At 34.5% G+C, this 50,054-nt stretch carries 46 protein-coding genes, 2 tRNA genes, 2 rRNA genes and 1 riboswitch; of the genes, 3 read left to right on the top strand and 47 right to left on the bottom strand.

Translation table 11 applies throughout. The annotated features are described in order from the left end of the window. Positions 1-204 precede the first annotated feature (204 nt). Positions 205-277 (top strand) — tRNA-Thr (locus RWO76_RS04680). Positions 278-437: 160 nt separating this feature from the next. Here RWO76_RS04680 and pepT read toward each other — a convergent pair. From pepT to RWO76_RS04570, 22 genes are all read right to left on the bottom strand, one after another. After that, a complete protein-coding gene (gene pepT / locus RWO76_RS04675) occupies positions 438-1,670 on the bottom strand; it encodes a peptidase T (RefSeq protein WP_314354519.1) in 1,233 nt (410 codons plus the stop codon). Then, on the bottom strand, positions 1,670-2,224 hold the full coding sequence (gene nusG / locus RWO76_RS04670) for a transcription termination/antitermination protein NusG (RefSeq protein ID WP_314354518.1): 555 nt from the start codon (positions 2,222-2,224) through the stop codon (positions 1,670-1,672). The genes pepT and nusG overlap by 1 nt, the downstream gene beginning before the upstream one ends. Positions 2,225-2,320: 96 nt before the next feature. After that, positions 2,321-2,491, bottom strand: coding sequence for a preprotein translocase subunit SecE (secE, locus tag RWO76_RS04665; RefSeq protein WP_006703973.1), 171 nt, complete (start codon positions 2,489-2,491; stop codon positions 2,321-2,323). Between the two features lie 19 nt (positions 2,492-2,510). Next, positions 2,511-2,663: a 50S ribosomal protein L33 gene (gene rpmG, locus RWO76_RS04660; protein WP_006703972.1), complete on the bottom strand. Its 153-nt coding sequence runs from the start codon at positions 2,661-2,663 to the stop codon at positions 2,511-2,513. 75 nt (positions 2,664-2,738) lie between these two features. After that, positions 2,739-3,677, bottom strand: coding sequence for a 1,4-dihydroxy-2-naphthoate polyprenyltransferase (locus RWO76_RS04655; protein ID WP_314354517.1), 939 nt, complete (start codon positions 3,675-3,677; stop codon positions 2,739-2,741). Position 3,678: 1 nt separating this feature from the next. Beyond that, complete coding sequence (locus RWO76_RS04650; RefSeq protein ID WP_399543099.1) at positions 3,679-4,779, bottom strand: FAD:protein FMN transferase; 1,101 nt, start codon at positions 4,777-4,779, stop codon at positions 3,679-3,681. Between the two features lie 125 nt (positions 4,780-4,904). Further along, the gene (locus tag RWO76_RS04645; protein WP_314354516.1) at positions 4,905-5,432 is read right to left on the bottom strand and encodes an FMN-binding protein; all 528 of its coding nucleotides are present in this window, start codon (positions 5,430-5,432) and stop codon (positions 4,905-4,907) included. A 220-nt stretch (positions 5,433-5,652) separates the two neighbouring features. Beyond that, complete coding sequence (locus RWO76_RS04640; protein ID WP_314354515.1) at positions 5,653-6,630, bottom strand: polyprenyl synthetase family protein; 978 nt, start codon at positions 6,628-6,630, stop codon at positions 5,653-5,655. A gap of 56 nt (positions 6,631-6,686) precedes the next feature. After that, positions 6,687-8,603, bottom strand: coding sequence for an NAD(P)/FAD-dependent oxidoreductase (locus tag RWO76_RS04635; protein WP_314354514.1), 1,917 nt, complete (start codon positions 8,601-8,603; stop codon positions 6,687-6,689). A 103-nt stretch (positions 8,604-8,706) separates the two neighbouring features. Further along, the gene (locus tag RWO76_RS04630; RefSeq protein ID WP_314354513.1) at positions 8,707-9,243 is read right to left on the bottom strand and encodes a Gx transporter family protein; all 537 of its coding nucleotides are present in this window, start codon (positions 9,241-9,243) and stop codon (positions 8,707-8,709) included. Positions 9,244-9,378: 135 nt separating this feature from the next. Then, positions 9,379-10,680: a peptidoglycan bridge formation glycyltransferase FemA/FemB family protein gene (locus RWO76_RS04625; RefSeq protein ID WP_314354512.1), complete on the bottom strand. Its 1,302-nt coding sequence runs from the start codon at positions 10,678-10,680 to the stop codon at positions 9,379-9,381. A gap of 141 nt (positions 10,681-10,821) precedes the next feature. Further along, positions 10,822-12,156 carry a type I glutamate--ammonia ligase gene (gene glnA / locus RWO76_RS04620; RefSeq protein WP_314354511.1) on the bottom strand — a complete coding sequence of 445 codons (1,335 nt, stop codon included), beginning with the start codon at positions 12,154-12,156 and terminating at the stop codon, positions 10,822-10,824. Positions 12,157-12,168: 12 nt separating this feature from the next. Continuing rightward, complete coding sequence (locus RWO76_RS04615) at positions 12,169-12,534, bottom strand: MerR family transcriptional regulator (protein WP_314354510.1); 366 nt, start codon at positions 12,532-12,534, stop codon at positions 12,169-12,171. Between the two features lie 152 nt (positions 12,535-12,686). Further along, a complete protein-coding gene (locus tag RWO76_RS04610) occupies positions 12,687-13,826 on the bottom strand; it encodes a 5-methyltetrahydropteroyltriglutamate--homocysteine S-methyltransferase (protein ID WP_314354509.1) in 1,140 nt (379 codons plus the stop codon). Positions 13,827-13,994: 168 nt separating this feature from the next. After that, positions 13,995-14,546, bottom strand: coding sequence for an energy-coupled thiamine transporter ThiT (gene thiT / locus RWO76_RS04605; RefSeq protein ID WP_314354508.1), 552 nt, complete (start codon positions 14,544-14,546; stop codon positions 13,995-13,997). Between the two features lie 41 nt (positions 14,547-14,587). Further along, positions 14,588-14,682, bottom strand: a riboswitch (TPP riboswitch). Positions 14,683-14,750: 68 nt separating this feature from the next. Further along, positions 14,751-15,677, bottom strand: a complete 927-nt coding sequence (gene pfkB, locus RWO76_RS04600; protein WP_314354507.1) for a 1-phosphofructokinase — start codon at positions 15,675-15,677, stop codon at positions 14,751-14,753. A 74-nt stretch (positions 15,678-15,751) separates the two neighbouring features. After that, positions 15,752-17,050, bottom strand: a complete 1,299-nt coding sequence (gene eno / locus RWO76_RS04595) for a phosphopyruvate hydratase (RefSeq protein WP_314354506.1) — start codon at positions 17,048-17,050, stop codon at positions 15,752-15,754. Between the two features lie 99 nt (positions 17,051-17,149). Further along, positions 17,150-18,679, bottom strand: coding sequence for a 2,3-bisphosphoglycerate-independent phosphoglycerate mutase (gene gpmI, locus RWO76_RS04590; protein ID WP_314354505.1), 1,530 nt, complete (start codon positions 18,677-18,679; stop codon positions 17,150-17,152). After that, positions 18,679-19,437, bottom strand: a complete 759-nt coding sequence (gene tpiA / locus RWO76_RS04585; RefSeq protein ID WP_040507405.1) for a triose-phosphate isomerase — start codon at positions 19,435-19,437, stop codon at positions 18,679-18,681. The genes gpmI and tpiA overlap by 1 nt, the downstream gene beginning before the upstream one ends. Before the next feature lie 81 nt (positions 19,438-19,518). After that, on the bottom strand, positions 19,519-20,709 hold the full coding sequence (locus RWO76_RS04580) for a phosphoglycerate kinase (protein ID WP_314354504.1): 1,191 nt from the start codon (positions 20,707-20,709) through the stop codon (positions 19,519-19,521). A gap of 128 nt (positions 20,710-20,837) precedes the next feature. Further along, positions 20,838-21,839 carry a type I glyceraldehyde-3-phosphate dehydrogenase gene (gap, locus tag RWO76_RS04575; protein ID WP_314354503.1) on the bottom strand — a complete coding sequence of 334 codons (1,002 nt, stop codon included), beginning with the start codon at positions 21,837-21,839 and terminating at the stop codon, positions 20,838-20,840. A 36-nt stretch (positions 21,840-21,875) separates the two neighbouring features. Beyond that, positions 21,876-22,904 carry a sugar-binding domain-containing protein gene (locus tag RWO76_RS04570; RefSeq protein ID WP_314354502.1) on the bottom strand — a complete coding sequence of 343 codons (1,029 nt, stop codon included), beginning with the start codon at positions 22,902-22,904 and terminating at the stop codon, positions 21,876-21,878. Positions 22,905-23,210: 306 nt separating this feature from the next. Here RWO76_RS04570 and RWO76_RS04565 point away from each other — a divergent pair. Then, positions 23,211-23,282: transfer RNA gene (locus RWO76_RS04565), tRNA-Arg, on the top strand. Between the two features lie 104 nt (positions 23,283-23,386). Here the strand turns inward: RWO76_RS04565 and RWO76_RS04560 are convergent. From RWO76_RS04560 to glf, 14 genes are all read right to left on the bottom strand, one after another. Beyond that, positions 23,387-24,337: a metal ABC transporter substrate-binding protein gene (locus RWO76_RS04560; RefSeq protein WP_314354501.1), complete on the bottom strand. Its 951-nt coding sequence runs from the start codon at positions 24,335-24,337 to the stop codon at positions 23,387-23,389. Beyond that, positions 24,334-25,164 (bottom strand): metal ABC transporter permease, encoded by an 831-nt coding sequence (locus RWO76_RS04555; protein ID WP_314354500.1) that lies wholly within the window; start codon positions 25,162-25,164, stop codon positions 24,334-24,336. The genes RWO76_RS04560 and RWO76_RS04555 overlap by 4 nt, the downstream gene beginning before the upstream one ends. Further along, complete coding sequence (locus RWO76_RS04550; RefSeq protein WP_314354499.1) at positions 25,157-25,891, bottom strand: metal ABC transporter ATP-binding protein; 735 nt, start codon at positions 25,889-25,891, stop codon at positions 25,157-25,159. Before RWO76_RS04550 ends, RWO76_RS04555 begins: the two co-directional genes overlap by 8 nt. A 173-nt stretch (positions 25,892-26,064) precedes the next feature. After that, the gene (locus tag RWO76_RS04545; protein ID WP_314354498.1) at positions 26,065-26,895 is read right to left on the bottom strand and encodes a MurR/RpiR family transcriptional regulator; all 831 of its coding nucleotides are present in this window, start codon (positions 26,893-26,895) and stop codon (positions 26,065-26,067) included. A gap of 120 nt (positions 26,896-27,015) precedes the next feature. After that, positions 27,016-28,521: a PTS transporter subunit EIIC gene (locus tag RWO76_RS04540; protein ID WP_314354497.1), complete on the bottom strand. Its 1,506-nt coding sequence runs from the start codon at positions 28,519-28,521 to the stop codon at positions 27,016-27,018. 26 nt (positions 28,522-28,547) lie between these two features. Continuing rightward, entirely contained in the window at positions 28,548-29,228 is a 681-nt protein-coding gene (locus RWO76_RS04535; protein WP_006703947.1) for an N-acetylmannosamine-6-phosphate 2-epimerase, read from the bottom strand. A 240-nt stretch (positions 29,229-29,468) separates the two neighbouring features. Then, positions 29,469-30,161 carry a phosphoglycerate mutase gene (locus RWO76_RS04530; RefSeq protein WP_314354496.1) on the bottom strand — a complete coding sequence of 231 codons (693 nt, stop codon included), beginning with the start codon at positions 30,159-30,161 and terminating at the stop codon, positions 29,469-29,471. Between the two features lie 58 nt (positions 30,162-30,219). Then, positions 30,220-30,927: a glucosamine-6-phosphate deaminase gene (locus tag RWO76_RS04525; protein ID WP_314354495.1), complete on the bottom strand. Its 708-nt coding sequence runs from the start codon at positions 30,925-30,927 to the stop codon at positions 30,220-30,222. A 153-nt stretch (positions 30,928-31,080) separates the two neighbouring features. Beyond that, positions 31,081-31,908: an ammonia-dependent NAD(+) synthetase gene (gene nadE, locus RWO76_RS04520; RefSeq protein WP_314354494.1), complete on the bottom strand. Its 828-nt coding sequence runs from the start codon at positions 31,906-31,908 to the stop codon at positions 31,081-31,083. Positions 31,909-31,930: 22 nt separating this feature from the next. Next, positions 31,931-33,406 (bottom strand): nicotinate phosphoribosyltransferase, encoded by a 1,476-nt coding sequence (locus RWO76_RS04515; protein ID WP_314354493.1) that lies wholly within the window; start codon positions 33,404-33,406, stop codon positions 31,931-31,933. 383 nt (positions 33,407-33,789) lie between these two features. Next, positions 33,790-35,502, bottom strand: coding sequence for a phospho-sugar mutase (locus RWO76_RS04510; protein WP_314354492.1), 1,713 nt, complete (start codon positions 35,500-35,502; stop codon positions 33,790-33,792). A gap of 24 nt (positions 35,503-35,526) precedes the next feature. After that, positions 35,527-36,459 carry a LysR family transcriptional regulator gene (locus RWO76_RS04505; RefSeq protein WP_314354491.1) on the bottom strand — a complete coding sequence of 311 codons (933 nt, stop codon included), beginning with the start codon at positions 36,457-36,459 and terminating at the stop codon, positions 35,527-35,529. Between the two features lie 117 nt (positions 36,460-36,576). After that, on the bottom strand, positions 36,577-37,620 hold the full coding sequence (locus RWO76_RS04500) for a PTS sugar transporter subunit IIC (protein WP_314354490.1): 1,044 nt from the start codon (positions 37,618-37,620) through the stop codon (positions 36,577-36,579). A 397-nt stretch (positions 37,621-38,017) separates the two neighbouring features. Then, positions 38,018-39,130 (bottom strand): UDP-galactopyranose mutase, encoded by a 1,113-nt coding sequence (gene glf, locus RWO76_RS04495; protein WP_314354489.1) that lies wholly within the window; start codon positions 39,128-39,130, stop codon positions 38,018-38,020. A gap of 122 nt (positions 39,131-39,252) precedes the next feature. On the opposite strand from glf, the gene RWO76_RS04490 reads away from it, so the two are divergent. Beyond that, positions 39,253-40,206, top strand: coding sequence for an SIALI-17 repeat-containing surface protein (locus tag RWO76_RS04490; protein WP_314354488.1), 954 nt, complete (start codon positions 39,253-39,255; stop codon positions 40,204-40,206). A gap of 64 nt (positions 40,207-40,270) precedes the next feature. Here RWO76_RS04490 and RWO76_RS04485 read toward each other — a convergent pair whose 3' ends face one another. The 11 genes from RWO76_RS04485 to RWO76_RS04435 form a co-directional block, all read right to left on the bottom strand. Continuing rightward, on the bottom strand, positions 40,271-41,287 hold the full coding sequence (locus RWO76_RS04485) for a glycosyltransferase family A protein (RefSeq protein ID WP_314354487.1): 1,017 nt from the start codon (positions 41,285-41,287) through the stop codon (positions 40,271-40,273). A gap of 161 nt (positions 41,288-41,448) precedes the next feature. Further along, positions 41,449-42,153: an O-methyltransferase gene (locus RWO76_RS04480; RefSeq protein ID WP_314354486.1), complete on the bottom strand. Its 705-nt coding sequence runs from the start codon at positions 42,151-42,153 to the stop codon at positions 41,449-41,451. Between the two features lie 33 nt (positions 42,154-42,186). After that, on the bottom strand, positions 42,187-44,010 hold the full coding sequence (locus tag RWO76_RS04475) for a DUF2207 domain-containing protein (RefSeq protein WP_314354485.1): 1,824 nt from the start codon (positions 44,008-44,010) through the stop codon (positions 42,187-42,189). Positions 44,011-44,115: 105 nt separating this feature from the next. After that, on the bottom strand, positions 44,116-44,793 hold the full coding sequence (locus tag RWO76_RS04470; RefSeq protein ID WP_314354484.1) for a DUF1129 family protein: 678 nt from the start codon (positions 44,791-44,793) through the stop codon (positions 44,116-44,118). A 27-nt stretch (positions 44,794-44,820) separates the two neighbouring features. Further along, positions 44,821-45,921 carry a redox-regulated ATPase YchF gene (gene ychF, locus RWO76_RS04465; RefSeq protein WP_006703933.1) on the bottom strand — a complete coding sequence of 367 codons (1,101 nt, stop codon included), beginning with the start codon at positions 45,919-45,921 and terminating at the stop codon, positions 44,821-44,823. Between the two features lie 18 nt (positions 45,922-45,939). After that, the gene (locus RWO76_RS04460) at positions 45,940-46,143 is read right to left on the bottom strand and encodes a DUF951 domain-containing protein (RefSeq protein ID WP_314354483.1); all 204 of its coding nucleotides are present in this window, start codon (positions 46,141-46,143) and stop codon (positions 45,940-45,942) included. Between the two features lie 11 nt (positions 46,144-46,154). Then, complete coding sequence (locus RWO76_RS04455) at positions 46,155-47,057, bottom strand: ParB/RepB/Spo0J family partition protein (protein ID WP_314354482.1); 903 nt, start codon at positions 47,055-47,057, stop codon at positions 46,155-46,157. Then, positions 47,050-47,811 (bottom strand): AAA family ATPase, encoded by a 762-nt coding sequence (locus RWO76_RS04450; RefSeq protein WP_314349616.1) that lies wholly within the window; start codon positions 47,809-47,811, stop codon positions 47,050-47,052. The genes RWO76_RS04455 and RWO76_RS04450 overlap by 8 nt, the downstream gene beginning before the upstream one ends. 208 nt (positions 47,812-48,019) lie before the next feature. Next, entirely contained in the window at positions 48,020-48,688 is a 669-nt protein-coding gene (locus tag RWO76_RS04445) for a hypothetical protein (RefSeq protein WP_314354481.1), read from the bottom strand. A gap of 81 nt (positions 48,689-48,769) precedes the next feature. Beyond that, a 5S ribosomal RNA gene (gene rrf / locus RWO76_RS04440) occupies positions 48,770-48,885 on the bottom strand. A gap of 74 nt (positions 48,886-48,959) precedes the next feature. Next, positions 48,960-50,054: ribosomal RNA gene (locus tag RWO76_RS04435) — 23S ribosomal RNA — on the bottom strand; the annotation flags it as partial.

Raw genomic sequence — 50,054 nt, 5'->3', positions numbered from 1 at the left:
CGTAATCGCTTCAAATGCGAACGTTCGTTAACAGTGTTTATAATTTACCATAGCTTTTTATTCTTTGCAAGTCTTTTTAGTAACTTTTTTTATATTTTTGGCAATAATTTTTTTCGTTATTTCTCTTCGTTTACTAAAATACTGATTTTAAAGCTTTTCTCTTATTTACTTCTTTTTTTAAGAGGAGTATACTATATTTGTAAAGCCGAAATAGCTCAGTTGGTAGAGCAACGCACTCGTAACGCGTAGGTCACAGGTTCGAACCCTGCTTTCGGCATTTTTTAGTTTTTTTATTAATTTTAACGTTTTAAAACATTGCTAAATCAACGTTTTATTTTTCTAATATTCTTCAGATTCCTACTTTACGGAACATTTTCGGAACAACTGAATCATATATACGAATGGACCTCAGACTTTTTCCTTCTGAGGTCCATTTTTTATTTGATTACGTTTTGAATAATCGTTAATACAACTTCTTTTGCTTTTTCCATGCTTTCTAATGTAACAAATTCATATTGTCCATGTAAATTTTCTGCACCTGTAAATAAGTTTGGCGTTGGGATTCCTTTAAAGGTAATAATACAACCATCTGTTCCTCCTCTAAAAGGTTGAATATCTGGTTCAATTCCACATTGGCGATATGCTTCTTTTGCTACTTCTACTGAAGTCATATCTTCTTTTAACACTTCAAACATATTATAGTATTCATCATAAATATGGCATTCAATTCTTGGAATATCATAAGTTTCATTTTGCTCTTCTACAATTTTTGCAAAATTTTTCTTACGTTCTTGAAACTTTTCCATTGAGTGATCCCGAATAATATACTCTGCTTCTACCATTCCAATATTTCCAGATTGTTTAGCAAGCATATAAAACCCTTCATAGCCACTCGTTTTTTCTGGAACTTCCTGTTCTGGTAATTTTGAAAATAGTTTAGCTGCTTCTGCAAGCGCATTGACCATGACATCTTTTGCTTGACCTGGGTGTACACTTGTTCCATTAATTTTTACAACAGCTCTTGCTGCATTAAAAGTCTCGTACTCTAATTTTCCGACTACACCACTATCTAATGTATAAGCAAATTGAGCTGGCATTCTTTCCGCTTTAAAGCGATGGGCACCTTTTCCAATTTCTTCATCTGGTCCAAAAGCGACCCAAATGTCTCCATGTTCGATTTCTGGGTTAACTAATAAATCGATGGCTGCTTCTAATATTGAAACTAATCCAGCTTTATCATCTGCTCCTAACAATGTTGTCCCATCTGTTGTAATAAGAGTTTGACCGATATAATTTTTCAAATTAGGAAACTCTTCTACTCGCATCATCAGTCCTAATTCAGAATTCAATAATACATCTTTGCCATCATAATTCAAATGTACTTGAGGTTGAATATTTTCAGCATTAAAATCTGCAGTATCGACATGTGCTACAAATCCAATTGATGGTGCTGTCTTACCTTCTGGCAAATTACTTGGAATACAAGCTACTAAATAAGCATCTTCTAAATCTAAAGAAATATTTGAAAAGCCTAATTTCTTCAATTCTTGTTCCAACATTTGTAAAAAATCTAACTGACTCTTCGTTGTTGGAACAGCAATTGAGTTTAAATCACTTCTTGTATTAATTTTTGCATATCGTACAAAACGATCTAACATGCTTTCTCGCATTAGTAAGAGTCATCTTCTTTCACTTGATAGAATTCTAATTCTGCAACAGTTTCACGACCAAACATTTCAATCGTTACTTTAACTTTTTGTTTTTCATCATCGATTTCTGTTACTTTACCACTCATACCATTAAAAGCACCTTCAGTAATAATGACATAATCTCCTACTTTAGCTTGTAAATCTACCGGCGCATGAGTTGGTACTCCTAAGCGACCTAATAATGTATCCACTTCTTCCGGTAATAATGGAGATGGTTTAGAACCTGCTCCGTGAGATCCTACAAATCCTGTTACACCTGGAGTGTTACGTACAACATACCACGCTTGGTCAGACATTATCATTTCAACTAATACATAACCTGGAAATGTTTTATTAATTGTAACTTTCTCTTTCCCATCTTTTACTTCTACTTCTTCTTCCTCTGGAACAATTACTCTAAAAATATTTTCTTCCATCCCCATTGAACTAATACGTAATTCAATATTTGATTTTACTTTGTTTTCATATCCTGAATAAGTATGTAATACATACCATTCTTTTGCTGCATTACTCATTGCAATTCCTCCTATTATTTGTTCATACAAAAAAACCTTCTTACTTGAAGGTTTTTGCTTGTTTTTATTATAACACTATTTTATAACTCTTGCGAATTATTTAATAATTAATTTAAATGCACTTGCAATAGCAAAATCTACTACTGTAAAAAATCCTAACGCAAGTAATACTGCCATTACAACTGTTAATGTGTATTTATTAACCTCTTTTCCAGTTGGCCATGTTACTCTTTTCATTTCTTTAACAACATTTACTAAAAAACGCATTCGAAACCGCTCCTCTCGATTATTTAGTTTCTCGATGTAGTGTTTGTTTATTGCAAAACTTACAGAATTTTTTTAACTCTAAACGTTCGACACGTTTATTTTGCCCTAAAGTAAGTGTATAGTTTCTTGAACCACATACACTACATGCCAACGCCGCTTTCTTTTGTGCCATATTTTCACTACTCTCTTTCTTCTGCATGTATCCTATCTTTTCAATCATAAAATTCTCAGTGCCAATTGTCAAGCATTAGCGAAAAAATATCACACTAATGACTAATAATAACACTTGCATGACATGAATCATTAACATATTTTTAATGGCTAATGCAAAAGTTGTTCGTTTCTCTTGTTTTTGAATAAAAAGTTGAATATTTTTATACACTGGGATGCCTACTACTAGAGTTCCTAACATTAAAATAGGTGCGATTTTAAATACAACTGCTAACACCATAGCGATAAAACTAATCAGATAAAGTCCTTGATATAATTTTAATGCTGTTGCTTTTCCAATATAATACACCAATGTATAGCGGTGGTTCGTAATATCTGTTTCTAAATCACATAAATTATTACTTAACATAATATTTGCAATCGTACATACTAACGGCAATGAAAGTAGTGCTACCTTGAAGTGTTCTAACAACGATAATCGAACGATTAACATCCCTTCTTCTAATCCCATCCAAGCAAAACTGGCTTCTGGAGAGTTTAAGAAAATTACAATCCAAAAAATTCCAAATCCCATTGTAACTCCGGACAACACTTCCCCTAATGGCATTCTTGAAATTGGAATTGGACCAAAAGTATAAAAAATTCCAATCACAAAACACAACATACCAACAAATAATAAAATAACATTTGTTCTCATCACTAAAATGATTCCAACAATTGTTGCAATACCTACTAAACTTCCGAAAATCATCGAAGCTTGTTTTACCGTTAAAGATGAAGTTCCAATAATATTTTCTTCTTGACGATATGTTTCATTTTTGGCTTTGATATAATCCATTAAATTATTCATAACAGTCGTTGCCATATCAAAGCACAGCATTCCAATAAAGAACAACATCATATTCACTGCATTGAAATTCCCAAATGTCCAAATTGAATAGAGTAATCCAACTACAAAAGGAATGACACTAGCAATTTTCGTTCTCAACTCTACTAATTCAACGATATCTTTCATATTAATGCGTCCCTTCCCATGTATATTGATCATTCGTTAGTTTAAACGCATTTTTAATCGAATTAGAAACATAGACTTTCTTATCTTTTGTCATGAAAACTGCATCTACATCATCTTTTTGATTAACATATTTTAATCCTTCTTCTACACCAATTGAAAACATAGATGTCGACAACGCATCTCCTCTTGTAGAACTTGAGACAATAATAGAAACGCCAGCAATATCATTTTCATATGGATACCCTGTTTTTGGATTTAAAATATGATGATATGTTTTACCATCTACTTCTAAATATCGTTCATAAATCCCAGAAGTTACGATTGTCTTTTCTTTTTCTAAAATTGTTCCTAAAGTTTTACCACGACTTTCTAATGGATCTTGCAATCCAACATTCCAAGCTACCCCATCTCGTGCAGGAGAACCACCCATTACGACAATATTTCCCCCTAAATCGAGAACCGCTGTTGTCACTCCTTCTTTTTTAAAGAAATCCCATAATTGGTCTGCAATGAATCCTTTCGCAATTCCGCCTAAATCTAATAACATACCTTTTTGAGTTAAATAAACACTTTTTTCTTCATCATTTAAAACGACATTTTTATAATTTACTAATGGTAATGCATCATCAATTTCTTTTTGGGATGGTTTTCTAGCATCTGGGAACCCAATTCTCCATAAACTTGTTAAAGGCCCTACCGTAATATCAAAGCTACCATCAAATTCTTCGCTATAAGCTAGACCTTGTTTAATAAGGTCATACACTTCATCACTGACTGCAACTGCATGGTCTCCTGCCGCCTCATTAATCGCATCTACTTCAGACCCACTAGCATTAACAGTAATTCTTGCTTCCAAATCTTTCACCATTGCAAAAGCACGCGTTAATAATTCTTCAGTATTTGGATGATATACAGATAATGCTACTGCAGTCCCTAATAAGAAATCTGTTTTCTTCACAGGAGACTTAATAATTTCTCTTGGTGTTTTCACGGAAGCTGATGAAACAACTTCTGCATCTTGAACTTTCTTTTGTTGGCAACTCACTAATCCAATTGAACTTAAGGCAAGAGTTGTCACTAACAACCATTTATTGATTTTCATATTTCTCTCCTTAATTGTATAAATTCCATTCAAATAGTCTACTAAATTTTTCACAATAACTCAAGCTAAACTCCTATTTCAAAAGAAAAAACCGAGCCTAAGCTCGGTTCATCGTCACATTTAAATTAGCCTTGAGGTGCTGCCACTTTAATTTCTTTAGTGTCACCTTTTTGAGCTGCTTCAATTAATTTATTTGCATATTCTACGAATGAAGTATGAGCATGAGTTGCTCCTGACACTACTTCAACATCTGCTGGTTTTTGTTTCTCTACTAAACCAGTATTATAAGCTTTGAAGTATTCAGCAGGTCCCGTACCCACTTTATCTTTCATTTGTTTTTCATACTCAGCATCTTCTGATTTACGTTTACCATCTTTATTTAAGTTGTCAAAGTCAGAAGATTTGATTTTTCCGCCTTCAACTACGATAGTAAACTCCACATGCCAACCACGTTTGTCAGCTTCAGATACTAATTTGTAAGTACCATCTTTTAATTCTCCTGAAGCAGTTGATTTTGCTGCTTGAGTAGTTTTTTCAGAAGAAGTTGATGAAGTAGTTGATTTTGAACCTCCACCACATGCAGTTAAAACAACTACAGATGATAATAATACAGCTGCTGTTGCTAATGATTTTTTGAATGTCATTTTATCCATCCTTTTCTCTTTATTTTAGAATTTTAGTAAATTCTTTAGGTACTATTATATCATGTTCCTTTTTCTTTGCAAACTTAAACTGAACGAACATTTACCTGTCAATATTTTCTACATCTTCCCAAAATCTTCATAAGATTGGTATCTTCTATTTTCAAAATTCCTCTTTTACAAAAAACTCCAATCAATAGTTTACGTTACTATTGATTGGAGTTCTTCTTTTTTACATCGTGCGTTCTAATAATTGTTTTGTTAATTGAGTTAATGTTGCCTTCATATCACTTTCTGGCAAACGATCAATTTGAGATAATGCTTGTTTCGTATATTGCTGAGCTAATTGTTGTGCTTTTTGCAACCCACCAGAATCATGCACTAATTTTCTTAGTAATACTCTCTCTTGTTCAGAGATTACTTGTTTTTTCTGTAGCAATGGAATCATTTTATGAGATTCTTTTTCCAATGCATAAATTAATGGTGCTGTATAAATCCCTTGCGCAACATCTTCTAAAACAGGTTTTCCAAATTCTTGAGAAGTTACTTGATAATCTAAAATATCATCTAAAATTTGAAACGCCATACCCATTTGCTGACCAATTTTCTTTGCTCTAAGTGCATCATCCATTTGTCCTAATTTTGCGCCCATATAACAGCTAACCATAAATAATTGAGCTGTTTTCCCTTCAATTCGTTTCAAATATTCCTGAAGCCCTAAATCATAGCGATAACGATTTCGCATTTGTGCTAATTCGCCTTCTACAACTCTTGCCATTCCATTAGTTGGAAGTGTAATTCCTTCTAAATCAGATAAATGAGTGGAAAGAAGTTGATAGCAACTTGTTAAAACAAAATCTCCAGCATAAATCGCTACACGATTCCCATAACGAGTATTCAGCGTTTCTTGCCCTCTCCTCATATCTGCTTCATCAATGACATCATCATGGAGCAATGTTGCGACATGTAGTAATTCTAAAGCAGCTGCAACAGCTCTTACTTGTTGCTGATTCCCATTATTAGTCCAGTTAGCAAATAATGTTAGATAAGCAGGACGAATCATTTTTCCACCTTGCTGTAACATTGTTACTATCGCTTGATGAATGTCTTCATCTTCCATTTCAACACTGTCTAACATTAACTGACGAATGTCTGATAATTCTTGTTTTAAAAACGGGTATTCATTCCACATTGAATGAATCATTTCCATAATTTTTTCTCCAATCACTATAGACAAAAAGCCGGCAAAGCCGACTTTTATCTTATTTAACGTTCTTGTTTATCTGAATCGAAACCATAAATATGTTTCGAAGTTCCATACCACCATTTACCAGCAGTTTTTTGGAACCATGGAATGAAGTAGTAATCTAAACCAAATGCACGTCCTGAGCCATTCATTAAAGCAATGGCTGCTGGGATAAACCACATATTTACCCAGTAGAACATACCTGACAATACAAATGTTGTTACTAATCCAACTGTTACTGCATTAACAATCCATGTTAAGAATCCAGCCATAATTGCTAACCCAATGGCTAATTCTACAAATGACATAATTGTTTGCATCACATGAGCTACTTCAACATTTGGAATCATAATTTGCATAATTGAAGCAAACCAGTCTGGCATTTTATCTAATACCATCATTGGTTGTTCACCATATGAATAGTTAAATCCAAATGAAGTTGCTACTTCCGCTACTGTTTGAGTTGCTGCTCCACTTGCTGCAGCTACTGTTTCAGCCGCACCACTTGCTGCACTTGTTGGTTCAACTAACCAAGGGAATGGGAATGCTAAATGCGTTCCATCAATCCAACTATGCGCACCCCAAAGGCCAAAGATTTTCTTCAATCCTTCGATTGTCCACATTCCACCATAGAATAAACGTAATGGTAATGCCCAAAGAACATTTCCGTAACGAGATAAATGTCCACGGAAGATATTACGACGATCTTTAATGTGGAAGAATTCGTGGAATACATATTGAATTGCATAATATAATGAGAAGATTTCTAAGAAGTATTTGATATTTACTAAATGTTTCATCAACATTGCAAAGAAACCACTTAAGTGATATTTGCCCATTAAGAAAGCTACACCATAATGAGATCCAATTGAAACCATGAATCCATCGTATTTTCCTTTATAAGCAACTTTTGCAGCATTTTCCACATCTGCAATAATATTTTTCGCTGCTGTATGTCCAGTTTGTTCAGCTGCTTGAACGATTTGTGGAGTTGGACGATTTTCTTTATCAGGTTCTTCGTAATAAGCTAAGTCCCCGATTGCATAAATATTTTCTTCTCCATCTACTTGCATGAATTCATTTACGACTAAACGACCTGCACGAGCAGCTTTGAACCCAAACACTTCAGATTCAGTATTCGCTTTAACACCAGCTGTCCAGAATAATGAGTAAGTTGGAATAACAGTACCGTCTACTAAACGAATGCTGTTTTCTTTTACTTCTTCAATTCCGTTTCCTTTAATTACTTTAATGCCACGGCTAGTCATGAATTTTTCTGCTTTAGCAGCATCTTTTTCATCTAACATATTTAAAATAGTTGGAACTGCTTCAACGATGTATAATGAGAATTCACTTTCATCTAAGTTATATTGTTTAGCTAACACTGGAATCCAGTCCATGATTTCACCGACTAATTCTACCCCAGTAAATCCAGCACCACATACTGTAAATGTTAATAAAGCACGGCGTTTTGGAGTCACATGCTCTTTAGCTGCACGTTCTACACAGTGAATAATGTGTTCGCGCATTTTAATCGCATCTTCCATTGACCATAATGTAAATCCGTGTTCTTTCACACCTTGTACACCAAAGTCATTCGCTTCTCCACCCATACCGATTACTAAATAATCATAGTGGAAAGATTTATAAGTTGTTGTTACAACTTTTTTAGTTTTGTCTAAGCTTACTACTTTGTCCGTTACTAATTGAACATTTTTTGAACGTGCAAATAGTTTTTGTAAATCGTATTGGATTGCTTCAGGCTCTACACGACCTCCAGCTACTTCATGTAACTCCGTCATGTATGTTAAATATGGATGTTTATCAATTAATGTAATTGTGACATCTTTATCTTTTCTGAAATGACGTGATAATTTTTTAGTTGCTGCTACTCCTGCAAACCCTGCACCGATAACAACAATATTTGTTTTCGTCATTAGAAATCTCCTCTCGTTTTGTAATTTTTTCACTTAAGCATTATAGTATAAAATCAGCGTTTTGTCTAATTGTTTTTTAACCTTTTCACAACTTTTCATAAACTTACATTTCTTGTTTTTCACGATATGCTTTTAATATTTTGACATGGTTTAAAGCATAATTTGCCGCAATCCCAATTGCAATACCCGCAAAAATCCCTACAATTGACATGGCTGGTAAATATAACAGTACTGTCCAAGATTTAGCAATAAAACTTGCGATGATTAATTGACCAAAATTATGTAAGATTCCTCCCGTTGCACTCACGCCAATTAAACTCACACGCTTCGGTCCTAATTGTTTAACCAGCAACATTCCTAATAAACTAAACGCCGCTCCTGCACTACTGTACAATAAAGTAGAAAAAGTCCCCCCTAACAAAGCAGTCAACAACGTTCTGAGTAACACTACTAATACAACTTCTTGGAGTGACAAGGTATATAACCCAATAACTGTAATAATATTGGCAACTCCTAATTTAGCTCCCGGTGCAAACGCAAAAGGAAAAGGAATCGCTTGTTCTAGTAAACTTAAAATAATTCCTTGAGCCGTTAACAATGAAATAAATAACATTTTTTTCAAGGTTAAATTTTGTTTCATTTACCTACCACCTCTCTTCAAACTCGTCTTATAATTGTACCATAACTCTCAAAAATCTTAAAAAGATATCTAAAAACTGAACATAAAAAGACCCCAAAAGCAGCCTTCATGCAAACCTTTGGGGTAGTACGCCATTTACGAACGGCGCATCAATAATTTTCTCTTCCATCCCATCACTTTTGGTGCAACATCTTGAAACATTGTAAACCAGAAACGATTAATCGGTAAATCAAATTCTCCAATATACTCCACTAATATTGGGTCAAAAGATTGTTTAAACTTAGTAATACCTGTATGATCTTCTGCATTACTTGAAACTCCAAACATATCATAATGACGAATACCTTTTTCATCATACAATTGTTGCATAATCCATGTTTGTAAAGCTTTATTTGCATTTAAGCCTGCATCATCTGTAATATTCGCTCCATATAAATAATACGCCGTTTCTTTATAAGTTGCTACAAACGCTCCGCTTAACACTTTTCCATTTGGATATTGTTTACATAGCGCTTCTAACTCAATTACTTCTTGCTCATATTTTTCAATATTTTTCAACAAGCTTTCTCTTTGATTCAATAAGTTTGTCTTCTTTTTCTCGTTTTGAGTACTTTCAACTTGTGAAGCAATTTTTTCCACCTCAGCTTTTGCTTGGTGAATTCTGTTTTCTGTTGATTCTTTTGCGACATGATAATCAATTTTTGAAAAATATAAATCCATCATATCGTGAGCATGTAATGTTTCATAGATAGTTGTTAAATACTCTTTACTTCTGGCAATATATTGATCACGCTCAGCAGTAATACGATTTAACACTTCATAGTCATCAATATCTTCGATAGAGCCTTTATAACAAACTACTCCACGTTTTTGTGCCATTGTGACTTTATATCTTTCTTTAGAAGAGAAAGTATCTAAAATTCCTTTCCCTTTATCTTCTAGTTCTACAATCATTGTCATTCTCGGTTGAATTCCATCAAACCCTAAATCAAGTGGTTGACTTACAAATCCTGATTCTAATAATAGTTGACGAATGGCTTCTTGATTGATTCCACCTTCTACAATGGAAAAGTCATTCAATCGTTCTCTCCACATAATTTCAGGATCGATTTTCAATCCAAATACTTGTTTTTGTTTTAAATAAGCTTTCAAAGCTTGAATCACTTCTTTAAATTGTTCTGCATTATGATAATCCGTCACAATTCCTCTAGGTGCATATGCTAAATATCTTTTTACAACAGGAAGGGCACGATATAAAATCATCGTCGCTGCAACTGGTTCATCTTGATCATTCATCACAAAGAGAATGTCATTACTCCATTCTCCCTTTGTTTTCACTTCTCCCCATTCTGGAGTTTGAAAAAGAGTACAGTTTCCTTGAGTTTGTAAAAACTCATGATATTCTGCAATAGAATTTCTCATATCTTTAATATACATCTCTAACTTCCTCTCAACTATTGTCATTAAACAGTATGACACTTCTACAATGGATTGTCAAAAAATGTTAGAAGTGATGTTGTTAATATCCCTTTTACACTTTACAAAAAAACCGAGCTTTCGCTCGGCTTCTCATCTATTTTAAAATAGTTTTAAATATTGATCTAATTCCCATTGTGTGACTTGTGAACGATACGCTGCCCATTCGAATTTCTTCGCTTCCACAAAGTTACTGTAAATATGTCCACCTAATGCATCTTTTACAATTGTGTCAGCTTTCAAGCAATCAATCGCTTCTGCTAAACTACTTGGAAGATCATCAATTCCTACTTCTTTTCTCTCTGCTGTTGACATTGCATAAATATTGCGATCGACTGGAGCAGGAACTGGTAATTTTTCACGAATTCCTTCTAAACCTGCACGTAAAATAGCTGCCATTGCTAAATAAGGATTTGCTGCTGGATCCACACTTCTTAATTCGATACGAGTAGAAAGACCTCTTGCTTCAGGAATACGAATTAATGGTGAACGGTTTTGAGCTGACCATGCAATATATACAGGCGCTTCATATCCAGGTACTAAACGTTTATAAGAATTGACTGTAGGGTTACAAATCGCTGTTAAAGCTTTCGCATGTTTCATAACTCCAGCAATGAAATAACGACAAGTATCGCTTAGTCCATGTTCATCTGTTGGGTCATAGAAGGCATTATTTCCTTCTTTATCAAATAATGATAAGTTGAAGTGCATCCCACTACCTGCAATTCCAAATACTGGTTTTGGCATAAAGGTTGCATGCAATCCATGTTTACGAGCAATCGTTTTAACAACTAATTTAAAGGTTTGAATATTATCGCACGCTGCTACAGCTGGTGCATATTTCCAGTCAATTTCATGTTGTCCTGGTGCAACTTCATGGTGACTTGCTTCAATATCGAACCCAATCTTTTCTAATTCTAGTACGATTTCACGACGACATTCTTCTCCTAAATCGACTGGAGCTAAATCGAAGTAACTTCCTTGGTCATTTCCTTCAAGCGTTGGTTCTCCATTTTCATCTAATTTGAATAAGAAGAACTCTGGCTCTGGTCCTAAGTTAAAATTAGAAAACCCTAATTCTTCCATTTCTTCTAAAATACGTTTTAAGTTTGAACGTGGATCTCCCGCAAATGGTGTTCCATCTGGTTTATATACATCACAAATTAATCGAGCGATTGTTCCATGTTTACTACTCCATGGGAATACAACCCATGTATCTAAATCAGGGTATAAGTACATATCACTTTCTTCAATACGAACAAACCCTTCAATGGATGAACCATCGAACATCATTTTATTCGATAATACTTTTTTTAATTGAGTAATCGGCACTTCCACGTTTTTAATTGTTCCTAAAATATCTGTAAAAATCAAACGTAAATAACGAACATCCATTTCCTCAACTTGTTTTAAAATTTCTTCTTGTGTGATTGTCATCTTTCTCCACCCCTATAGTAAATTCTCTTGTCCAGATAATCTTCCAATATGCATAATTTCGTTATATAAAATTCGTCGAACATCTTCATCCGTTAAACCATCATTAGTTGTTATTTTTTCTAACGGATTTTTCTTTTCATTCGAATAAATTTTTTGAATCGCAACAATCGTCAATCCATCCGACAAGTAGTCTTTAATTTCTAATAATCGATCCACATCATTCAGTGAATACATTCTGCGATTAGTGTCTGAACGCTCTGGTGTAATTAAACGTTGTTCTTCATAGTAGCGAATTTGTCTTGCCGTTAAATCTGTTAATTTCATAACGGTTCCTATTGGAAATACTGCTAAAGAACGTCGTAATTCTTTTTCTCCCATTCTCAAACACCTCTCTTATTCTTTATAATAGCTGTATTGTAAAAATAACTGACATAAAAGTCAAGGCTTCTCTCACTTTTTATGTCACATTTTCTAACATGAGTTTCTTTTCAACAAAAAAGCTAGGTTTCCCTAGCCTTTCAATGTCATTATTAATTTTCAGTTCCCCAAACTTCTTCGGCAACTTCTTTAATTAATGCTAATTTTGCCCATTGTTGTTCTTCTGTTAAGATATTTCCTTCTTCAGTTGATGCAAATCCACATTGAGTACTTAACGCTAATCTTTCTAAAGGAACATATTGACTCGCTTCTTTAATACGAGAAATTAGCTCTTCCTTACTTTCAAGTTCTCCAAATTTAGAAGTGACTAAACCTAACACGACTTTTTTATCACCAGAAACTTTCGCTAATGGAGTGAAGTCTCCAGCACGATCTGTGTCAAATTCTAAGTAATAAGCATTTACTTCTTCTTCTCCAAATAATTCATCAGACACAGATGCATAACCACCACTTGCAGCCCAAGTAGAATGGAAGTTCCCACGACATACGTGAGTGTTTACAACTAGTCCTTCTGGAACATTTTTATAAACAGCATTATTTAAACGTAAAAATGTTGCTGCTAATTCACGTCTCACTTCTTCTTTATCACGACCTTGTCCAAAAAGTGTTAAGAAATTATCATCAACTAAAATTCCCCATGTACAATCATCAACTTGTAATGTACGTAATCCTTCATCAAATAATTGTTGAATCACTTCTAAATAAGCTTTCGAAATATCTTCAACCACATCATCAAAGTTTGAATAGACACTGTTCAATTGTTCCACATGTTCTTCATCACGAATTAATTCCAAATATAATTGAGATGGTGCTGGAATTGTAATACGAGCTTCAACTTCATCATTATCAGCTACTAAATCTCTTAAAAATGTATAGTGAGCGACGAATGGATGATTACGTCCATGAATCTTTCCTACTACTGTTGCTGAGTCTGGTTTTGTCACTTCATCATGGAATTGATATCCTGTTTTAGCTTGAACTCGTTTAATTCCCCCTAATCCCCAGAAGAAATCTAAGTGCCAATATGCACGACGGAATTCTCCATCAGTAATTCCTTTATATCCAGCTTCGATTTCTTTTTTTACTAAATCACGGATTGCGGCATCTTCAAAGTTTTTTAACTCTTGGTAACTAAAGTTTCCTTTTTCATACTCTTCACGAGCTTGTTTTAAATTTTCTGGTCTTAAAAAACTTCCTACTGTATCAAATCTAAATGGTGCATGTTTTGTCATATTGATTACCTCTCTTCTCTAACTAACGTAATTACATTGTAACCGACGGATTTGTTATTGTCACATACTAATTTACTATCGTTAACTATAGTTCAAAACTATATGTCAATATAAAAAAACTCTTATAGAAATCACATTCTATAAGAGCTTTTTAATATTTCAAATGGCTTATCTAGTTTTATAAATTTTTGGATATTTCAATAATAAAACCGCAACAACAATCGTTACAATTAAAGTTTGTAATCCAGCAATTCCATTCACTGTGAATGAATACCAATATGGAGATACTCCTTCTGGTGCATATTTCCCCCAGAATAAAAATCCTGCTACAAAATGCCAGAAATAGCGAACCCCAACACCGATGAATGAAGAAATAAAAATATAAAAAATTGCTAACGCTTGTTTATCATTACGAATAGCCTTTTGGAATTGATGATATAATAATCCAGCAAATCCCATTACTCCAAAAGCAACGATATATTCTAACAACACTTGAGAGAACGATAAGTAGACTACTTTTCCAAGTGGAAAATGTAACACTCCCCATACTAAACCTGAAAATAATGCTGGATACAATCCTCTACGCAATGCAAACACTACTAAAACAATCGCACCAAACGAAGGAGAAAACCATCCCATAAAATGAGGAATAAATGATAACGCCATCGCCAAAGCTGCTACAATTGCTCCTTCTACCCACGCAATTCTTTTTACAGACATAAAAAAGCCTCCTTATTTTTTTACAAAGAGACCCAATTGCAGACAGTTATTCATACAATCCCTACGCACGTATTAACGTAACAGGTTCTAAGAGTTTGTAAACACATCTCAGCCAACGGCACCTCTTTGTATCTTTTTTTAAAATATGAATTTAGTATACGCTCTTCTCGCATCGGTTTCAATACTTAATTCTCAATAAATCCTTTATTTTCTTTGTATTTCCTCTATTTTTATGTGTGGAATTAACTCTTCAATAAATTCTCTGGTAGCAATCCCCACTGAAAAAGCTGTCGCACTACCAGACGCTGCTCCTTGTTTCAGACTCATTCTATAATCATTTGTCTCAATAAATTTCGCCATAAAAGCTGCTAACATCGAATCTCCAGCACCTACAGAATTGACCAATGTGCCTTTGGGAGTATTTGAAGTCAATAGTTGTCCTGTTTCATTGACTAGAATTGCTCCTTCACCTCCACAAGAAATCAAGATATTACGAGCTCCTTTTTCTCGTAATTGAAAGGCATAGTTCAACATTTCTTCTTGTGTTTGAATGTTCACTCCAAATAATTCTTCTAATTCATGTTTGTTCGGCTTAATCATAAACGGCTGATAAGTTAAACAGGCTAATAATGAATTTTTTGTAGTATCAAGCACTAACTTTACCCCTCTTGCATGACAAAGCCTTGCAATTTCAACATAAGACGTCTCATCTAATCCTGGAGCAGCATTTCCTGCTAAAAATACAATATCTCCTTCTTTTAAAACATCTTTGAAATAATTCGTTAATTGTTGAAATTGCTCTACACCCACGCTAGGACCAGCTGCATTAATTTCTGTCTCTACTTCACCTTTAACTTTAATATTAATTCTAGTAGTACCTTCAACAGAAATAAACTGAGGGGTAATCCCTTCTTTTTCTAGATACTCTTCAATATACTTCCCTGAAAATCCTCCAAGGAATCCCGTTGCAATATTATCAACTCCTAGTCGTTTTAATACAATTGACATATTAATCCCTTTACCACCTGCTACATATTCCTCACCTATGGAACGATTCAATATTCCTAATTGACAATTTGGAACTTGTATCACCAAATCTACTGCTGGATTAAATGTAATGGTGTAAATCATATTCTCACCTACTTTCTAATGTAAAAAATAGGGCTAGCAAAATGCTAGCCCTCTAAAAACATCCTAAAATGTTATTATTTTTTTAAGTTGTAGAATGCTGAAAGACCTTGGTAAACAGCTAAGTCACCTAATTGATCTTCAATACGTAATAATTGGTTGTATTTAGCAATACGGTCTGTACGGCTTAATGAACCAGTTTTGATTTGTCCAGCATTTGTAGCAACTGCGATATCAGCAATTGTTGAATCTTCAGTTTCACCTGAACGGTGTGATACAACTGCAGTGTATCCAGCTTTTTGAGCCATTTCAATTGCGTTGAATGTTTCAGTTAAAGTACCGATTTGGTTAACTTTGATTAAGATTGAGTTTGCAACGCCTTGTGCAATACCACGAGATAAGATTTCAGTATTAGTTACGAATAAATCGTCACCTACTAATTGAACTTTACCGCCTAAGCGTTCAGTTAATAATTTCCATCCATCCCAGTCGTTTTCGTCACATCCGTCTTCGATTGTGATGATTGGGTATTTCTCAACTAATTCAGCTAAGTATTCTACTTGCTCAGCTGGAGTACGTTTAGCACCTTTTTCACCTTCGAAAATTGTGTAGTCATATACGCCATCTTTGAAGAATTCTGATGAAGCACAGTCAAATCCTAAGAATACATCTTTACCTGGTTCTAAACCAACTTTTTTAATAGCAGCTAAGATTGTTTCTACAGCATCTTCAGTACCTTCAAATGTTGGAGCGAAACCACCTTCGTCACCTACAGCAGTTACTAAACCACGGTCGTGTAAAATAGATTTTAGAGCATGGAATACTTCAGCACCCCAACGTAAAGCTTCTTTGAATGTTGGTGCACCAACTGGTAAAATCATAAACTCTTGGAATGCGATCGGAGCATCTGAGTGAGATCCACCGTTAACGATGTTCATCATTGGTGTTGGTAATACTTTAGTGTTGAATCCACCTAAGTATTGGTATAATGGTTGATCTAAGTAATCAGCAGCCGCACGAGCAACAGCGATAGATACGCCTAAAATTGCGTTAGCTCCTAATTTACCTTTGTTTGGAGTTCCATCTAATTCAATCATTAATTTGTCGATCGCCATTTGTTCGCGAACGTCAAAACCGATGATTGCTTCAGCAATAATGTTATTTACATTATCAACAGCTTTTTGAACTCCTTTTCCTAAGTAACGAGATTTGTCGCCATCACGTAATTCAACCGCTTCGTATTCACCAGTAGAAGCTCCTGAAGGAACCATACCGCGTCCGAACGCTCCGCTTTCTGTGTAAACTTCAACTTCGATAGTTGGGTTACCACGTGAATCTAATACTTCTCTTGCTAATACATCTGTAATAAATGGCATGATTTATTAACTCCTTTATATTTATTTGTACGTTTCTATTTTAGTCGAAAAATGCTTTATATGCAATCTTTTCCTTAAATTGAAAGCCTTTTTTTAAGATTATTTTTGAATTAAGCTTTCTCCTGTCATTTCTTCAGGTTTTGCTACATTCAATAAATCTAACATTGTAGGTGCAACGTCTGCTAAACGACCACCTTCACGTAATATAACACCTTTTTTCGTTACAATGACTGGTACTGGAACTGTTGTATGAGCAGTATGTGGTGTACCTTCTGGAGTAATCATTGTTTCTGAGTTACCGTGGTCAGCAAAGATAATTGCAGTACCGCCTTTAGCTAAAATTGCATCCACTACTTTACCTAAGTTTTCATCTACTGCTTCGATTGCTTTAATCGTTGGTTCTAACATACCAGAGTGTCCAACCATATCTGGATTTGCAAAGTTTAAGATGATTGCATCATTTTCATCATTTTGAATAGAGTTATATAATGCATCCCCAACTTCATAACAACTCATTTCAGGTTTTAAGTCATATGTTGCAACTTTTGGTGAAGGAATTAAAATACGGTTTTCTCCTGGGAATTCTTCATTACGTCCACCATTCATAAAGAATGTAACGTGTGGATATTTTTCAGTTTCTGCAATACGTAATTGTGCAAGTCCTGCTTTTGATAAAACTTCTCCTAAAACATTTGTCATAGGAATTGGTGGGAATGCAACTTCTGCATCCACACTTGGATTGTATAATGTCATTGTCACAAATTTAACATTTGCAGCATGTTCACCACGATCAAAGTTTGTCCACTCTTTATCTGTAAATGCATTTGATAATTGAATTGCACGGTCAGGACGGAAGTTAAAGAAAATAACTGCATCATTTTCTTCAATTTTCGCAACTGGTTGTCCATCTTTAACAATTACTGATGGAATGACAAATTCATCTGTTACATTTTCAGCATAACTGTGATCAATTACTTCTTGAGCTGATTCGAATTGAGGTCCTTTTGCATGTGCAATTGCATCATAAGCTAATTGAACACGTTCCCAACGTTTGTCACGGTCCATTGCATAGTAACGACCTGATACTGTTGCGATTTGACCTACTCCAACTTCTGCCAATTTTTCTTCTAAAGTTTTAATATACGCTGGACCACCATGTGGATCCACGTCACGTCCGTCCATGAATGCATGAACATAAACTTTAGAAATACCTTTTGCTTTTGCTGTTTCAATTAATGCTAATAAATGATTAATATGGCTGTGTACACCACCATCAGATAATAATCCGAACAAGTGTAGTGCAGAACCATTTTCTAATACATGATTAAATGCACCATTTAATGCTGGATTTGTATCGAATTCACCATCTAAAATTGCTTTATCAATACGAGTTAAACTTTGGTATACGATACGACCTGCACCGATATTTGTATGACCTACTTCTGAGTTCCCCATTTGTCCATCTGGTAAACCTACATCTAAGCCTGATGCTTTTAATGTTGTATGAGGAAATTCATTATAGTAACGGTCAAAATTTGGTTTTTTTGCTTGTGCTACAGCGTTACCTTCTACTTCTGGTCTCCATCCAAAACCATCTAAGATAATAATCGCTACTGGTGATTTAGACATTATTTTACTGCCTCCAATAAAGCTAAGAATGATTCAGGTTGTAAGCTTGCTCCACCTACTAAAGCTCCATCCACATCTGGACAAGCCATGTATTCTTTAATGTTTTCAGGTTTAACAGAACCACCGTATTGTACACGAACTTTGTCTGCTACTTCTTGACCAAAGTCTTTTGCTACAACGTCACGTACTACTTTACACATTTTTTGAGCATCATCTTGAGAAGCTGATTTACCAGTTCCGATTGCCCAAATTGGTTCATATGCAATCACTAATGATGAAACTTGTTCGTTTGATAAACCTTCTAATGCTGCAGAAACTTGTGCTCCTACAAACTCAGCAGCTTTACCAGCTTCATAAGTTTCTAATGTTTCACCACAACAGATGATTGGTAACATACCATTTGCGAAAATTGCTTTTGCTTTTTTATTAATGTCAGCATCTGTTTCGTGGAAATATTCACGACGTTCTGAGTGTCCAATTACAACATAGTGAACGCCCATTTCAGATAATACTTTTGGAGAAGTTTCTCCTGTATAAGCACCTTCTTGTTCGAAATAGCAGTTTTGAGCAGCTACTTTTAATTCTGAACCTTCAGCTGCAGCTAATAAAGTAGATAAATCAACTGCTGGAGCTGCTACAGCAGACTCAACAACTTCTGATGATGGTAATTTTCCTGCTAAAGCCTCAACAAATGCTTGAGTTTCTTTAGGATTTTTATTCATTTTCCAGTTTCCTGCAATAATTGGTTTACGCATAATTTTTCCTCCTAAAATTGTTTATGAAGCAGACTCACAAAAATGAACGCATCATTTCAGTGAGTCTTTTCCAAATTTATTTAATTATTTATCACTAATTGAAGCTACACCAGGTAATTCTTTACCTTCTAAGTATTCTAATGAAGCTCCACCACCAGTTGAGATATGAGTGAATTTATCAGCATACCCTAAAGAAATTGCTGCTGCTGCAGAATCTCCACCACCGATAATTGTTGTAGCGTCTTTTAAATCTGCAATTGCTTCACATACGCCGATTGTTCCTTTAGCAAAGTTAGGTAATTCGAATACACCCATAGGTCCATTCCATACAACTGTTTTAGCATCTTTTAAGTAGCTAGCAAATAATTCTACAGTCTTAGGACCAACGTCTAATCCTTCTTGATCAGCTGGGATTTGGTCAGATGGTACAATTGTTGCAACTGCATCGTTTGAGAATTCTTTTGCAACTACATTGTCGATTGGTAATACTAATTTGTCGCCAGCTTTTTCCATAATTTGTTTTGCTAATTCGATACGATCTACTTCTAATAATGATAGACCTACTTCACGACCCATAGCTTTGAAGAATGTATATGCCATTCCTCCACCGATTAATACTTTATCAGCTTTATCTAATAAGCTTTCAATTACACCAATTTTATCTGAAACTTTCGCTCCACCTAAAATAGCTACGAATGGACGTTCTGGAGTATCTACTGCTCCTCCGATGAATTTGATTTCTTTTTCCATTAAGAAACCAGCAGCAGTTTCTAATTGGCTAGCAATCCCTACGTTTGAAGCGTGAGAACGGTGAGCTGTACCAAATGCATCATTTACGAACAACTCTCCTAAAGATGCCCAATATTTGCCTAACTCAGGATCGTTTTTAGATTCTTTTTTACCATCTAAATCTTCGAAACGAGTATTTTCAAATAATAAAACATCTCCTTCAGCTAAACCATTAATAGCTGTTTCTAATGCTTCACCACGAGTTTCTGGAACAAATGTTACGTCTTTTTTCAATAATTCTGATAAACGTACAGCAACTGGACGTAAGCTTAAACGAGCTTTATCTTCTTCAGATTTTACTTTTCCTAAGTGAGAGAAAAGAATTACTTTTGCATGATTGTCAATCAAGTATTGAATAGTTGGTAATGCTTGAACAATACGGTTGTCATCTGTAATAACGCCATCTTTTAATGGAACATTAAAGTCAACACGTACTAATACTTTTTTACCTTTAACAGATAAATCTGTCACAATTTTTTTAGCCATAGAATAGCCTCCTAGAAAAAATTTATTTGGAGCGAGTGTAATACCCACATTATGAAAACAGGGCGAGGAAGCGAATGCTTCCATCGCCCTGAAAAATTCGATACGATTAGCTATATCAAAACTTTATATTATAAGTTTGCAAAGTATTGTAAAGTACGAATTAATTGTGCAGTGTATGACATTTCGTTATCGTACCAAGAAACTGTTTTAACTAATTGTTTATCGCCTACAGTCATTACTTTAGTTTGAGTAGCATCAAATAATGATCCATAAGTGATACCTACGATATCAGAAGATACTAATGGTTCTTCAGTGTATCCGTATGATTCAGTTGAAGCAGCTTTCATAGCAGCGTTAACTTCTTCAGCTGTAACTGGTTTTTCTAATACTGTTACTAATTCTGTTAATGAACCTGTTGGTACAGGAACACGTTGAGCAGCTCCATCTAATTTACCGTTTAATTCTGGAATTACTAAACCGATAGCTTTAGCAGCACCAGTTGTGTTAGGAACGATGTTTACAGCTGCAGCACGAGCACGACGTAAGTCTCCTTTTGGATGTGGAGCGTCTAATGTGTTTTGGTCACCAGTGTAACCGTGAATAGTAGTCATTAAACCTTCAACGATTCCGAAGTTATCGTTTAAAGCTTTAGCCATTGGTGCTAAACAGTTTGTAGTACATGAAGCACCAGAAATAACTGTTTCTTTACCTGTTAAAATGTTGTGGTTTACATTGTATACAACTGTTGGTACATCGTTACCACCAGGAGCAGAGATAACAACACGTTTAGCTCCACCTTTTAAGTGTAATTCAGCTTTTTCTTTAGAAGTGAAGAAACCAGTACATTCTAAAACGATATCAACGCCTAGTTCTCCCCATGGTAATTCTTCAGGATTACGGTTAGCTAATACTTTAACTTCTTTACCGTTTACGCGGAATGCGCCTTCTAATACTTCAACTTCTCCGTTGAAACGTCCTTGTGTTGAATCGTATTTTAATAAGTGTGCTAATTGTTTAGCATCTGTTAAGTCGTTGATTGCAACAACTTCTAACCCTTCCACTTCTTGAATACGACGGAATGCTAAACGTCCAATACGTCCGAAACCGTTAATACCAACTTTAACTGTCATAATAGTTTTTCCTCCTAGGAATATATTTTTTTATTTTTAGCGGGTTACCCCGTTCAAAACCATATTTGCTAAACTCTCATCAATCACAAACCATGTTCGATCGATAGGAGCTAATTTGGCATAAGCCATTAAAGCTTCTGCCTTTTGAGCACCTTCCACAATAGCAATACTATGTGGGATGGCCTCTAAATCACTAAGATGCAAACCTACTCGTGGAAGTTTAAAAACTACCTTTCCTTTTGCATCGAAGAAACAACCAAACGCTTCACCTACAGCACGCCTGCTTGCAATAAACTGACTTTCTTGAGGTAACAACCCTCTTCGTTCAGCCATGACACTTGCATTTCCAACGCTATACAATAAGCAATTCGCTTGTTTCATCATTGTCAATGTTTGTGAAACCAATGGTTCTTGTAATAACGGAAGATACGTCTCTTTACTAACATGTTCTGGAACATATAATGAAAAATGTTCTCCACCTATTTTTGTCGCCATCTTTTCACTAACACTATTTGCTTGAATTAAAGTGGAACCGCCCACTCCTCCTCTAGCAGGTACAAATGAAATTTCACGTTGTTGTAAAATCTCTTTTGAAAAATATTCTGCTACCATTGCCATCGTTCTACCACCCGTCACTGTAACGATTGATTGATCAACCGGCAACATCCATTTCATCAATTCCTGTACTTGATTACTAATTTTCATCCCTTTATTTGGACCAGTATCAGTAACCACTTTACAAAATCTAATTCCTAACTTATTCGAAATCTTTTTTTCAAAATCAGTCATTTCGATACACTGTTGAATGATTGAAGTTAATCCAAGGTAAGTATCTTTTCCTAACTCAGTAACAAACATTCCTTTTGCAGAATATGTAATTAAACCTTGTTCTTTTAGTATATCTGTTTCAGAACGAAGAATCCGTTCTGATATTTCCAACTGCTTCGCAAGCCCTCTTCGACCAATCGGTTGTGTTCGTTGTATCGCTCGCAAAATTTGGAAACGAATTTTTAACAATTGATTGCTTTCGGGGACTAGAAGTTGCATTAATGTCATACAATCCATAATTCCGATTCCCTTCGTTTCATTACTGGGCTAAAAATCGTCCCTAAAAATCAGCTATCTATACATAGAAAACTTTCTTAATTACACAAATATTGTACCAACAATCTTTGTAAAATGCAACTTGAAAGTGTTTAATATTTTATAAAAAATTATCAAACCGGGACTTCTAAAGTCCCTTTCCGTTTCGTTTTTTCTCTTTTAAAGTTGACTTTTTCTTCTTTTTCTAAATCAATCCTTTTCTTTTTTTGTAAGGGTTTCTTCTTGTTTTTTCATATGAATTTAGATAAAATATTCTTACATTGTTTAGCTGCCTTAGTGTAATGGATATCACATAAGATTCCGGTTCTTATAATGGGGGTTCGATTCCCTCAGGCAGCGTTATTAAAACTTATTTAACGATTATTTTTAACCGCAAAAAAGCCAGGGTTTTCAACCCTGGCTTATTTGCAGTTTTATAGCTCACCATACTATTAGACTGCGAATTATTTTTCTAAACCTTCAATAATTTTTGTTAAGTTCCATTTCATCATGCTTAAGTAGCTGTCCCCATCTTTACCTTTTTCAGCAATTGAGTCAGTAAAGATTGTTGAGTAAATTGGCTTACCTGATTCTTGTGAAACTGTCTTCATTGGACGTTCGTCAACACTTGATTCAACGAATAATGAAGGAACTTTAGATTTTTTAAGAATTTCAACTAAACGAGTTGTTTGTTCAGGAGTACCTTCTTCTTCAGTATTAATTTCCCAGATGTAAGCTGATGGAACTCCATAAGCTTTAGAGAAGTACTTGAAGCATCCTTCACTTGTAACAATTAATTTTTTCTCTTCTGGAATTTTAGCAAGACGTTCTTTTGCGTCTTTATCTAATTTATCCAACTCAGCAACATATTTATCAAGATTCTTTTGGTAAGTATCTTTATGTTCTGGATCTTTTGCAATTAATTGTTTTGCAATATTTTTAGCATAAATCACACCATTTTCGATGTTTAACCATGCGTGAGGGTCTTCTTTACCTTTTTCTTTTTCTCCTTCAAGGTAAATCACATCAACGCCATCACTTACTGCAAAGTAGTCTTTATCTGCTACTTTACCAGCATTTTTAACCATTTTTGTAAACCAAGCATCATCTGCATTTTCTAAGTTAATTCCATTATAGAAAATTAAATCTGCATCATGAATTTTTTGTACATCTTGTGGTAATGGTTCATATTCGTGTGGATCTTGTCCAACTGGAACAATACTGTGAATGTCCGCTAAATCCCCAGCAACATTTTTAGTAATATCATAAATGATAGAGTTTGTTGCTACTACTTGTACTTTTTTAGGTTCATTACTTTTTGTTGTAGTTGTAGTTGTAGTTGATGAATTACTTGTACATCCTGCAAAACCAACTAATGATAATAAACCGACTGTTAATAATTTCCCGATTTTCATGCTTTTTTCCTACCTTCCCTTTGTTTTGGTGATACAATAAAACTAATCACAAAGAATGCTGCAGCAGTTAATACAATGGTTGAACCTACTGCAATATTAAACGTATAGCCGATTACTAAACCAACAATCGAAGAAAGTGATCCAAATATTGCTGATAAAGCTAACATTGTTTTTAAACTCTTCGAATATAAATAAGCTGTTGCTGCTGGTGTAATCAGTAACGCTACAATCATAACTGTTCCGACACTTTGCATTGCTGTAATCGAAACTAGTGCTAAAAGAAACATCAATAAGTAATGATAGAATGATACATTCAATCCTGCTGAACGAGCAAAAACTGGGTCAAAACTCGTTACTTGTAATTCTTTGAAGTAAGAAATAATTGTTACAAAAACAAATACTCCCACAATTGCTGTAATCAATAAATCAAAATCTTGTACCGCTAAAATATTCCCGAATAAAATATGGAATAAGTCTGTCGAACTTTTAGCAACACCGATTAAAATAATTCCTAAAGCTAAAAATGAACTAAAGGTAATTCCTATCGCAGTATCACTTTTTACGACACTATTCCGATTAATAAAGGCAATAATAAAGGACGCTAATAATCCAAACGCTAAAGCTCCAAAGAAGAAATTAACGCCAACAATATAAGATAATGCTACCCCTGGCAATACCGCATGAGAAATCGCATCTCCCATTAGCGACATTCCACGAAGGATGATAAAACATCCAATCATTCCGGCAACGGCTCCAATTAAAACGGAAGAAATTAATGCATTTTGCACAAAATGATAATTCATTAATCCTTGTAAAAAATTATTCATGAGTTTGTCCCCCTTGAGCTACGAAAACTTCTCCACCGTAAGTTTTTCTAATTTTTTCAGGAACAAATGTTTCCTCAGTTTTTCCACTATCTACAATTCCACGATTTACTAAAATCACTTGATCAAAATAATCACGTACTTTAGATAAATCATGATGCACCATTAAAATAGTCTTTCCTTCTTCTTTCCATTGACGAATTAAAGTCATAATCACTTTTTCACTCATCATATCAATTCCCACAAATGGTTCGTCTAAGAAGATATAATCTGCTTTTTGGACTAAACAACGTGCCAATAAAACCCTTTGGAATTGTCCACCCGATAATGCTCCTATTGGACGATTGGCTAATTCTGTTAAACCAACTTCTTCAATAGCCTCATCTACATCTTTCCAATCTTGAGCGTTTAAACGTTGAAATGGTTTCATTTTTACGGTTTTTCCTAATGCTACACATTCACGAATCGTAATTGGAAATGTAAAATCCAAATTACTTTTTTGTTCAACGTATGCAATTCTCCCTAGCGATTGACTCACTGCTTCTCCATCAAATGTCACTTTTCCCGTATGCGGAATTAATCCTAGCATTGCTTTTAATAAAGTAGATTTTCCTGCCCCATTAGGACCAATAATTCCCAAAATCGTTGGGCCATTTACTTCTACATGACAATCTTTTAAAACATCTGGCTGCATTGCGTAAGATACTCCCAGATTTTCGACTTTAATCATGAATCTACCTCCTTCTTTCTCTCATAAATCCTATGCCAATAATTAGGTTACCCTAAATACTTTCTCTCGTCAAGAGTTTTTTAGGGACTCCAAAATATTTTTGAAAAATTCCGATTTTTATATAAAAAAAGATAAAGAGTAAAACGTTTTCATGTTCTTTATCTCTTTTAAGCCTATTCTTTTTTATCTTCTTTTGCTCCTAAAGCGGTTAATGTATTAGAGAACAAATGATGCTTATAATCTTTATCAATCTCTTTATAATAACTATAAAAGATATCTACCATCACTAGAATTGGAAATTGTGGAGAAATTAATCCACCTTGATCTAAGGCGTTTTTCATCGCAATTAATACTAATTCGTCACAAACTTTCTCATTTTCTTCACTTCGTTTTGAAGTTATTAAAACCGTCTTTGCCCCTTGTTTTTTCGCCTGACGTACCGCCTCTACTACACTTGCATTAGCAGAAACTGAAATCCCAATGACTAAACACTGCTCGTCAACAAGTACCCGATTCATAAGCATTGTATGCAAATCCGTAATTGCCTCACAAATCATTCCTAACCTCATAAATCGAAACTTCATCTCATGAGCCGCTAACCCCGAACTTCCTTGACCGTAGATATAAACTCGTTTAGCAGTGTTCAATAATCCACACACTTTAATGACTTGACTCTCGTCAATTAATGAAAAAGATTTTGACAACAATTCTTCATAGTCTGACAAAACTGTTTTCGTTAAATCATTATGGATGACTTCTCCTTCTTTTTTACTTTCTTGAAAGTCATATATAAATTGTCTGTATCCTTTATAACCACATTTTTGCGCAAAACGAGTCAATGATGGAATTGACACAAACAATCTTTCCGATACGGCTCTAGCTGACAAAGATTCTTCGGCTGAACTTTGCTTTAAAAAATATTGCGCAATTGTTTTTTCATTAGGGGTTAATGTATCATAAATCGATTCAATTAATGGTGTGACTTTTTTCTCAAAAGATATCATGTTTTTACTCCCTTAACCTTTTCATTACTGCTAGTGTATCATATTTTTCATCTCTCGTGTTTCAAAAAAATAAAAAGCTAGGAGACATTCATCCCCTAGCTTGATAGTTTTAGACAACGATTAGTCGTCTACTCCTAAAATTTCATTAATATTATTTTTATAAAGAATGGCTTTCGCACCGTAAATCGCTTGAACTCCACCATTTACTTCTAGTACATCTACTGCACCGATAGATTTTAGAGTTGCTTTATCTACTTTATCTACAGAACGAACTGCTACACGTAAACGAGTAATACATGCATCTACATCTTCAATGTTTTCTGCTCCACCTAAAGCTTCAATAATACGAACGCTATCTTGTTTTAATGTATCTTTTGTTTCTACAACAGGTTGTGCATCATCTACTAACTCTTCATCTAAGCGACCTGGAGTTGCAACATTGAATTGAACGATAAACCATCTGAATACAACATAGTATAAAACACTCCATACTAAGCCAAATGGAATTTGTAATAACCAATTTGTTTTATCGTTTCCTTGTAATACCCCAAATAATGTGAAGTCGATAACCCCACCAGAGAATGTATTACCAATAGAAATATTTAGAATATCAGCAATAAAGAAGCTTACACCATCTAAGAATGCGTGAACAACATAAAGTACTGGACTTACAAATAAGAACATAAATTCGATTGGTTCTGTAATACCAGTAATGAATGAAGTTAAAGCTACCCCAAAGAATAAACCAGCATATTTTGGTCGACGATCTTTTGGAACACAGTGATACATTGCTAAGCAGGCTGCTGGAAGACCAAACATCATTGTAGAGAAACGACCTGCGAAGAAACGAGTTCCTTCAGTAAATAGACCAACATGTGTTGGATCTGCTAATTGAGCAAAGAAGATTTTTTGAGCTCCTGCTACAGTTTGACCTGCTACAACTTCAACTCCTCCTAATTCTGTATACCAGAATAATGGGTAAATCATATGGTGTAAACCAACTGCACCACATAGACGCATTAAGAATCCATATAAGAATGTTCCAAATGGACCAGCTTGTGAGATATAACCACCAGTTGATACTAATAATTGTTGGAATGGAGGCCAAATTACAAAGAAAATTCCTCCGACTACAATTGAAGCAAATGAAGTAACGATTGGAACAAAACGACTACCTCCAAAGAATCCTAAGAATTGAGGTAATTGAATGTTGCTATAGCGATTATGTAAATAAACTGCTACAGAACCTACTACGATAGCCCCAACTACACCTGTATCAATTGAAGCACCTTCAGCCATATATAATTTAACAAGCGCTTTGATTGTTGCTGTCATAACAAAATAACCAGTTACCCCAGCAAGTGCAGCAGTACCTTTGTCACGTTTTGCTAAACCAATACATAAGCCCACACAGAGTAGTAATGCTAAATTCGCAAATACAACTTCCCCTGCTGAACTCATTACTGTGAAAATTGCTTGTAAAAGACTATTATTTAACACTGGATAAGTTGCTACTGTCGTTGGATTTGACAGTGCACCACCAATCCCTAATAACAAACCAGCTGCCGGTAAAATAGCAATCGGCAACATAAATGCTTTACCAATTTTTTGTAATACTTTAAACATATGGTTTCCCCCTAATCATTTTCCTTTTATGATTGAATCGCATCTACAAATTTTTTTGTAATTAATTGAGGTCTTGTAATCGCTGATCCAACAACGACACTATAAGCCCCTAATTCAAGTACACGTTTTACCTTTTCAGGTGTATCAATATTTCCTTCTGCAATGAGTGGATGTTTGATAACCTTTAAGACTTCACGGAGAATTTCAAAATCGTTTGCTTCAATTTTATCCCCTTTACTTTGGTTGGTATATCCTACTAATGTACTTCCGATATAGTCGAACCCTAATTCATCTGCATGAATCATTTCTTCAACTGTCGAACAATCTGCCATTAATTTTTGAGTTGGATATTTTTGACGAATTTCTTGATAAAATTCATCTAAAGTTTGTCCATTAGGACGACTAGAAATCGTTGCATCTAATGCAATAATTTCTGGTTTAGCTTCCATTAACTCATCCACTTCTTTCATAGTGGCTGTAATATAGACATCTGCATCATCATAATCTCTTTTAATAATTCCAATTACAGGTAAATCAACTGCTTCTTTAATAGCTTTGATGTCTATGACAGAATTAGCACGAATCCCCTTTGCTCCTCCTTCCTTTGCTGCGACTGCCATACGAGCCATAATAAAATCGCTATGCAACGGTTCATGTGGCAACGCTTGGCAAGATACGATTAATTGCCCTTGAATACTCATATTCAGCCTCCTTTTCTTTTTATAAAAGCCTTTACATTTATTAGTATAATTGTAGCAGAAAGCATTTTCAATATTAGACGTCATTTTAGAAAGTATTTTCAAATTTCTTTGTTTTCCAATCCAAATTCCTTAAAAATTAGAAATTACTTTCACAATTTTTTTAAGATTATATAAAATAATGAAGGACTTACCGTTTAATCGATAAGTCCTAAGGGTATCACTATTCAGTTTCAAAGATTTAGAAGATTATTTTCCTAAATAATATTCTGAAACTACATGTAAGTTTTCATCAAATTCAAAAACTAATGGCGGAAAATTAGGAATTTCCACTCCCATAATTTCATCATCTGATAATCTTTTAATATGTTTTACTAACGCACGGATAGAATTTCCATGTGCTCCAATAAAAACATTTTTACCAGCTTTTAAATCTGGAGCAATTTTATCCTCCCAAAATGGAAGTACACGTTCCAATGTCACTTTAAGATTTTCTGCATCTGGAATTACAGAATTATCCAGCTTTGCATACCGACGATCACCATGTGCGGAATATTCATCATCACGATCCATTTTTGGAGGTAACACATCATAAGAACGACGCCAAATATGAACTTGTTCATCTCCAAATTTTTCAGCGGCTTCTGCTTTATTTTTCCCCGTTAATCCACCATAATGACGTTCATTTAAACGCCATGTTTTTTCAACAGGAATCCATAATTGATCACAAGCTTCCAACGCCAAATCCGTTGTTTTAATGGCACGTTTTAGCACTGAAGTATAGGCTTGATCAAATTCAATTCCTGCTTCTTTGATTAATTTTCCTGCATCAATCGCTTGTTGAATCCCCTTTTCAGACAAATCAACATCCGCCCAACCAGTGAAGAGATTGGCCTTATTCCATTCTGACTGGCCATGGCGAGCAAAAACTAATTTTACCATCTTATCGCTCTCCTTTTTCTTCTAAACCTTTTCCCGAGTAAATGTATACCCTATTTCATTATCTATTTAATAATGCTGCAGCAGCTTCATCAACGATAATTGTTACATTTGGATGCTTCTGTAAAATACTAGCAGGAACATCTATTGTAACGTCTCCTTTTACCGTATTTAAAATCGCTTTTGCTTTCTTTTCCCCGAATGCAATTAATAGAATTTGTTTTGCATCCATAATCGATTGTAATCCCATTGAATAAGCATATCTTGGTACATCTTCTTCATGTTCAAAGAAACGTTTATTCGCTTCAATGGTTGCTTGTGCTAAAGCTACTTTATGTGTTCTTTGTGTAAAAGGTGTTCCCGGTTCATTAAATCCAATATGGGCATTACTCCCTATTCCCAATAATTGGAAATCAACAGGATTATCTTGTAAAATTTTTTCATAACGTTCCACTTCAGCATCAATATCTTCTGCTAAACCATCAGGTAAATAGCTCTTTAAAAATGGTTTTGCTGCAAATAATTGTTCGTTCATAAAATAATGATAACTATGTTCATCTTCACTGGATAAACCAGCATATTCATCCAAGTTTACCGATACTCTATCCGAAAAATCTAATGAACTTTGTCGAATTTTTTCATATAAACCAAGAGGACTCGAACCTGTTGCTAACCCAAAAACTTTTGCTCCATTTTCATAAGCTTCTTTAAAAACTTCAAATGCAACTTTAGCGCCTTCTTCTTGATTTTTTACAATTTTAATATCCATAACGCTTCCTCCCTCAACTTGTCATTACCAGTATTGTAACAGAAAATTTCAAAAGAATAAATATTAAGCGCCAATTTTCAATCAAATATTTTCAAAACAAAAAACTCTATTAGACTAGGAATCATCCTATCTAATAGAGTTTTACTTTTTAGATTATTTCCAAAAATCATCGTAAATTGTAATTGGCAAATGACGTTTATGTTCTGATTTGATATACCAACTTTCAATGGTTTGAGCATCTTTTTCTGAAATTTCTTTTCCTTCAAGATAATCATCGATTGCTTCATACGTCACGCCTAAAGCTACTTCATCAGGAAGGGATGGACGTTCTTCTTCTAAGTCTGCCGTTGGTTGTTTTAAATATAAATGTTCTGGAGCTCCTAAATATTCTAATAACTGACGTCCTTGTCGTTTATTTAATCGCCATAATGGTAAAATATCTGCTCCACCATCACCGAATTTTGTATAGAAGCCTGTTACAGATTCCGCTGCATGATCCGTACCAATCACTGCACATCCTGTTTGCCCTGCAATCGCATATTGCGCAATCATACGTTCTCTTGCTTTAATATTTCCTTTATTAAAGTCACTAATCGGTAATCCTAAACTTGTAATACTATTCATAGAAGCATCCACTGCAGGCTTAATATCCACGCGCAATATATCGCTTGCTTGCATAAATTCAATGGCATCCATCGCATCTTGTTCATCTGCTTGAATTCCATAAGGTAGACGAACTGCGTAAAAACGATACTCTTTTTCCGGATATTCTTGGTTCAATTTATCAATCGCTAACTGAGCTAATTTTCCAGCCAAAGTAGAATCTTGCCCACCACTAATTCCCAAAACATAACCTTTTAAAAAAGGATGTTTCACTAAATAGTCTTTTAAAAATTGAATCGTTTTTTCAATTTCTTGTTGAACATCAATTTTCGGTTGTACTTTTAACGTTTCAATAATTTTTTGTTGTAATGGTCTCATGATTTTTTCCTTTTCTATCTGATTAACCTAAACGATTTGCTTTCTCTTTTACTTCTGCACGAATAGCTTCAATACTAGCTAATTTTTGTTGATATGTTTCTGTAGATAAGTCAACCGGATATTGTTCTGGATTTAAGATACGTTTGTATTCATCCCATAACGCTTCAACTCGTTCATCTTTATACGCTTTAATCTCTTTTAATGAAGGTAATGTATAAACTAATTTCCCTTGTTCAAAAATAGATTGTAAAATTGGACGAGCATCAAAATCCGTTACTGTTTTATTAATATATGTGTATACTGGATGGAACATATATAACTCTTCTAATTCATCAGGACGTTCATGCCATAGAGCAACATAATCCCCTTCAGATTTTCCATCACTCTTACGAGTAATACGCCATACTTGTTTTTTACCTGGTGTTGAAACTTTTTCTGCATTATTAGAAATTTTTACGGTTGGAACCATTTCACCATTTTCATCTTCAATCGCTACTAATTTATAAACACAACCTAAGGCTGGTTGATCATAAGCTGTAATTAAACGTGTTCCAATTCCCCAAACATCAATTTTAGCACCTTGCATTTTTAAGTTCAAAACTGTTTTTTCATCTAAATCGCTTGAAGCATAAATTTTTGCTTCTGTAAAGCCAGCATCATCTAATTGTTGACGAACTTTTTTCGACATATACGCCATATCTCCACTGTCAATACGAACGCCTAAGAAATTAATTTTATCGCCAAATTCCTTCGCTACTCGAATCGCATTTGGAACACCTGAACGTAAAATATCATACGTGTCTACTAAAAATACACAATCACGGTGGCTAGAAGCATAAGCCTTAAAGGCTTCATAATCGTCACGATACGCTTGGACTAGAGAATGCGCATGAGTTCCAGAAACAGGAATTCCAAACATTTTTCCTGCTCGAACATTACTTGTTGCATTACAGCCCCCAATATACGCCGCTCTTGTTCCCCATAATGCTGCATCTAACTCTTGTGCTCGTCTTGTTCCAAATTCTAATACAGGATCATCTCCTGCTACAGTACGAATACGAGAAGCTTTTGTCGCAATAAGTGTTTGGAAATTAATAATATTTAATAGAGCTGTTTCAATTAGTTGGCATTCTGCAAGGCTTCCTTCTACTTGAACTAATGGCTCATTTGCAAATACTAATTCTCCTTCAACAGCAGAATGAATATTCCCTTTAAATTTAAAGTTTTTCAAATAGTCTAAAAATTCTTCTGGATAAATCTCTAAACTTCTTAAATAGTCTAAATCTGTTGGACTAAATGTTAAATCTTCAATATAGTGAACTAAACGTTCTAATCCTGCAAAAATCGCATACCCGTTTTCAAAAGGTAACTTTCTAAAATATGCTTCAAAAATCGCTTTTTTCTCATGAAGACCTGTTTCCCAATAAGTCTTCATCATATTAATTTGATACAAATCAGTATGTAGCGTTAAACTATCATCATGATAACGGAATTTCATGGTTCCATAACCCTCTTTTCATTATAATTACATTTATTGTACACCAGTTTTCATAGTTTGTACAAACTTTCCAAACTCTTTTTATGGCAAAAGGGACTAGTTGCCTAGTCCCTCTTTCAACCATCATTTCCACACTTAAATACCTTCAAAATAAATAAACTATTTTATCTAATCTCTTTATTTATCAATGTATTCTTTCTACTATTAGTTTACTCCTCTTTTCACAAAGTAGCAAGAGTTTTTAAGAAAAAATCCTAAAAATTCCGTTACGAGGAAATGTATGTATCGTACATAAAAAGACTTCTCACAGTAACTTTAAACTCAAGGCTATAAAACCTACCGTTCCTTGCCACTTCAGAGAAGTCTCATTCTAATTTTTCACTTTAAATGTAAGCATCTAAATCTTTTTGGAATTTTGCTAGTTTTTCTTCTGCTTCTTCTTGAGTAGCAGCTTTCACACCCATGTAGAACTTAATTTTAGGTTCTGTTCCACTTGGTCTTACTGCAATCCATGAACCATCTTCTAAAATATATTTCAATACATTTGAAGTTGGCAAGCCAATTTCAGAAGTAACACCTTGGGCATCTACTTGTTGGTTCACTGCAAAATCTTGAGCGACTGATACTTTAATGCCACCAAAGTTAGAAGGAACTTCTTTACGTAATCCATCTAATAAAGCTTTGATTTTAGCAGGGCCTTCTAATCCTTGAACCGTTACAGAAATTGTTTTTTCTAAGAAATAACCATATTTTTCATATAAAGCTTGAAGACCATCATATAAAGTTTTTCCTTCACTCTTAAAGTGAGCTGCTACTTCCGTTAATAATAACACTGCTTGAATCGCATCTTTATCACGGACAAATGGTTGAACTAAATATCCATAACTTTCTTCAAATCCAAACATAAATGTGTGAGCATTTGTTTCTTCATAATTTTTAATTTGTTCTGCAATAAATTTGAACCCAGTTAATACATTTACCATTTTTGCACCATAATGTTCTGCAATGACTGTTGGTAATTCACTAGATACAATTGATTTTACAGTAGCTGCATTCGCTGGTAATGTTCCTGCTTTTTGATGAGCAAATAATAAATAATCTAATAAAATCGCTGCAATTTGGTTCCCAGTAATGACTTGGTAAGTTCCATCTGGTTGACGAACAGCAGCACCCATTCTATCTGCATCTGGGTCTGTTGCTAATAATACATCTGCTTTTGTTTCTTCTCCTAAACGAATCGCATATTCAAATGCACCTGCTTCTTCAGGGTTTGGAGATTTTACAGTTGTGAAGTCTCCATCTGGAGTAGCTTGTTTAGATACAACATGTAATCCTGTAAATCCAGCTTGATCTAATGCACGTTTTGTTAACATTAATCCTGTTCCATGTAATGGAGTATAAACAACTGATAAGTCTTTTGTATTAGATAATAAAGCTGGATTTACAGAAACTGATTTAATTTCTTCTAAATAAGCAGCATCTACTGCTTCACCAATCCATTCAAATAATGCTGATTGTTCTAATTCTTCTTTTGTCACCACGTCTACTGCTAATGGATTTTCAACTTGGCGAACAAATTCTGTTAAAGCATCTGCATCTTTTGGAGGCATTTGTCCTCCATCTTCACCGTATACTTTATACCCATTATAGGCAGCTGGATTATGACTAGCTGTAATCATAATTCCTGCAAATGTATGCAAGTGACGTACCGCATAAGACAATTCAGGTGTTGGTCTTAAATCTTCAAATACATAAGCTTTAATTCCATGTTTTACTAAAACTTTTGCAGATTCTAATGCAAATTCAGGAGAGAAATGACGTGAATCATGAGCAATTGCTACCCCACGTTTTTTCGCTTCTTCTCCGTATGTTTCAATTAATCGCGCTAACCCTTCTGTCGCTTGACGAACCGTATAAATATTCATACGATTAATCCCAGGGCCAACAATTCCACGCATTCCTGCTGTTCCAAATTCTAATGGAGCGTAAAATGCTTCTTCTTTTTCTTTTTCAGAAAAGTTCTCTAATTGTGTTTTTAAATAATCTTCTAAACCTTCGAACTTTTCCCATTTTAATGCAATATCTTGCCAACTCATATCATTATTCTCCTTTAAACATTTTTATTCTAATACCGTTGCTACTTCAAATCCATATCCACGAATGTGAGTAATTAATAATTCTAAAAAGATATGTGCCACAGGTGATAATTCCATTTGATGATGTTTTAAATATCCAATTTCTAATTCATCTTCAATCGCTAATGGAATTGCCACAATTTTATCATCATTTAATTCACTACTAATAATTCCCGAGCTAATCGTATAACCATTTAACCCGACCATTAAATTAAAAATTGTTGCACGATCACTTACTTTAATACTCTTCTTATGTTCCATTGTACTTAAAATCTCTTCAGCAAAATAGAAGGAATTTTCTTCTCCTTGTTCATAAGATAAGTAAGGATAGTCTTCTAATTCTTCTAGTGTAATACTAGATTGAGAAGCTAATGGATTTTCTCTACTAATAAATACGTGAGGTTTTGCTGTAAATAATGGCGTAAATTCTAAATTTTTCTCTTTAAATAATTTTTTCATGACCTGGCGATTAAAATTATTTAAATATAAAATTCCTAACTCACTTTTGAATTTCATTAAGTCTTCTAAAATATTTTGAGTTTCTGTTTCTCTTAACGTAAATTGATATTCATCACCTGCTTCTTGGCGGATTAATTCAACGAAAGCGTGAACGACAAACGCATAGTGCTGTGCTGAAACTGAGAAATCACGTTTCCGTTTTGTTTTACGTTTATATTTTTCTTCCATCAAATTTACTTGATCCAATACTTGTCTAGCATATACTAAAAACTCTCGCCCTTCTTCAGTTAAAGAAACTCCATTTTTATGCCGAACTAATAATTGAATATTCATTTCTTGCTCTAAATCTTTCATGGCATTTGATAGACTTGGTTGAGTTAAAAATAAATCTTTTGCGGCTTCATTAATGGATCCTTTTTCTGCAATTTTTTCTAAATAAATTAATTGTTGAATACGCATATTTTTTCTCCTTTTGCCATCTTATCTTTATTATAAATGAGATTTTAATTTCATGCTACCCTATAGTTTCCGCAAATAAAAAAAACTGAGCTTAAAGCTCAGTTTTTTTAAAGTCATTTATTGTTGAAATTTAAATACCACATTTGAATCGTATAATTTCAACATTTTTTCATAAACAAATTTAGTTGCTAGTGCTGCAACAACTGGTACAACTAACCAAGCAACAACTGCTAAAGTAATGCTTAATCCTGCATCGATAGAAGCTAGAGGTCCTACTAAACCTACTAAACCAAAACCAGCAGATTGAGGAGTACCACTAACTTGAAAGAACGCAACTGGAATTGCAGAAATAACAGCTGTTGTTAATGTTGGAACTAAAATAATTGGATACTTAAATAAGTTTGGCATCATTAATTTCATAGCTCCTAAAGCAATCGCTAAAGTTACTCCTGAATTATTCACTTTCCATGAATGAACAACTAATACTACCGCTGTAACAGCAACCCCCATTGCAGCAGCCCCTGCAGACACACCATTTAATTGAATCGCTAAACCAATTGCAACTGTTGAAATTGGTGAAATAATTAAGAATGCAAACGAACATACAATTAAAATAGACATTAAAATTGGTTGCAAGTGAGTGAATTCATTAATAACCGCTCCAATTGCAGCTGTTAATTTCGCAACGAATGGTAATAATTGTAAACCGATAAATGAAGCACCTACACCAACAACGATTGGCATCGCAACTACGGCTGTAGAACCGAATTTATCTTTAATCCACATTAATGCTAATACCGCAATTGCAGCTGTTAACATTGTATTAATTAAGTCTCCAGTACCTGCTCCAACATATTTTCCTAGTTCTGGATTGAATTTCACGACACCTGATGCAACAAAACTTGCTCCTGCTGTCACCATCATTGGCATTGGTTTAAAACCAAATTGTAAAGCAATTAATGCACCAATAATTAATGGTGTTGCTAATTGGAAAATTACAGCAATTTGTGTAATTTGAACTGCTAATGGATATTGACTAAAATATTTTAAAATTGCAGATAATACAGCGTTTGGAATTAAACCGATAATTACCCCTAATGCAGTTCCTTGTAAGATTTTGTTCATAAAGACTTTTGCAGTCATTTTTTCTTGAGCTTCCATATAACCCCTTCTTTCTTTTTGTCTACTCCTTTATAAAAGCTTTTGAAACTTTTTAGAAACATTTCACAAATCATTTTCTACACTTTCTCTACCTTTTATTAATGAGCTTTCATACTTTGCTCTTTACAACGAATCCATGATGTTAAAAGATAGAACAAGCTGTTGGAAGTCTATATTCCTTACCTTTTCTTACCACTTCTTCATTAAAATAATCAATCTCTATCAAATGATAAAGAACGATTGTGTCACGATTATAACAATTCATTTCAATCTAATCAATCATTTCTTTCATGTTTCATTCAATATTTTCATTTTTTGCAACTTATGAAAATACCACACTTAAAAAGTCGATAATTTCAAAACAAGGAGGCGTTCTAGAAAACGTCCTCCTTGTTTATTATTTTTCATTAAATTCTTGTTTGACTACTTCTAATGCTGCTGCAATCACTTGGTGCATATCATAATAACGATATTGACCTAAACGTCCTCCAAAGATTACTTGAGGTACTGTTTGCGCTAACTTTTTATATTGAGAATATAAATCATTATTTTGTTGATTATTAACTGGATAATACGGCTCTTGCCCTTTTTCCCAATCTGACGGATATTCTTTAGTAATAACTGTCTTCTCTTGTGCTCCAAACTCAAAATGTTTATGTTCAATAATACGTGTATATGGAGTTTCACGATCCGTATAATTCACAACCGCATTTCCTTGGAAGTTATCTACGTCTAACACCTCTGTTTCAAAACGTAAACTACGATATTCTAAAGTTCCCAATTCATAATTGAAAAATTCATCAATCATTCCAGTAAAAATAATTTTAACGCCGCTTTGTAAATACTCTTCTTTTTTTTCAAAGAAATCAATATTTAATTCTACTTCAATGTTTTCATGATTTAACATATTTTCAACCATTTGAGTATATCCACCAATTGGAATCCCTTGATAAGTGTCGTTGAAATAATTATTGTCATACGTATATCGAACAGGTAATCGACGAATAATAAAGGCTGGTAATACTGTAGCAGAACGTCCCCATTGTTTTTCAGTGTAGCCTTTAATCAATTTATAGTAGACATCTTCTCCAACTAAAGAGATGGCTTGTTCCTCCAAGTTTTCAGGCGTTTTTCCTTTTAATACAGCTCTTTGTTCTTCAATTTTAGCTGCTGCTTCTTGTGGAGTAACAACACCCCATAATTTATTAAATGTATTCATATTAAATGGTAAGTTATAAATCTCACCATTAAAATTCGCAACAGGAGTATTGGTATAGCGATTAAATGTAGCAAATTGGTGCACGTAATCCCAAATTCTTTTATCACTTGTATGGAAAATGTGTGCTCCATATTGATGAACTTGAATTCCTTCAACCTCTTTTGTATAAATATTCCCTGCAATATGCGAACGTTTTTCAATTACTTTTACTTTAAATCCTCGATTAGCAGCTTCACGTGCAAAAGTTGCTCCAAACAAACCTGCACCTACTACTAAATAATCAAATGTCATATTTTTCTTCTCCTTTAAAATATATTATATTAGATTTATTTTAACATAATTTATCAAATATAGCACCTTGACACCGCTTCATATTTTCCTTAAAATATTATATGTATTAAAAGGAGGACATTATGATAAAAAAACTGTTTTTATTAGCTATATTTCTAACAACAGCATTGTTTAGTGGTTTAAATGATTCAATTTATGCTCAAACTCCAAACGCTGTCGAATTAGAAAGATTAAATCAAGAGCAAATAAAAAATATTATCCAAGTAAATTCTGAAGAAGAATTACCAAAAGATAATACTACTTATACTCTTGTTTATTCAAAACAACACTGTACATTACCAGACGAACCAGAGAAAACAACTAAAAGTACTCCTGATAGTTCAATAACACATACAACTGCTATGAAAGCTCAAGTAAAACAATCACTACCACAAACAGGTACACATAAATCAGTTGCGGTTGTTTTAACTGCCGGAATATTAGTTGTTTTAGCCTTTCTTATGATTAAATATCATAAGAAAAAAGTATGGATGGTACTATTCCTTACAACTTCTGTAACATCGCTTTATAATTTAAGAAATGTTATGGCAGAAACTGAAACAAAAGTAACACCTGCTCTAGTTACTACATTTGTTCCTACTAAAGAACATTGTTTAGTTGGTTATATTATTATTCCAAACTCAAGTGAAACTACTAAATTCGAAACTAGTAAAGGTAACCCTTTAGTATTCGACAAACCCGAGTTCAATGGTGGAGTACCTGGTATGCCTGGAGTGAATGAGAAACCTGAATTTAATGGTGGTGTACCTGGTATGCCTGAAGTGAATGAGAAACCTGAATTCAATGGTGGTGTACCTGGTATGCCAGAGGTGCATGAAAAACCTGAATTTAAAGGTGGTGTAGTTCCAAATGAAGCTCCAATTCATGACAAACCTTCAATTGAAGTTACTATGGAAGAACCAATTTTTGAATCTTCTTCAGTTGAAACTACTGCAGGAACTTCAACTGAACCTGAAACCGAACCTGAACCTACTACAACGACTGAAACTGAACCTACTACTCAAAGTAGTTCATAATTAAAACAACAAATCAAAATCCCCAACGATTGGAAAGCAGTCCAATCGTTGGGGATTTTCTATTCTAATTAAATCCAACTATTTTTTGAGTCACAGTATAAATCAAATTCGACATTTGTCTAGCCGGTGCATTGTCGTTCATCGCAATTTTACTAATCACATTTTTTCGAATCTCTTTATAAACTGTTGCATTAGTTTCTTTTAATGTTTCTAATAAAGCTTTCTTTTTCTCTTGGTGTTCCGTTTCACCTGCTTTATTGAGTAAAGCACATGAAATCAAGGTTGTAATTTCTAAATGATTCAATAAATAATCATTTAAAACTTTTGGAAATTCCCAATCACTATGATAAGCTTTCATCAATAATTGATTCACTTTAATTTGTTGATCAATTCTGCGAATCATCACTTGTTCATTAACGGATTGATCTTCTCGTCCGATAAAGTAACGATAAAAGTCAACATTGATATAATACAATTTCTTACAATATTGTAGTGGAATAAACACAAATAAATTATCTACATAAAAAGTATGTTCTGGTAATTGTAACTTTGATTGTTTTAAAATATCTAATCGATACATTAAAGAATGCATCATCATATACTTACCTTTTCGAAGTGGCTTTGCATCATCCCAAGTGAACACTTTATTTTCTGGGAAGGAAGATTGATATTTCATAATTTTCTTTCTTCGAGCTTGTTCTTTTTCATAAACAAAGTTTGTAATGACTACATCCACATCTTCTTGTGCTTCTTCTAATCGTTGTAGATGTTCTAAAATTTTTAAATAAGCTCGAACATCGACCCAATCATCGCTATCCACAACTTTAAAATATTTCCCAGTTGCGTGTTGCATCCCTGTATTTACAGCACCCCCATGCCCTTTATTTTCTTGAGAAATCGCACGGACAATGCCTGGATATTGTTGTTCAAACTTTTCTGCAATTATTTGTGTATTATCACTTGATCCATCATTAATAATTAAGACCTCTACTAAATCGCCACCTGTCACTAATGATTGAATACAGTAATGCATATATTCTTGTGAATTATAACAAGGAACTGCTATTGTTAGTAATTTCATTTCTAAGTCCTTTCAAGATTTTATTTCTTTTATCTATTCTACCATTTTTTATATCCTTTTTGTCAATAAAATATACAGTTTATTCTAATCTGCACTTTTCTCTTTATAAAACATTAAAAACTCTTTCTTTCCTACCTTCATAGAAAAGAAAGAGTCTATTTTTATAATAATGCTTCAATTATTGGAAGATAATCTTTTTCTTCTAACTTTTGAATCATAATAATACCATCTCCTAATGGAACTAGAGTGGATTTCAACGCTTCATCTTTTTGAACAAAGTCTAAAAATAAGTTTAGACGGCGATGAATTTTTCGAACTTTTCTTGGAATTTCACTTTCATCTTGTAAAATTGTTCCACCTTGGAAAATATCATCTACCACAAGTACGCCACCTGTTTTTAAAACTCGCATACAATGAGGGAAAAATTCAATATATTTCGCTTTTGCACTGTCCATAAAAATAAAGTCATATTGTTGTTCTAAAGTTGGCAACACATGTGCTGCGTCCCCTTCAATTTGAGTCACAACATCATCAATGCCTAATTTTTTAAAATTCTCTTTTGCTCTTGAATACATTAATTCATATCGGTCAATCGTTGTCACAGAACCGCCTTTGGGTACATATTGCGCCATTAAACTAGCAGAAAAACCAATAGCCGTTCCAATTTCTAAAATATGAGTCGGACGATACAGTCCTAATAAGAAATCCAAATAAACCGCTGTTTCATGAGGAATAATTGGAATTCCTAAATCATTCGCCATTTGTTCTAACTCTCCTAATTTACCAGGAAAGAAACGTTGACTTTTTCTCATATATTCGACCACTTCAGGTTTAACGACTGGTCGAAACATCATTTCATTTAACATGCTTACTCCTTTTATCGATTTATCATGAGGAAATTAGAAACCTCCACCGCCGGATCCGCCACCAGATCCAAACGAACTACCGCCACTAAATCCTCCTCCAAATCCACCGCTATTTGATGAATCTGAACTTGAACTAATTTCATCCACTGCCGAAAGATAACTATCAGTGAATGAATCCTGTAGAATCTCATTATAGACAGCCATTTGCCAACCATAGGTTGGTGAATAGAATACACTTTCTTGAATCCAATCAGGGAACTTTTCTTCTAATACTTCTATGACTTGTTCAGCAACTCCTAAAGAAATGGCATAAACTAATAAATGATCCCAGATTTGAATACTTGGTAAATCAGCTCTATCTAAACTAGAAATATCCATTAACATTTGACGAAATGCTTCCCAACGACGATATTCATATTCACCTTTTAAGCTTCTTTGTAGAGCATTTGATTTACTAAAACGAACTGTTACAAGATAAATAATAAAACTAATAATCCCTGCAACAATTGTCAGGAATAGATTCTTAGTAGCCCAAAATACACTACCCACAAACAGAAGAAATCCTGCTATCCCTAAAAGATTTGCACCAACGGCTTTTGGAGCAGTTTCTCCCTCCTCGAAACGATAAACACTATATTCATCAGCAGCATCATCTACTTTTTCATACCAATTATCTAGCATATCCGTATATCTTCCTGGGCAATTCTCTGCAAATTCAGAAACTAACTCTAAGTCTAAAGTGTTTCCTTTAGCAATTTTTTTAAATAAAATATCTAAAGCTAATTGTTCATGTGGTAGTAAATGATACGAATGTTGTTTCAACTCTAAAATATAAGGTTCTTCACTCGTCATCGTTAGAACTTTTTTACGTACTAAATCCATTATCGTTGCACTAAAATCATCGATCGTTACACCATCATAGATTGCTGCAGACATAATGGCTGGTGTCAAATCTTCTGGCAATTCATATAAATGTTCTGGTACAAACGGTACTTTTTCAAGACGCTTTTTATCGGCTAAATACCCTTTCACCCATGCCCAGCCTAAAGCAACTAAACTGAGTAATCCACCAAGACCTGCTACACCCCATTTTACAGAACGTTCCTCTTGATCTCTTTTTACTAATTGCTCTTCTCTGTCTACAATTGCAGCAAAAGCGTTAAAATCGTTTGTCACAGGATTATCTTTTGTTAATTCTACAGGAAATACCATATGCGTTTCTACAAAACTCTTTGGTTCATTTTTCTTAACGGTAAATGTAACCCCTTTGTAATCCGGATCAATTTCTACCTTACCACCAATTCCGCCATGTCCCCAAGCTCTTAATGTTTCTTTTGTTGCAGCGCCTGGTAAACTAACGTGAACATAAATATTTTTTTGCGTAACTTCCCACTCTTGTCCAACTACTCTGCGATTTAATTCCGCTGTATCTTTATAATTTTTAATCAATTGTGGAATTGTATAATTAAAAACAACGGTTCTCGAACTATCTGAGAAAGGTAAGAATACCTTAAACTTCAATAAAGGTCCAAGAGTTTCTGTTAAATAAGTGCTATTATGCCCTGTATCACTTTTTAATAATGTAACAACTTCTCCATCGCTTGTTTTAAAATCAACGGTTACATCTTTTGGTTCTTTTTCTCCAAAATAATCTAAATTATAAAAAATACCATTGTAACTTCCATTTGCAGTAAAGGTCATTTCTTCTTTAAAACGAACATCCCCATTTGGTCTTACATCAACATCGATATTATATTTTGTTACTTCTAAACTTTTAGCTTCAATTGTTGAAGTAAAAATAAATAGAGGTAGCATTAAAAACATAATCATTACTATTATTTTTCGTAATGGTTTCATTATATTCCCTCCGATACATTGAAAGTGGGATGAAATAACAGTTTTCTACTCCCACTTCCATTATCCTAATCAAGTCTCATTAACTATAAATCATCAAAAATTTGCTTATAAAATACCGCCTCGAATATCCAATGTTTTTTTCAAATACCATTTTAAAACAAGTGCACCCGAACCAATAAATAAGTAAACGATGGCTGGAAAAACATAGTTAATACTTGTTGGAATCAAGAATTGTGTACCCATTACAAGAACTAACCATGCTAGCATCACTAATGAGCTAACAACTAAATAACGAATATAACCACGTTTTCCTTTTGGTTGATTAATATCTGGAGTTACTTTAGATAAAACTAACAACGCTAAACCACCTACAACAAAGTTCATGATTAAGGAAATAACTCCCATTGCTTCTGATTGTTCTGGATTTAAGAATAAAGTAATTCCAGCAATTAATGCGAAGAATCCTCCGACCATTAATCCACCATCTACAGCAATTTGCCAATCTGGTGATTTCACCGTTGGATCTTTTTTAGGTCCTTCTAATACAGATTGTGTTTGTTGTGTTACAGTACCAAATAATTGGCGAGCTGTTAAACCTTTTTTCTGATTTTCTACTAAAACAGGAAGCATTTCTTCTAAAGTTGAAGTGATTTTTGCTTTAGAAACTTGAGCTTCTTTTAGTGAACGTTCTAATTGTAAAATATATTGTTCATTTTTTTTCGTTAATTGACTACGTAATGTAGCAATATCGACTTTTTTTACTTCAGTTTGATTTTCTGTCATGATTCAATCCCCCACAAGATATGATGATTATACGTTAAATCTGAAAAGCATAACATCGCCATCTTGTACGATATACTCTTTTCCTTCTTGACGAACTTTTCCATTTTCTTTTGCAGCACCCATACTACCAAATTCTAATAAGTCTGCATATGCTACTGTTTCAGCTCGAATAAATCCTCTTTCAAAATCAGAGTGAATAATTCCAGCACATTGTGGAGCTTTCATTCCTCTACGGAAAGTCCAAGCACGAACTTCTTGTTCTCCAGCAGTGAAATAAGTGGCTAATCCTAATAAATGGTAAGCTTTTTGAATTAAAATATCTAAACCTGAAGTTTCAATTCCCATTTCTTCTAAGAAAACTTGTTTTTCTTCTTCTTCTAATTCAGCTACTTCTTCTTCTACCCGTGCACAAATAACGACTACTTCTGCATCTTCTTTTGCAGCATATTCTTCTACTAATTGAACATATTGATTATGTCCACCTTCTGCAACATCATCTTCTGAAATATTGGCAATATATAACATAGGTTTTGTCGTTAATAAGAACAAACCTTTCACGATTGGTAATTCTTCATCTGTAAATTCAATTGTACGTGCTAATTGACCATCTTCTAATACTGGTTTAATTTTTTCTAAAACTGCTAATTCGGCAACTGCATCTTTATCTTTTGTTTTAGCAATTTTAGCAACACGAGCAATTCTTTTATCAACTGATTCTAAATCTGCTAATACTAATTCTAAATTAATTGTTTCAATATCCGCAATTGGATCTACTTTACCAGCAACGTGTGTAATATTTTCATCTTCAAAGCAACGAACAACTTGGCAAATTGCATCTACTTGACGAATGTGGCTTAAGAATTTATTTCCTAAACCTTCCCCACGGCTAGCACCTTTTACAATCCCTGCAATATCCGTAAATTCAAATGTTGTTGGAACTGTCTTTTTAGGTTTTACTAATTCTGTTAATTTTTGAAGTCTTTCATCCGGAACTTCTACTACACCAACGTTTGGGTCAATCGTCGCAAACGGATAGTTTGCTGCCTCTACTCCTGCTTTTGTAATTGCATTAAATAATGTTGATTTCCCAACGTTTGGTAATCCAACGATTCCTGCTGTTAACGCCATGTATTTTTCACACTCTTTCTATTCATTATTTTCTTTCTTCAAAGTTACTTTTTTCATTTTGCGTTCAAATTCACGTCTTGGCATTAAGACCATTTGCCCACAATGATTACATTTGATACGAATATCCATTCCCATTCGAATGATCGTCCATGAATTGGTTTGACATGCATGAGGTTTTTTCATTTCGACACAATCCCCAAGTCCATATTCCACTACTGCCATTCTATTCACTCCTAATCATCTAATTCAATTTCTAATACATCTAAAATACGAGTTAAATCTTTTTGAGAAAGGTATTCAATCTCGATTTTCCCACGTTCTCCTTTCGGAGTGATTTGGACAGATGTTCCAAATTTATCCATTAATCGTTCTTCTGATTCGACAATATACGCTGGTTTTTGTTGAATTGTTTTGATTTTCTTCACTTTTTCAACAGGCTCATTCATTGTTTGAATCAATTCTTCTAGCGCTCGAACCGTCATTCCTTCTTCAATTACTTTTTTAGATAAAGGAATAATTTTATCCGCTTTTTTCAAACCTAATAAAGCACGAGCATGCCCTACTGATAATTGACCTTCTTGTAATTGTGTTTGCACTTCTAATGGTAATGATAATAATCGAAGAAAGTTGGCAATATATGGGCGACTTTTACCAATTTTTTTTGCTACTTCTTCTTGGTTTAATTTTAATGCATCCATTAAAGATTTATATGCTAACGCTTCATCAATTGGTCGTAAATCTTCCCTTTGTAAATTTTCGACAACAGCTACTTGAATCATAATTTCTTCGCTATATTCACGAATAATCGCTGGAATAGTTTCTTTTCCAGCAAGTTTAGAAGCTCGTAATCTTCTTTCTCCTGCTACTAGTTCATAGCCTTTAATACTCGATTTACGGACGATAATTGGTTGAAAAACTCCTTGTTCACGAATGGAAGTTGCTAATTCTTGTAAAGCTTCTTCATTAAAATCTTTTCGAGGTTGATACGGATTTGGACGAATTTCACTAATGGAAATTTCTTCAACCGTTTCATTCGTTGTATCTACTTTTTCTAAATTTTCTATACTATCAAAATTCCCACCAAAAAGTGCATCAATTCCACGACCTAGGCCTTTTGATTTTTGATTTTTAACCATTTGATAACACTTCCTTTGCTAATTCGAGATAAACTTCTGCTCCTCTTGAACGAGGATCATAGTCCACAATGGCTTGTCCATAACTTGGTGCTTCTGATAAACGAACATTTCTCGGAATAATGGTACGGTAAACTTTTTCTCTGAAATATTTGATGACATCATCTTTTACTTCATTACCTAAGTTTGTTCGTGCATCAAACATTGTTAGTAAAACACCTTCAATTTTTAATTGTGGATTGAAGTGTTTACGAACCATCGTAATAGTATTCATCAATTGTGATAATCCTTCTAATGCATAATATTCACATTGCACGGGAATTAAAACAGTATCACTAGCAGTAAAAGCGTTCATTGTTAAATGTCCTAAAGAAGGTGGACAATCTATAAAAATATAATCATATTCATCACGAATCGTTGTTAATGCTTGTTTCAATCTTTGCTCACGATGTGTCTGATTTGTTAATTCAATTTCAGCTCCTGCCAACTGAATAGTTGAAGGTACTATCATTAAATTTTCACGTGTTGTAGGTACAATTACTTCATGAACATTCACTTCGTTTACAATAACATCATAAACATCATAAGCTAACTCAGCTTTTTGCACCCCTAACCCACTAGTTGCATTACCTTGAGGGTCACTATCAATAATTAAAACTTTTTGACCAAGTTTTGCTAGGGAAGCTGCTAAACTGACAGTTGTTGTTGTCTTACCAACTCCACCTTTTTGATTCGCAACTGAAATAATTCTTCCCATTGTCTTACCTCCAATCTTCATAAAAAAAGGAGAATGCAAGCATTCTCCCTCTCGCATGTCTACAAAATGTTTTTCCATTTCTCGCAAATCTTTAAATTTATCCATTCCTATTGTAACAAAAAAACAGGAATATGAGTAGTCTTTTCCTAGGAAATCCATTGAAACATGAAATATCTTTTTAACTAATTTATTCGTAACTTGAAACTTACTATAGTGGTAATTCTTTTTTATGCTGTTGATTTATTCCATTAAAAATCACTTCGTAAGTTTTTTGAATCGTTTCGTCTTCTTCATTTAACATTAATGAGAAACTTTGAATTAAGTTTGTCTTAACATCAGCTTTCATTTTCACCGTAATTTTTGTATTCTCATGAACTTGAATATTCATAGAAGCTAATGCTAATCGTACAACAGAATCACTACCTTGATATTCAAAACTTCCATCTGACTGCCAAGTAGCAATATTTGACAAATCTTGAGCTAGTTGTAATACGCTGTGATACGAAAATCCTATAACATTTTGTAAGCTTGATTGAGCAGAAATAGTTGGCTCCCATTTATCTTGATAATAACGGATAGCTCCTTTACTACCTTCACTAATCACTTCAATTTGATTGGTAGCTTTGCCATCTGTTTTATCAATTCGAGTTCCAAAGCCTGTACCATCACTCCAAACAGAAGCATTAGCAATAACTTGAGTCGAACTTGTTACATCTTTTTTCTTTACTTCATTTTGTTTTAATGTTAAATGATAATTTTGAACTTGTGTTTCTTGTTGTACTAATTTATCTTGTAAACCTTTATCTTCAACTACTTTGCTACAGCCTACTAGAAAAACTCCTAGTAAACAAGTCATCCAAAAATTTGCTTTTTTCATGTCATATTCTCCAATATCGTTTATAAAAATAGTATACAAAAAAAGAGAATTTCCTTCCAGAAATTCTCCTTCTAATCTGAAGCGTGGCAACGTCCTACCCTCACAGGGGGAAACCCCCAACTACTATCGGCGCTAAGAAGCTTAACTTCTGTGTTCGAGATGGGAACAGGTGTATCCTTCTTGCCATCGTCACCACACTTCTCTCTTGAAAAAGCTCTCGCTCTCTCAAAACTGAATCTATATCCAAACTCTTCCTCATTCACCTTCAACCTTGGTTAAGTCCTCGACCGATTAGTACTAGTCCGCTCCATACCTCACGGCACTTCCACTCCTAGCCTATCTACCTGATCGTCTCTCAGGGGTCTTACTCACTTAAAATGATGGGAAATCTCATCTCGAGGGGGGCTTCACGCTTAGATGCTTTCAGCGTTTATCCCGTCCACACATAGCTACCCAGCGATGCTCTTGGCAGAACAACTGGTACACCAGCGGTGTGTCCATCCCGGTCCTCTCGTACTAAGGACAGCTCCTCTCAAATTTCCAACGCCCGCGACGGATAGGGACCGAACTGTCTCACGACGTTCTGAACCCAGCTCGCGTACCGCTTTAATGGGCGAACAGCCCAACCCTTGGGACCGACTTCAGCCCCAGGATGCGATGAGCCGACATCGAGGTGCCAAACCTCCCCGTCGATGTGAACTCTTGGGGGAGATAAGCCTGTTATCCCCAGGGTAGCTTTTATCCGTTGAGCGATGGCCCTTCCATACGGTACCACCGGATCACTAAGCCCGACTTTCGTCCCTGCTCGACTTGTTGGTCTCGCAGTCAAGCTCCCTTCTGCCTTTACACTCTTCGAATGATTTCCAACCATTCTGAGGGAACCTTTGGGCGCCTCCGTTACATTTTAGGAGGCGACCGCCCCAGTCAAACTGCCCGTCTGACACTGTCTCCCACCTTGCTTCTAGGTGCGGGTTAGAGGGTTCATGTAACAAGGGTAGTATCCCACCATTGCCTCCTTGGAAACTGGCGTTCCCATCTCTTCGGCTCCTACCTATCCTGTACATGTCACACAAACACTCAATATCAAACTACAGTAAAGCTCCATGGGGTCTTTCCGTCCTGTCGCGGGTAACCTGCATCTTCACAGGTACTATAATTTCACCGAGTCCATCGTTGAGACAGTGCCCAAATCGTTACGCCTTTCGTGCGGGTCGGAACTTACCCGACAAGGAATTTCGCTACCTTAGGACCGTTATAGTTACGGCCGCCGTTTACTGGGGCTTCAATTCAAAGCTTCGCTTGCGCTAACCTCTCCTCTTAACCTTCCAGCACCGGGCAGGCGTCAGCCCCTATACGTCATCTTTCG

It is taken from the genome of uncultured Granulicatella sp., from assembly GCF_963521425.1.
Classification (GTDB): Bacteria; Bacillota; Bacilli; order Lactobacillales; family Aerococcaceae; genus Granulicatella.
This window is presented reverse-complemented; position numbering and strand designations above follow the sequence as displayed.

Bases quoted from the DNA above. Each gene is read 5' to 3' on its own strand.
- RWO76_RS04530 (WP_314354496.1), bottom strand. From the start codon at position 30,161: ATGGTAAAATTAGTTTTTGCTCGCCATGGCCAGTCAGAATGGAATAAG.
- glf (WP_314354489.1), bottom strand. From the start codon at position 39,130: ATGACATTTGATTATTTAGTAGTAGGTGCAGGTTTGTTTGGAGCAACT.
- RWO76_RS04550 (WP_314354499.1), bottom strand. From the start codon at position 25,891: ATGATTAAAGTCGAAAATCTGGGAGTATCTTACGCAATGCAGCCAGAT.
- RWO76_RS04470 (WP_314354484.1), bottom strand. From the start codon at position 44,793: ATGACAGAAAATCAAACTGAAGTAAAAAAAGTCGATATTGCTACATTA.
- pfkB (WP_314354507.1), bottom strand. From the start codon at position 15,677: ATGATTTACACCATTACATTTAATCCAGCAGTAGATTTGGTGATACAA.
- RWO76_RS04555 (WP_314354500.1), bottom strand. From the start codon at position 25,164: ATGAATAATTTTTTACAAGGATTAATGAATTATCATTTTGTGCAAAAT.
- RWO76_RS04630 (WP_314354513.1), bottom strand. From the start codon at position 9,243: ATGAAACAAAATTTAACCTTGAAAAAAATGTTATTTATTTCATTGTTA.
- RWO76_RS04510 (WP_314354492.1), bottom strand. From the start codon at position 35,502: ATGAGTTGGCAAGATATTGCATTAAAATGGGAAAAGTTCGAAGGTTTA.
- RWO76_RS04655 (WP_314354517.1), bottom strand. From the start codon at position 3,677: ATGAAAGATATCGTTGAATTAGTAGAGTTGAGAACGAAAATTGCTAGT.
- rpmG (WP_006703972.1), bottom strand. From the start codon at position 2,663: ATGGCACAAAAGAAAGCGGCGTTGGCATGTAGTGTATGTGGTTCAAGA.
- RWO76_RS04445 (WP_314354481.1), bottom strand. From the start codon at position 48,688: ATGAAAAAAGCAAATTTTTGGATGACTTGTTTACTAGGAGTTTTTCTA.
- thiT (WP_314354508.1), bottom strand. From the start codon at position 14,546: ATGTCTGTAAAAAGAATTGCGTGGGTAGAAGGAGCAATTGTAGCAGCT.
- pepT (WP_314354519.1), bottom strand. From the start codon at position 1,670: ATGCGAGAAAGCATGTTAGATCGTTTTGTACGATATGCAAAAATTAAT.
- nadE (WP_314354494.1), bottom strand. From the start codon at position 31,908: ATGAGACCATTACAACAAAAAATTATTGAAACGTTAAAAGTACAACCG.
- secE (WP_006703973.1), bottom strand. From the start codon at position 2,491: ATGCGTTTTTTAGTAAATGTTGTTAAAGAAATGAAAAGAGTAACATGG.
- RWO76_RS04570 (WP_314354502.1), bottom strand. From the start codon at position 22,904: ATGGATTGTATGACATTAATGCAACTTCTAGTCCCCGAAAGCAATCAA.
- RWO76_RS04480 (WP_314354486.1), bottom strand. From the start codon at position 42,153: ATGTTAAATGAAATGATGTTTCGACCAGTCGTTAAACCTGAAGTGGTC.
- RWO76_RS04615 (WP_314354510.1), bottom strand. From the start codon at position 12,534: ATGGGAGAAAAAGAATTACGACGTTCTTTAGCAGTATTTCCAATAGGA.
- RWO76_RS04650 (WP_399543099.1), bottom strand. From the start codon at position 4,779: ATGAAAATCAATAAATGGTTGTTAGTGACAACTCTTGCCTTAAGTTCA.
- RWO76_RS04525 (WP_314354495.1), bottom strand. From the start codon at position 30,927: ATGGATATTAAAATTGTAAAAAATCAAGAAGAAGGCGCTAAAGTTGCA.
- RWO76_RS04635 (WP_314354514.1), bottom strand. From the start codon at position 8,603: ATGACGAAAACAAATATTGTTGTTATCGGTGCAGGGTTTGCAGGAGTA.
- RWO76_RS04560 (WP_314354501.1), bottom strand. From the start codon at position 24,337: ATGAAAATCGGGAAATTATTAACAGTCGGTTTATTATCATTAGTTGGT.
- glnA (WP_314354511.1), bottom strand. From the start codon at position 12,156: ATGACAATCACACAAGAAGAAATTTTAAAACAAGTTGAGGAAATGGAT.
- eno (WP_314354506.1), bottom strand. From the start codon at position 17,050: ATGCCATTTATTACAGATGTATTAGCAAGAGAAGTATTAGATTCACGT.
- RWO76_RS04485 (WP_314354487.1), bottom strand. From the start codon at position 41,287: ATGAAATTACTAACAATAGCAGTTCCTTGTTATAATTCACAAGAATAT.
- RWO76_RS04475 (WP_314354485.1), bottom strand. From the start codon at position 44,010: ATGAAACCATTACGAAAAATAATAGTAATGATTATGTTTTTAATGCTA.
- RWO76_RS04540 (WP_314354497.1), bottom strand. From the start codon at position 28,521: ATGTTTAAAGTATTACAAAAAATTGGTAAAGCATTTATGTTGCCGATT.
- RWO76_RS04505 (WP_314354491.1), bottom strand. From the start codon at position 36,459: ATGCGTATTCAACAATTAATTTATTTAGAAAAAATTGCAGAAAAAGGA.
- gpmI (WP_314354505.1), bottom strand. From the start codon at position 18,679: ATGTCTAAATCACCAGTAGCGATTATTATCTTAGATGGTTTTGGATGG.
- RWO76_RS04580 (WP_314354504.1), bottom strand. From the start codon at position 20,709: ATGGCTAAAAAAATTGTGACAGATTTATCTGTTAAAGGTAAAAAAGTA.
- RWO76_RS04450 (WP_314349616.1), bottom strand. From the start codon at position 47,811: ATGGGAAGAATTATTTCAGTTGCGAATCAAAAAGGTGGAGTTGGTAAG.
- RWO76_RS04625 (WP_314354512.1), bottom strand. From the start codon at position 10,680: ATGTATATTAAAGATATGAGAAATTCTATTGCAGAATATCATGAGTTT.
- ychF (WP_006703933.1), bottom strand. From the start codon at position 45,921: ATGGCGTTAACAGCAGGAATCGTTGGATTACCAAACGTTGGGAAATCA.
- RWO76_RS04500 (WP_314354490.1), bottom strand. From the start codon at position 37,620: ATGGAAGCTCAAGAAAAAATGACTGCAAAAGTCTTTATGAACAAAATC.
- RWO76_RS04610 (WP_314354509.1), bottom strand. From the start codon at position 13,826: ATGACAAAACATGCACCATTTAGATTTGATACAGTAGGAAGTTTTTTA.
- RWO76_RS04455 (WP_314354482.1), bottom strand. From the start codon at position 47,057: ATGGTTAAAAATCAAAAATCAAAAGGCCTAGGTCGTGGAATTGATGCA.
- RWO76_RS04515 (WP_314354493.1), bottom strand. From the start codon at position 33,406: ATGAAATTCCGTTATCATGATGATAGTTTAACGCTACATACTGATTTG.
- RWO76_RS04640 (WP_314354515.1), bottom strand. From the start codon at position 6,630: ATGGAAATGATTCATTCAATGTGGAATGAATACCCGTTTTTAAAACAA.
- RWO76_RS04460 (WP_314354483.1), bottom strand. From the start codon at position 46,143: ATGGCAGTAGTGGAATATGGACTTGGGGATTGTGTCGAAATGAAAAAA.
- RWO76_RS04645 (WP_314354516.1), bottom strand. From the start codon at position 5,432: ATGGATAAAATGACATTCAAAAAATCATTAGCAACAGCAGCTGTATTA.
- gap (WP_314354503.1), bottom strand. From the start codon at position 21,839: ATGACAGTTAAAGTTGGTATTAACGGTTTCGGACGTATTGGACGTTTA.
- RWO76_RS04545 (WP_314354498.1), bottom strand. From the start codon at position 26,895: ATGATATCTTTTGAGAAAAAAGTCACACCATTAATTGAATCGATTTAT.
- nusG (WP_314354518.1), bottom strand. From the start codon at position 2,224: ATGAGTAATGCAGCAAAAGAATGGTATGTATTACATACTTATTCAGGA.
- RWO76_RS04490 (WP_314354488.1), top strand. From the start codon at position 39,253: ATGATAAAAAAACTGTTTTTATTAGCTATATTTCTAACAACAGCATTG.